General features: G+C 68.0%; 64 protein-coding genes and 1 riboswitch (2 of these 65 cut by a window edge). Of the genes, 30 read left to right on the forward strand and 34 right to left on the reverse strand.

The annotated features are described in order from the left end of the window. The 4 genes in view from LFM09_RS01895 to LFM09_RS01910 are tightly spaced (at most 16 nt apart) and all read left to right on the forward strand, a layout consistent with a single transcriptional unit that may run on beyond the window. Positions 1-270 carry the 3' portion of a hypothetical protein gene (locus LFM09_RS01895; protein ID WP_414094450.1) on the forward strand. Its footprint begins 90 nt before the window's first position, so the window shows 270 of its 360 coding nt (coding positions 91-360); its start codon lies beyond the left edge, outside the window; it ends in the stop codon at positions 268-270. Position 271: 1 nt separating this feature from the next. Then, the gene (locus tag LFM09_RS01900) at positions 272-553 is read left to right on the forward strand and encodes a hypothetical protein (RefSeq protein WP_414094451.1); all 282 of its coding nucleotides are present in this window, start codon (positions 272-274) and stop codon (positions 551-553) included. Between the two features lie 16 nt (positions 554-569). Beyond that, on the forward strand, positions 570-899 hold the full coding sequence (locus LFM09_RS01905) for a hypothetical protein (RefSeq protein WP_414094452.1): 330 nt from the start codon (positions 570-572) through the stop codon (positions 897-899). A gap of 6 nt (positions 900-905) precedes the next feature. Next, on the forward strand, positions 906-1,070 hold the full coding sequence (locus LFM09_RS01910; RefSeq protein WP_414094453.1) for a hypothetical protein: 165 nt from the start codon (positions 906-908) through the stop codon (positions 1,068-1,070). On the opposite strand, the gene LFM09_RS01915 is transcribed toward LFM09_RS01910, so the two are convergent. From LFM09_RS01915 to ruvC, 7 genes are all read right to left on the reverse strand, one after another. Further along, positions 1,067-1,558 (reverse strand): adenine phosphoribosyltransferase, encoded by a 492-nt coding sequence (locus tag LFM09_RS01915; RefSeq protein ID WP_414094454.1) that lies wholly within the window; start codon positions 1,556-1,558, stop codon positions 1,067-1,069. The two genes, LFM09_RS01910 and LFM09_RS01915, sit on opposite strands and share 4 nt — an antisense overlap. Positions 1,559-1,581: 23 nt before the next feature. Then, positions 1,582-2,739: a protein translocase subunit SecF gene (gene secF, locus LFM09_RS01920; RefSeq protein WP_414094455.1), complete on the reverse strand. Its 1,158-nt coding sequence runs from the start codon at positions 2,737-2,739 to the stop codon at positions 1,582-1,584. Between the two features lies 1 nt (position 2,740). Next, on the reverse strand, positions 2,741-4,516 hold the full coding sequence (gene secD, locus LFM09_RS01925; RefSeq protein WP_414094456.1) for a protein translocase subunit SecD: 1,776 nt from the start codon (positions 4,514-4,516) through the stop codon (positions 2,741-2,743). Between the two features lie 129 nt (positions 4,517-4,645). Then, entirely contained in the window at positions 4,646-5,002 is a 357-nt protein-coding gene (gene yajC / locus LFM09_RS01930; RefSeq protein WP_414094671.1) for a preprotein translocase subunit YajC, read from the reverse strand. 93 nt (positions 5,003-5,095) lie between these two features. Next, positions 5,096-6,109 (reverse strand): Holliday junction branch migration DNA helicase RuvB, encoded by a 1,014-nt coding sequence (gene ruvB / locus LFM09_RS01935; RefSeq protein WP_414094457.1) that lies wholly within the window; start codon positions 6,107-6,109, stop codon positions 5,096-5,098. Beyond that, positions 6,106-6,687 (reverse strand): Holliday junction branch migration protein RuvA, encoded by a 582-nt coding sequence (gene ruvA, locus LFM09_RS01940; protein ID WP_414094458.1) that lies wholly within the window; start codon positions 6,685-6,687, stop codon positions 6,106-6,108. The genes ruvB and ruvA overlap by 4 nt, the downstream gene beginning before the upstream one ends. A 30-nt stretch (positions 6,688-6,717) precedes the next feature. Beyond that, the gene (gene ruvC, locus LFM09_RS01945) at positions 6,718-7,284 is read right to left on the reverse strand and encodes a crossover junction endodeoxyribonuclease RuvC (RefSeq protein ID WP_414094459.1); all 567 of its coding nucleotides are present in this window, start codon (positions 7,282-7,284) and stop codon (positions 6,718-6,720) included. 143 nt (positions 7,285-7,427) lie between these two features. Between ruvC and LFM09_RS01950 the strand changes: the two genes are divergently transcribed. Genes LFM09_RS01950 through LFM09_RS01960 form a run of 3 tightly spaced genes read left to right on the forward strand, consistent with a single transcriptional unit; the run spans position 7,428 to position 10,154 of the window. Next, complete coding sequence (locus LFM09_RS01950) at positions 7,428-8,912, forward strand: diguanylate cyclase domain-containing protein (protein WP_414094460.1); 1,485 nt, start codon at positions 7,428-7,430, stop codon at positions 8,910-8,912. Continuing rightward, entirely contained in the window at positions 8,909-9,340 is a 432-nt protein-coding gene (locus tag LFM09_RS01955; RefSeq protein WP_414094461.1) for a cupin domain-containing protein, read from the forward strand. Before LFM09_RS01950 ends, LFM09_RS01955 begins: the two co-directional genes overlap by 4 nt. Positions 9,341-9,350: 10 nt before the next feature. After that, entirely contained in the window at positions 9,351-10,154 is an 804-nt protein-coding gene (locus LFM09_RS01960; RefSeq protein WP_414094462.1) for an alpha/beta fold hydrolase, read from the forward strand. On the opposite strand, the gene LFM09_RS01965 is transcribed toward LFM09_RS01960, so the two are convergent. Then, positions 10,138-11,013: an SBBP repeat-containing protein gene (locus tag LFM09_RS01965; protein ID WP_414094463.1), complete on the reverse strand. Its 876-nt coding sequence runs from the start codon at positions 11,011-11,013 to the stop codon at positions 10,138-10,140. The genes LFM09_RS01960 and LFM09_RS01965 overlap by 17 nt on opposite strands. 81 nt (positions 11,014-11,094) lie before the next feature. Here LFM09_RS01965 and LFM09_RS01970 point away from each other — a divergent pair, with 81 nt between their 5' ends. Then, positions 11,095-11,520: a MarR family winged helix-turn-helix transcriptional regulator gene (locus LFM09_RS01970; protein WP_414094464.1), complete on the forward strand. Its 426-nt coding sequence runs from the start codon at positions 11,095-11,097 to the stop codon at positions 11,518-11,520. An 84-nt stretch (positions 11,521-11,604) separates the two neighbouring features. Then, positions 11,605-12,984, forward strand: a complete 1,380-nt coding sequence (locus LFM09_RS01975; RefSeq protein ID WP_414094465.1) for an FAD-binding oxidoreductase — start codon at positions 11,605-11,607, stop codon at positions 12,982-12,984. Here LFM09_RS01975 and LFM09_RS01980 read toward each other — a convergent pair. Next, complete coding sequence (locus LFM09_RS01980) at positions 12,974-13,216, reverse strand: hypothetical protein (RefSeq protein WP_414094466.1); 243 nt, start codon at positions 13,214-13,216, stop codon at positions 12,974-12,976. The two genes, LFM09_RS01975 and LFM09_RS01980, sit on opposite strands and share 11 nt — an antisense overlap. A gap of 161 nt (positions 13,217-13,377) precedes the next feature. Further along, positions 13,378-14,061 carry an SDR family oxidoreductase gene (locus tag LFM09_RS01985; RefSeq protein WP_414094672.1) on the reverse strand — a complete coding sequence of 228 codons (684 nt, stop codon included), beginning with the start codon at positions 14,059-14,061 and terminating at the stop codon, positions 13,378-13,380. A gap of 94 nt (positions 14,062-14,155) precedes the next feature. Here LFM09_RS01985 and LFM09_RS01990 point away from each other — a divergent pair, with 94 nt between their 5' ends. Beyond that, entirely contained in the window at positions 14,156-15,193 is a 1,038-nt protein-coding gene (locus tag LFM09_RS01990; protein ID WP_414094467.1) for a serine hydrolase, read from the forward strand. A gap of 112 nt (positions 15,194-15,305) precedes the next feature. Here the strand turns inward: LFM09_RS01990 and LFM09_RS01995 are convergent, their stop codons facing one another. The 3 genes from LFM09_RS01995 to LFM09_RS02005 are packed head-to-tail and all read right to left on the reverse strand — an operon-like array spanning position 15,306 to position 18,263. Next, positions 15,306-16,112 (reverse strand): sugar phosphate isomerase/epimerase family protein, encoded by an 807-nt coding sequence (locus LFM09_RS01995; RefSeq protein ID WP_414094468.1) that lies wholly within the window; start codon positions 16,110-16,112, stop codon positions 15,306-15,308. Beyond that, on the reverse strand, positions 16,094-17,098 hold the full coding sequence (locus LFM09_RS02000) for a dihydrodipicolinate synthase family protein (protein WP_414094469.1): 1,005 nt from the start codon (positions 17,096-17,098) through the stop codon (positions 16,094-16,096). The genes LFM09_RS01995 and LFM09_RS02000 overlap by 19 nt, the downstream gene beginning before the upstream one ends. 22 nt (positions 17,099-17,120) lie before the next feature. Next, entirely contained in the window at positions 17,121-18,263 is a 1,143-nt protein-coding gene (locus tag LFM09_RS02005; protein WP_414094470.1) for a Gfo/Idh/MocA family protein, read from the reverse strand. 122 nt (positions 18,264-18,385) lie between these two features. Between LFM09_RS02005 and LFM09_RS02010 the strand changes: the two genes are divergently transcribed. The 3 genes from LFM09_RS02010 to LFM09_RS02020 all read left to right on the forward strand — a co-directional run bounded on the left by LFM09_RS02010 (position 18,386) and on the right by LFM09_RS02020 (position 21,840). Further along, positions 18,386-19,402, forward strand: coding sequence for a LacI family DNA-binding transcriptional regulator (locus LFM09_RS02010; RefSeq protein ID WP_414094471.1), 1,017 nt, complete (start codon positions 18,386-18,388; stop codon positions 19,400-19,402). Between the two features lie 108 nt (positions 19,403-19,510). Further along, positions 19,511-20,818, forward strand: a complete 1,308-nt coding sequence (locus LFM09_RS02015) for a hemolysin family protein (RefSeq protein ID WP_414094472.1) — start codon at positions 19,511-19,513, stop codon at positions 20,816-20,818. Next, a complete protein-coding gene (locus LFM09_RS02020; RefSeq protein ID WP_414094473.1) occupies positions 20,815-21,840 on the forward strand; it encodes a hemolysin family protein in 1,026 nt (341 codons plus the stop codon). Before LFM09_RS02015 ends, LFM09_RS02020 begins: the two co-directional genes overlap by 4 nt. On the opposite strand, the gene LFM09_RS02025 is transcribed toward LFM09_RS02020, so the two are convergent. Continuing rightward, complete coding sequence (locus LFM09_RS02025; protein ID WP_414094474.1) at positions 21,837-22,166, reverse strand: cupin domain-containing protein; 330 nt, start codon at positions 22,164-22,166, stop codon at positions 21,837-21,839. The genes LFM09_RS02020 and LFM09_RS02025 overlap by 4 nt on opposite strands. Next, positions 22,167-22,943, reverse strand: coding sequence for a carbon-nitrogen hydrolase family protein (locus LFM09_RS02030; RefSeq protein WP_414094475.1), 777 nt, complete (start codon positions 22,941-22,943; stop codon positions 22,167-22,169). On the opposite strand from LFM09_RS02030, the gene LFM09_RS02035 reads away from it, so the two are divergent. Next, complete coding sequence (locus LFM09_RS02035) at positions 22,912-23,604, forward strand: GntR family transcriptional regulator (protein WP_414094476.1); 693 nt, start codon at positions 22,912-22,914, stop codon at positions 23,602-23,604. The two genes, LFM09_RS02030 and LFM09_RS02035, sit on opposite strands and share 32 nt — an antisense overlap. On the opposite strand, the gene LFM09_RS02040 is transcribed toward LFM09_RS02035, so the two are convergent. Then, positions 23,565-24,896 carry an MFS transporter gene (locus tag LFM09_RS02040; protein ID WP_414094477.1) on the reverse strand — a complete coding sequence of 444 codons (1,332 nt, stop codon included), beginning with the start codon at positions 24,894-24,896 and terminating at the stop codon, positions 23,565-23,567. The two genes, LFM09_RS02035 and LFM09_RS02040, sit on opposite strands and share 40 nt — an antisense overlap. 46 nt (positions 24,897-24,942) lie before the next feature. Between LFM09_RS02040 and LFM09_RS02045 the strand changes: the two genes are divergently transcribed. Both LFM09_RS02045 and LFM09_RS02050 read left to right on the forward strand, forming a co-directional pair. After that, complete coding sequence (locus LFM09_RS02045) at positions 24,943-25,623, forward strand: DUF2848 domain-containing protein (RefSeq protein WP_414094478.1); 681 nt, start codon at positions 24,943-24,945, stop codon at positions 25,621-25,623. A 107-nt stretch (positions 25,624-25,730) separates the two neighbouring features. Next, complete coding sequence (locus LFM09_RS02050) at positions 25,731-26,324, forward strand: dihydrofolate reductase family protein (protein ID WP_414094479.1); 594 nt, start codon at positions 25,731-25,733, stop codon at positions 26,322-26,324. A gap of 227 nt (positions 26,325-26,551) precedes the next feature. Here the strand turns inward: LFM09_RS02050 and LFM09_RS02055 are convergent, their stop codons facing one another. Together LFM09_RS02055 and LFM09_RS02060 are read right to left on the reverse strand one after the other, a co-directional pair. After that, the gene (locus LFM09_RS02055; protein WP_414094480.1) at positions 26,552-28,009 is read right to left on the reverse strand and encodes a multicopper oxidase family protein; all 1,458 of its coding nucleotides are present in this window, start codon (positions 28,007-28,009) and stop codon (positions 26,552-26,554) included. A 141-nt stretch (positions 28,010-28,150) separates the two neighbouring features. Next, positions 28,151-28,807 (reverse strand): SDR family oxidoreductase, encoded by a 657-nt coding sequence (locus tag LFM09_RS02060; RefSeq protein ID WP_414094481.1) that lies wholly within the window; start codon positions 28,805-28,807, stop codon positions 28,151-28,153. Between the two features lie 80 nt (positions 28,808-28,887). On the opposite strand from LFM09_RS02060, the gene LFM09_RS02065 reads away from it, so the two are divergent. From LFM09_RS02065 to LFM09_RS02080, 4 genes are read left to right on the forward strand one after another with little or no spacing between them, the layout of a single operon-like run. Further along, positions 28,888-29,319: a winged helix-turn-helix transcriptional regulator gene (locus LFM09_RS02065; protein WP_414094482.1), complete on the forward strand. Its 432-nt coding sequence runs from the start codon at positions 28,888-28,890 to the stop codon at positions 29,317-29,319. Beyond that, positions 29,316-29,681: an Imm63 family immunity protein gene (locus LFM09_RS02070; protein WP_414094483.1), complete on the forward strand. Its 366-nt coding sequence runs from the start codon at positions 29,316-29,318 to the stop codon at positions 29,679-29,681. Before LFM09_RS02065 ends, LFM09_RS02070 begins: the two co-directional genes overlap by 4 nt. Positions 29,682-29,716: 35 nt before the next feature. Beyond that, a complete protein-coding gene (locus tag LFM09_RS02075) occupies positions 29,717-32,413 on the forward strand; it encodes an NACHT domain-containing protein (protein WP_414094484.1) in 2,697 nt (898 codons plus the stop codon). Between the two features lie 5 nt (positions 32,414-32,418). Continuing rightward, the gene (locus tag LFM09_RS02080) at positions 32,419-32,664 is read left to right on the forward strand and encodes a hypothetical protein (RefSeq protein ID WP_414094485.1); all 246 of its coding nucleotides are present in this window, start codon (positions 32,419-32,421) and stop codon (positions 32,662-32,664) included. Here LFM09_RS02080 and LFM09_RS02085 read toward each other — a convergent pair. Continuing rightward, positions 32,639-33,097, reverse strand: coding sequence for an iron chaperone (locus LFM09_RS02085; RefSeq protein ID WP_414094486.1), 459 nt, complete (start codon positions 33,095-33,097; stop codon positions 32,639-32,641). The genes LFM09_RS02080 and LFM09_RS02085 overlap by 26 nt on opposite strands. Positions 33,098-33,116: 19 nt before the next feature. Between LFM09_RS02085 and LFM09_RS02090 the strand changes: the two genes are divergently transcribed. From LFM09_RS02090 to LFM09_RS02100, 3 genes are all read left to right on the forward strand, one after another. Beyond that, positions 33,117-33,989, forward strand: a complete 873-nt coding sequence (locus LFM09_RS02090) for a 3-methyladenine DNA glycosylase (protein WP_414094487.1) — start codon at positions 33,117-33,119, stop codon at positions 33,987-33,989. Positions 33,990-34,052: 63 nt separating this feature from the next. Further along, positions 34,053-35,759: a substrate-binding domain-containing protein gene (locus tag LFM09_RS02095; RefSeq protein ID WP_414094488.1), complete on the forward strand. Its 1,707-nt coding sequence runs from the start codon at positions 34,053-34,055 to the stop codon at positions 35,757-35,759. A 116-nt stretch (positions 35,760-35,875) separates the two neighbouring features. After that, positions 35,876-37,024: a glycosyltransferase gene (locus tag LFM09_RS02100; protein WP_414094489.1), complete on the forward strand. Its 1,149-nt coding sequence runs from the start codon at positions 35,876-35,878 to the stop codon at positions 37,022-37,024. Here LFM09_RS02100 and LFM09_RS02105 read toward each other — a convergent pair. Beyond that, complete coding sequence (locus LFM09_RS02105) at positions 37,011-37,823, reverse strand: aldo/keto reductase (protein WP_414094490.1); 813 nt, start codon at positions 37,821-37,823, stop codon at positions 37,011-37,013. The genes LFM09_RS02100 and LFM09_RS02105 overlap by 14 nt on opposite strands. Further along, positions 37,811-38,782, reverse strand: a complete 972-nt coding sequence (locus LFM09_RS02110; protein ID WP_414094491.1) for a helix-turn-helix transcriptional regulator — start codon at positions 38,780-38,782, stop codon at positions 37,811-37,813. The genes LFM09_RS02105 and LFM09_RS02110 overlap by 13 nt, the downstream gene beginning before the upstream one ends. Before the next feature lie 49 nt (positions 38,783-38,831). Here LFM09_RS02110 and LFM09_RS02115 point away from each other — a divergent pair, with 49 nt between their 5' ends. From LFM09_RS02115 to LFM09_RS02125, 3 genes are read left to right on the forward strand one after another with little or no spacing between them, the layout of a single operon-like run. Further along, complete coding sequence (locus tag LFM09_RS02115) at positions 38,832-39,209, forward strand: DUF3224 domain-containing protein (protein WP_414094492.1); 378 nt, start codon at positions 38,832-38,834, stop codon at positions 39,207-39,209. 2 nt (positions 39,210-39,211) lie between these two features. Then, the gene (locus LFM09_RS02120; RefSeq protein ID WP_414094493.1) at positions 39,212-39,871 is read left to right on the forward strand and encodes a maleylpyruvate isomerase family mycothiol-dependent enzyme; all 660 of its coding nucleotides are present in this window, start codon (positions 39,212-39,214) and stop codon (positions 39,869-39,871) included. Between the two features lie 12 nt (positions 39,872-39,883). Continuing rightward, positions 39,884-40,066: a hypothetical protein gene (locus tag LFM09_RS02125; RefSeq protein ID WP_414094494.1), complete on the forward strand. Its 183-nt coding sequence runs from the start codon at positions 39,884-39,886 to the stop codon at positions 40,064-40,066. 21 nt (positions 40,067-40,087) lie between these two features. Here LFM09_RS02125 and gcvP read toward each other — a convergent pair whose 3' ends face one another. The 10 genes from gcvP to LFM09_RS02175 form a co-directional block, all read right to left on the reverse strand. Then, entirely contained in the window at positions 40,088-42,979 is a 2,892-nt protein-coding gene (gcvP, locus tag LFM09_RS02130; RefSeq protein WP_414094495.1) for an aminomethyl-transferring glycine dehydrogenase, read from the reverse strand. Between the two features lie 148 nt (positions 42,980-43,127). Continuing rightward, positions 43,128-43,223, reverse strand: a riboswitch (glycine riboswitch). 56 nt (positions 43,224-43,279) lie between these two features. Further along, positions 43,280-44,224: a Clp protease N-terminal domain-containing protein gene (locus LFM09_RS02135; protein ID WP_414094496.1), complete on the reverse strand. Its 945-nt coding sequence runs from the start codon at positions 44,222-44,224 to the stop codon at positions 43,280-43,282. Between the two features lie 28 nt (positions 44,225-44,252). Further along, positions 44,253-45,215: a Clp protease N-terminal domain-containing protein gene (locus tag LFM09_RS02140; protein WP_414094497.1), complete on the reverse strand. Its 963-nt coding sequence runs from the start codon at positions 45,213-45,215 to the stop codon at positions 44,253-44,255. A 27-nt stretch (positions 45,216-45,242) separates the two neighbouring features. Further along, a complete protein-coding gene (locus LFM09_RS02145; protein WP_030468960.1) occupies positions 45,243-45,809 on the reverse strand; it encodes a MerR family transcriptional regulator in 567 nt (188 codons plus the stop codon). A 307-nt stretch (positions 45,810-46,116) separates the two neighbouring features. After that, positions 46,117-46,590 (reverse strand): bifunctional nuclease family protein, encoded by a 474-nt coding sequence (locus tag LFM09_RS02150; RefSeq protein WP_030468959.1) that lies wholly within the window; start codon positions 46,588-46,590, stop codon positions 46,117-46,119. 149 nt (positions 46,591-46,739) lie between these two features. Next, complete coding sequence (locus LFM09_RS02155) at positions 46,740-47,294, reverse strand: MerR family transcriptional regulator (RefSeq protein WP_414094673.1); 555 nt, start codon at positions 47,292-47,294, stop codon at positions 46,740-46,742. Between the two features lie 33 nt (positions 47,295-47,327). Then, positions 47,328-47,786, reverse strand: coding sequence for a glycogen accumulation regulator GarA (garA, locus tag LFM09_RS02160; protein WP_414094498.1), 459 nt, complete (start codon positions 47,784-47,786; stop codon positions 47,328-47,330). A 113-nt stretch (positions 47,787-47,899) separates the two neighbouring features. Next, positions 47,900-48,283 (reverse strand): glycine cleavage system protein GcvH, encoded by a 384-nt coding sequence (gene gcvH, locus LFM09_RS02165; RefSeq protein ID WP_045314585.1) that lies wholly within the window; start codon positions 48,281-48,283, stop codon positions 47,900-47,902. A gap of 42 nt (positions 48,284-48,325) precedes the next feature. Next, a complete protein-coding gene (locus tag LFM09_RS02170; protein WP_414094499.1) occupies positions 48,326-48,907 on the reverse strand; it encodes a CDP-alcohol phosphatidyltransferase family protein in 582 nt (193 codons plus the stop codon). Between the two features lie 109 nt (positions 48,908-49,016). Then, on the reverse strand, positions 49,017-49,220 hold the full coding sequence (locus tag LFM09_RS02175) for a hypothetical protein (protein WP_414094500.1): 204 nt from the start codon (positions 49,218-49,220) through the stop codon (positions 49,017-49,019). A gap of 253 nt (positions 49,221-49,473) precedes the next feature. Between LFM09_RS02175 and LFM09_RS02180 the strand changes: the two genes are divergently transcribed. Then, complete coding sequence (locus tag LFM09_RS02180; RefSeq protein ID WP_414094501.1) at positions 49,474-50,142, forward strand: ANTAR domain-containing protein; 669 nt, start codon at positions 49,474-49,476, stop codon at positions 50,140-50,142. A gap of 156 nt (positions 50,143-50,298) precedes the next feature. After that, complete coding sequence (locus tag LFM09_RS02185; protein ID WP_414094502.1) at positions 50,299-50,661, forward strand: STAS domain-containing protein; 363 nt, start codon at positions 50,299-50,301, stop codon at positions 50,659-50,661. Here the strand turns inward: LFM09_RS02185 and LFM09_RS02190 are convergent. After that, positions 50,658-51,329, reverse strand: a complete 672-nt coding sequence (locus LFM09_RS02190; RefSeq protein ID WP_414094503.1) for an ATP-binding protein — start codon at positions 51,327-51,329, stop codon at positions 50,658-50,660. The genes LFM09_RS02185 and LFM09_RS02190 overlap by 4 nt on opposite strands. A 132-nt stretch (positions 51,330-51,461) precedes the next feature. On the opposite strand from LFM09_RS02190, the gene LFM09_RS02195 reads away from it, so the two are divergent. Next, positions 51,462-51,860 carry an ATP-binding protein gene (locus LFM09_RS02195; protein ID WP_414094504.1) on the forward strand — a complete coding sequence of 133 codons (399 nt, stop codon included), beginning with the start codon at positions 51,462-51,464 and terminating at the stop codon, positions 51,858-51,860. After that, positions 51,857-52,660: a SigB/SigF/SigG family RNA polymerase sigma factor gene (locus LFM09_RS02200; RefSeq protein ID WP_414094505.1), complete on the forward strand. Its 804-nt coding sequence runs from the start codon at positions 51,857-51,859 to the stop codon at positions 52,658-52,660. Before LFM09_RS02195 ends, LFM09_RS02200 begins: the two co-directional genes overlap by 4 nt. A gap of 48 nt (positions 52,661-52,708) precedes the next feature. Here LFM09_RS02200 and LFM09_RS02205 read toward each other — a convergent pair whose 3' ends face one another. After that, on the reverse strand, positions 52,709-53,008 hold the full coding sequence (locus LFM09_RS02205; protein ID WP_414094506.1) for a WhiB family transcriptional regulator: 300 nt from the start codon (positions 53,006-53,008) through the stop codon (positions 52,709-52,711). Between the two features lie 69 nt (positions 53,009-53,077). Then, positions 53,078-54,555, reverse strand: the 3' portion of a protein-coding gene (argS, locus tag LFM09_RS02210; protein ID WP_414094507.1) for an arginine--tRNA ligase. Its footprint extends 256 nt past the window's final position; the window shows 1,478 of its 1,734 coding nt (coding positions 257-1,734); its start codon lies beyond the right edge, outside the window; the stop codon is at positions 53,078-53,080.

Genomic DNA, 54,555 nt, shown 5'->3' on the forward strand with positions numbered 1-54,555 from the left:
GCGTCGATCTGGTACTTCGCCCTCATCGCGGCGTACGTCGCCGTCGGCCTGAAGACCGGCTCCGGCCTCGGCCAGTTGGGCGCTGCCCTCCTGGTCGGCGCGGTCTTGTACCTGCCGACCACGGTGATCATGTGGCTGTGCCTGCTGAGGGCGCGCCTCCAGCCGTGGGTGCTGATCTTCGTCAGCCTGCCGATCTACTTCGTGGTGTGGGTGCTGGCCAACGGCACCATGGGCGCGCTCCGCGTCGTGTTCGGAGCACTGCTGAGCTGACATGCGCCACGCCGGCGCGGTTGGGGTCTGGTACGCCGCGCTGGTCGCCGGCTCGATCATCACCGTGGTCGTGACCGGCTGGGACCCCGGTTTCGCACAGATCATGGCGGTGTCCGGCGTCGTCCCGTGGCTGCTGGGCACGGTCGTCCTGTGGCTGATCGGCCGCCGCGTGGACGTCAGCCGCCAGGCCCTGATCGTGATGGCACTACCGATCTACGTGGTGATGTGGTTCGCGTTCGTCTTCGCGGTTCTCGCGATCGCCGGGCCACATCTGGACTTCTAGCTCTGGGGGAACTCCGATGTACGCACCTTTGCCGGAAGCAAGACCGAGAATCCCGTACGCGACCAGCCTGGCGGCAGCGTCCGTCTGGTACGCCGCGCTGGTCGCGGGCTACGCGGCCTGGGCGCTGAAGAGCGGCGAGTGGCAGGGAATCATCGGTGCACTGCTCACCGGGCTGGTCCCGTGGCTGCTCACGTCGCTGATCGTGTGGCTGATCCTGCGCGCGACCAACGTCGGGTGGTGGGTGCTGATCGTGCTCGCACTGCCGTTCTTCTTCGTGATGTGGTTCATGATCAGCTTGTTCGCCGGCCTGGCGATAGCGGCGTTGTTCATGATGAACGGCGGCTGATCCGAAGTGGACGATGCACAAGTGCCTGGTGCGTCGTGGCCGTGGTGGTCACCACCGTCCAATGGGGAGGGTGGGCGCTGCACGTTCGCGACCTACGGGGACGTCGATATCGGCGACTGCCCGACCAAGAAGCTGTGGGCGACCGGCGAGACCGACGTCCTCCGCTACTAGACAGCGAGCAGCGCGCTGACCTCACGACCGGCCAGCCGCGACCGTCCACCCAGAGCCGCGATCTCCAGCACCACCGACACCCCGGTCACGATGCCGCCCGCACGCTCGACAAGCGTGCAAGCGGCCTCAGCCGTACCACCGGTGGCGAGCACGTCATCGACCACGACGACCCGCTGCCCGGGCACGATCGCATCGGCGGGCAGCTCCAGCGAGGCCGACCCGTACTCCAGGTCGTACGACACGGAGTCGGCGACGACGGGAAGCTTGCCCGGCTTGCGCAAAGGCACGACGCCGTACCGCCAGCCGTAGCCCAGAGCAGCACCCAGGAGGAAGCCGCGCGACTCGATGGCGGCGATCACCTGGGTGCTGTCGTCGATCTTGTCCTGCAGTGCGTCGACCACGGCGCGCAGGGCGTCCGGGTCGGCGAGAACCGGCGTGAGGTCCCGGAAGACGACCCCCGGCTGGGGGAAGTCCGGGACCTCACGCATCAGTCCCAGAGCACGTTCCAACTTCAACGCTGACGCTTTCCGGTCGGGCGGCCACGGCGGGCGTCGGACGCCTTCGCCGTGCGGGTGGGCACCGAGGCGGCAGCGGCGTACGCGGCCTCCTGGCGCAGGTCCGCGGCCAGTGCGTCCTCGTCCACCGACTCGATGCCCTCGGCGACCTGGGGACCGGCGGCCTTGGCGCGGCGGGCGGCCACGCGCTTGGCCTGCGCGATGTACTTCGGGTCGCGCATCTTCAGGTCGACCAGCACCGGGGTGGCGATGAAGATCGACGACAGGGCGCCGATGAACATACCCACGAGCTGCACGAGCGCCAGGTCCTGCAGCGTGCCGACGCCCAGGATGCCGACGCCGACGACCAGCAGGCCGATGACCGGCAGCAGCGCGATCAGCGAGGTGTTGATCGAGCGCATCAGCGTCTGGTTCAGCGCCAGGTTCGCGGCCTCGGCGTAGGTGCGGCGGGTCAGGCCCAGCAGGCCTCGGGTGTTCTCCTTGACCTTGTCGAACACGACGACCGTGTCGTACAGGGAGAAGCCGAGGATGGTGAGCAGACCGATCACCGTCGCCGGCGTCACCTCGAACCCGATGAGCGAGTAGATGCCCGCGGTGATGATGACGTCGTGGAACACGGCGACGAGCGCGCCGACGGCCATTCGCCATTCGAAGTAGAACGCCAGGAACAGCGTCACCACGATGAAGAACCAGACCAGCGCCCACAACGCCTTGCCGCTGATCTCACCACCCCACGAGGCGGAGACGGCGCTGTCGGAGATCGCTCCCTGGCCGCCCTTCGGGTTGGTGGCCTGCGCGAGGCCCGCCTTCAGGGTCGCGACCTCACCGATGTTCAACGCGGGCGACTTGATCTGGATCGACGCGCTGGCGCCGGTGCCGACGGCCTGCACGGCGTTCGGCTTCTTGCCGGGCAGGGCCTTGGCGAACGCGTCCTCGACGGCACCGGTCGTGATGGCCTGGTCGGTCTGGGAGACCGACGGCATCGAGATCTTCGTGCCGCCCTTGAAGTCGATGCCCAGGTTGAAGCCGTTGAACACCATCGAGCCGATGCACACCAGCAGGATGATGCTCGACGTGATGTACCAGCGGATGCGCTTGCCGACGATGTCGAAAGCGCCGTTGCCCACATAGAGGCGCGTGAACACGTTGCCCATGTCAGGCCTCCTTCACGGCAGCGGTCTTGCCGGAGCCGGCGCGGTGAGCCGCACCCTCGCGCGCGGCGCCGCCCAGGCCGGACAGGTTCGGGTTGGACAGGAACTTGGACTTGGACGCCATCGCGACCAGCGGGTGCGTCACGAGGAACACGACCACGAGGTCGAGGACCGTCGACATGCCCAGGGTGAACGCGAAGCCCTTCACCTGGCCGACCGCGATCACGTACAGCACCGCGGCGGCGATGAAGCTGACCGCGTCGGCGCTCAGGATCGTGCGGCGGGAGCGAACCCACGCGCGCGGCACGGCCGAGCGGAACGTTCGACCTTCACGCACTTCGTCTTTCAGTCGTTCGAAGAAGACGATGAACGAGTCGGCGGTGATACCGATGGCGACGATGAAACCGGCGATGCCGGCGAGGTCGAGCGTGAACCCGATCCAGCGGCCCAGCAGCACCAGCACGCCGTAGACGATCACGCCGGACAGGCCCAGCGACAGGATCGTCATGAAGCCGAGCAGGCGGTAGTAGAACATGCAGTAGACGAACACCAGCGCGAGGCCGATGCCGCCGGCGATCAGACCCGCCTTGAGCGACTGCAGGCCGAGCGTCGGGGAGATCGTCTGCGCCTCGGACGAGTCGAAGGACAGCGGCAGCGCGCCGTACTTCAGCGTGTTCGCGAGGTTCTGCGCCTCCTTCAGCGTGAACTTGCCGCTGATCTCGGTGGAGCCGCCCTCGATGGCCGACTGGATGGTCGGCGCGGACATGACCTCGCCGTCGAGCACGACCGCGACGGCCTGCTGGACGTTGGCGGAGGTGAACTTGGCCCACTTGGAGCCGCCCTCGGACTTGAAGTCGAGGTTGACGACGTAGCCGGTGCCGTTCGGGTTGCTGTTGGCCGCGGCGTTGTTGATGTCCTCACCGGTGAGGCGGGAGTACATGCTGAAGTCGTCCGGCTTGGCCGTGGTGTCGCCGGCCGCCGGGTTCACCGGGGCGAGGATGTACTTGAACTCGCCCTTCTCGTCACAGGTGACGAGCGGCTTGTCCAGGTCGTCGTTGCCGCGCAACGGGTCCGGCTGCGTGCAGTCGAGCATGATCGCCGCCTGCTGCAGGACCTGCTGCTCGGTGCTCTGGCGCAGCGCCTTCGCTTCCTGGATCTCCTTCGCGACCTTCGGGTCGATGTTGGCCGGCGCGGACGGCGTGCTCGGCTGCGTGCTGCTCGAAGGAGCGGGGCTCGACGGAGCGGGGCTCGACGGCTGCGCCTGCAGGTTCGGCGCGGGGCGGCCGTTGGCGTTGCTCGACGGCGGGCTCGCGGTCTGGCTCTGGGACGGCGGCGTGCTCGCGTTGCTCGACGGCGGGGTGCTCGACGACGGCGCCTCGGTGTTCGGGGCGGCGCCTGCCGGGATCGGCTGGCCCATGACCTTGCGGAACGCGAGGCGAGCGGTCTGGCCGAGGCCCTTCGCGCCTTCGCTGTCCGCGCCGGGCACGGTGATCGTCAGGTTGGTGCCGTCGCGCACGACCTCGGCACCCGAGACACCGAGACCGTTGACGCGGACCTCGATGAGGTCGCGTGCGCGGTTCAGCGCTTCGTCGCTGGGCTGGGCCCCGTCTTCCTGACGCGCGGTCAGCGTGACGATGGTGCCGCCCTGGAGGTCGATACCGAGCTTGGGTTTGGCCGAACCGTTCCCGGTGAAGAACACCAGGGCGTAAAGAGCGACCACGATGAGGACAAAACTCGCCAAGTACTTCGCAGGGCGAATTTGCCCGGCCGGAGGTGCCACGATCCGTCCGTCTCCTAGTAGCGATGGTTTCCGAGCGCGCAGCGTAACGCGCGCCGCGTGAGCTGCGCGTCACTACCTGGAGTTGGCGGATTTCACAGTTGCCAACTCCAGGAGTGCGAGCTTATGCAGTTACTTCTTGGCGTTGTGGTCCAGGGGCTCGGCGACCTGTGCGGTGGTGGCAGCCGGCTCCTCGTCCTCAGCGTCGTCCTTCGCGACGACCTCGCTGACCTCCGCCGCCTTCTCGTCGACCTTCTCGCGAATGGCCGCACGCAGCCAGCGCGTGACGACACCCTCGGAGATCTCGATGTCGATGGTGAGGTCGTGGCTGGCGTCGGCAACGGTGCCGTACAGGCCGGACGTCGTCATCACCTTGTCGCCGGGAGCGAGCGAGTCCTGAAGGTTCTTCTGCTCGGCCATCGCCCGCTTCTGCTTGCGCGCGCTGAGGAACAGCGGCACGGCCAGCAGAACCAGCAGCAGCGGGAACATCAAAGACGAAAGGTTGCCCATCATTCTCCGATCAAGTGGACATGCCTCGACGCACGTCCGATATGTCCAGGTGCTTTCACCGATTGTGCCAGGTCACCACAGTTGATCACCGGCGGGCGGCTCCAGCCCCAGGTGGTACCACGCGGCAGGCGTCGCCACTCGGCCGCGCGGTGTCCGGGCCAGCATGCCAGCCCGCACCAAATACGGTTCGCACACCTCTTCCACGGTGGTCGGCTCCTCACCGACAGCGACCGCGAGTGTGGACACTCCGACGGGACCGCCGTTGAAACTCTTGACCAGCGCGTGCAGCACCGCCCGGTCGAGCCGGTCCAGGCCGAGCTGGTCGACGTCGTAGACCTCCAGGGCCTGCTTCGCGATCTCCTCGGTGACCCTGCCGTCCGCCCTGACCTCGGCGAAGTCACGAACTCGGCGCAGCAGCCGGTTCGCGATGCGGGGCGTTCCCCTTGAGCGGCCGGCGATCTCCTTCGCGCCGTCGTCGTGGAGGTCGACGCCGAGGATCTTGGCGCTGCGCTTCACGATGAGGTCGAGGTCGTCGGCGCTGTAGAACTCCATGTGACCGGTGAAACCGAACCGGTCGCGCAGCGGGCCAGTGAGCGCACCGGACCTCGTCGTGGCTCCCACCAGCGTAAATGGCGCGATGTCGAGCGGGATGCTGGTCGCTCCCGGCCCCTTGCCGACCATGACGTCGACGCGGAAGTCCTCCATGGCGAGGTACAGCATCTCCTCGGCCGGGCGGGCCATGCGGTGGATCTCGTCGATGAACAGGACATCGCCCTCGACCAGGTTCGACAGCATCGACGCGAGGTCGCCGGCCCGTTCCAGCGCCGGGCCGCTGGTGATGCGGATGGCGCTGTTCAACTCCTTCGCGATGATCATGGCCAGCGACGTCTTGCCCAGGCCGGGAGGGCCGCTGAGCAGGACGTGGTCCGGGGCCGTGCCGCGGCGCATCGCGCCGTGCAGAACGAGTTCGAGCTGCTCCCGGACCCGGTGCTGCCCCACGAACTCGTGCAGGTCAGCCGGCCTGAGCGAGGTCTCGAGGTCGCGCTCGGCAGGAACGGCGTAGGGGCTGAGCTCGTCCTCGGTCACTTGCGCCCCAGGGTCGCGAGGGCCCGGCGGAGGACCGCGGCCGTGGACTGGTCCGGGTTGTCCGCGAGGACGTTGTCGACGGTCGTCTCCGCCGCTTTCGCCGGGAACCCGAGGCCGAGAAGCGCTTCGACGACGTGGTCACGCGTCTGGCTGTGCGCGGGCGTCGTGGGCGTCGGGAGGGCGCCGACCTTGTCGCGGAGCTCGATGATGAGGCGTTCCGCGCCCTTCTTGCCGATGCCCGGCACCTGCGTGAGGACCGTGATGTTGCCTTCGGCCAGCGCGTGCCGCAGCTTGTCCGGTTCGAGGACGGCGAGGGTGGCCAGCGCGATGCGCGGGCCGATGCCGCTGACCGTCTGCAGCAGGCTGAACAGCTCGCGGGCCTCGGCGTCGGCGAACCCGAAGAGCGTGAGGCTGTCCTCGCGGACGATCAGCGTGGTCGCGAGGCTGGCCTCCTCGCCGCGGCGCAGGGTGGCGAGCGTGCTCGGCGTCATCTGGACAGCGAACCCGACGCCGCCCACCTCGACGACGGCGTGGTCGAGGCCGACGTGCTGCACCTGGCCGCGCAGTGACGAGATCACCTGGTTCCTCCGAACTTCACTTGCTGGACCTTAGTTCGCACGCTTCGCGGCTTCGGCGAGACGGGCCTTGTGCACGCGGGCGAGCTCGGCCGCCTTGGCCTGCGCTTCTTCGATCCGCGACCGCATCGGCGCGCGCCAGTGGTGGCAGATCGCCAGCGCCAGCGCGTCCGCCGCGTCCGCCGGCTTGGGCGCCACCTTCAACCCGAGCAGCTTGGTCACCATCAGGGTCACCTGCGCCTTGTCCGCCCGCCCCGACCCCGTGACCGCGGCCTTCACCTCGGACGGCGTGTGGAACTCGACCGGCAGGTTCCGCTGCGCCGCGGCCAGCGCCACCACGCCCGAAGCCTGCGCGACCCCCATCGCGGTGCGGACGTTGTGCTGCGCGAAGACCCGTTCGATCGCCACGACGTTCGGCTCGTACTTGTCGAGCCACTCACACACGCCGACGTACAGCTCGTGCAACCGCACAGCAAGAGGAGCGTCGACGGGCGTGCGCAGGACATCGACCGCAACGGCGCGAACGACCCGGCCCGGACCGCCGTCGACCACGCCGAAGCCGCACCTGGTCAGACCGGGGTCGACCCCGAACACCCGCACGACAGCCCAACTCCCCGCGTTTCATCAAACGAACAACCGTTCGAACCATATCCGGTGCACGGAAGGGCGACTCGCATCGACACGGTTCGACAAGTCCACGTCGGCATTACTACGGTGGTCGGGTTTCGATCACGGGAGTTGCGGTGAAGCGGTTCTGGCTCGTTGTGGGGTGCGTCGGCGCCTTCATGGCGATCACCATCCTCACCGCGCTCGCTTTGCCGCGTGAGATCGGCCTCGCGATCGACAAAGTCACGCAGCTCGTGTTCGCCATCGCGGCGTTGATCGCCTACGCGCGAGCGCGCAACCGTTGGATGACGGCGGCGATGACCTCGCTGACCGTCGCGTTGTCCGCGTGGATCTGGGGACAGCAGATCCTGGGCGTGCAACTGCCGACGACGACGATCGCGCCGCTCGGGTTCACGCTCGTACCGGTCCTCTGCCTGGCCGCGGTGATCGTCAAGGCCCAGACCCGCCGCGCGGACGACCTGCTGCCGAACTACCGCAGCCGCGCCGTGGTCGTGCTCGACGGGTTGATCGTGATCGCGTCGCTGTTCGTGCTGACGTGGGTGTCGGCGCTGGAGTCGCTGACCCGCGCGTGGGCGACCGAAGGACCCGGTTTCGCCACCGTCGTCGCACATCCCGCCGCGTACCTCGTGCTGCTCGTGGCGATCGTCGTGATGTCGTGGACGCATCAGTCCGTGCGTCAGTGGCCGATGTTGTTCGTGGCATTGGCCGGTGTCGCGCAGTCGTCGTCGGGCTGGGTGTTCGCGTTCTACATCTCGAAGGGCATCACGGCGATCCCGGCGACCGCGGACATCGGCTTCATGCTGTGCCCGGCGTTCTTCTTCCTCAGCGCCCTGGCACCGACCCGCAACCTGGAACCGTCGTCCGGCCGCCTGCGCATGGCCGACACGCTGCACCTGCTGGTCCCGTACCTGCCGCTGGCGATCACCGGCCTGTTCGTCGGCTGGAACACCGCGACCGGCGGCCGCCTGAACCCGGTCGAGATCTACGTCGGCCTCGCCGTCGTGTGTGCCGTGATCGTGCGTCAGCTGCTGACGATGATGGACAACATCCGTCTGATGGACCAGCTCCGGATCTCTCGCGAAGAACTACGGCACGAGGCGACGCACGACCCGTTGACCGGCGTCGCGAACCGCTCTCTGTTCCGCGACCGGCTCGATCGCGCTCTCGCGGTGCGCGACCGCGCGCGTCCGTTGGTCCTGCTGTTCATCGACGTGGACGGCTTCAAGGCCGTCAACGACAACCACGGCCACGCCGAGGGCGACATGGTTCTGCGCAACGTCGCTTTCCGCCTGGAGAACTCCGTCCGGCCCGAGGACACCGTCGCGCGGCTGGGCGGCGACGAGTTCGGCGTGCTGGTCGACGGCGGCGACGCCGAGGAGATCGGCGAACGGTTGTTGAAGGCTCTCGCGCACCCGCACGAGGTGCACGGCCGTGTGCACCACGTGCACGCCAGCATCGGTGTGGCCCAACGGATTTCTTACGACCCCACGGTGTCGGCCGACGACGTGCTCGGCGCCGCCGACGCCGCGATGTACACGGCGAAACGGCTCGGCAAGGGCATGGTCGTCGTGCACGGTTCCCCGCTCCCGGAGATGACGTGACCCCAGAGCAGTTGATTTCCTCTTTGGACATGCAGGAGCTTCCCGTCGAGGGCGGCTACTTCGCGCAGACGCACCGCTCTGCCGACGCCTCGGCCATCGCGTACCTGCTGCGCTCACCGGACTTCTCGGGCATGCACGTGTTGAAGCACCTGGAGATCTACAACTTCCACGCCGGTTCGCCGCTGCAGATGCTGCTGCTCTTCCCGGACGGTTCGGTTTCCACGCCTGTTTTGAGCGCTACCAATCCTCAGGTCGTAGTGCCTGCGGACGTGTGGCAGGGCAGCTCTCCTGCGGGTGACTGGTCGTTGGTCGGCACGGTGGTGGTGCCGCCGTACACCGACGACATCGTCACGTTCGGGCACGCCGACGACCTGTGCGCGCGTTATCCCTCTCACGCCTCGCTCATCAAGCCTCTGTGCCGCTTCTAGGATCTTGCGCATGGCGATCGTCCCGCTCAACGGCATCGAGCTGAACGTCCAGACCGAGGGCTCCGGCGATCTCGTCGTGCTGGTCATGGGCACCGGCAGCCCAGGCCGCGTCTGGCGCACCTACCAGGTCCCGGCCCTGGTCCGCGCGGGCTACCGGGTCGCCTACTTCGACAACCGCGGCATCAAGCCGTCGTCCGAGTGCGCGTCCGGCTTCACGATGGACGACATGGTGGCCGACACCGCCGCCCTGATCTCGCACCTGGGCGGCCCGGCCCACGTGATCGGCACGTCGCTGGGCGCCCGCATCACCCAGGAACTGGCTCTGGCCCACCCGTCGCTGGTCCGCTCCGCCGTGATGATGGCGACCACCGGCCGCCCCGATCCCGTCCAGCTGGCCTGGTCACGCGGACTTCGAGACCTGCACCTGAAGGGGATCGAGCTGCCGTCCTCGTTCCACGCCGCCGCCAACGTGTCCCGCAACCTGTCACCCGCGACGTTGGCCGACCCGGCCGCGGCCCGCGACTGGCTGCAGATGTACGAGTTCGCCGGCTCCGCGGTGGGGGCCGGCGAACGCGCACAGCTCGAACTCAGCGACTTCACGCCGCGGATCGAGGCCTACCGCGGGATCTCCGTCCGGTCACTGGTGATCGGGTTCGCCGACGACCTGGTGCTGCCCGCGCGGTTGTCGCGGGAGGTGGCGGAGGCGATCCCCGGTGCCCGGTACGTCGAGGTCGCCGACTGCGGGCACATCGGGTACCTGGAGCGGCCGGACGAGATCAACCGGCTGCTCGTCGACTTCATCGGTCGAGCCTGAACTCGTCCGTCGTCTCCCCCTTGACCAGCAGGTCCACGTAACCGCTGAGCACGTACGTGCCGAACGGCGTGCGAGCGGCAGTCGTCGGCGCGGTCTTCCAGTCGCGCTGGGACTTCACCTTCCACGTGCGGGTGTCCAGCACGGTCACGGCGTTCTTGCCGGGCGCGCTGAGCGAGTTCGTCACCACCACGAGCCCATCACGAGTCAGCGTCAGCCCGTCCGCACCGGGCAGCTCGGGCGCGGGCAGCTCCTCGACGTGGCCACGCGTGACCTTGAACAGCGTGCCGTTCGTGTAGTGCCCGGTGACGAGGAATCCCCTGGGATCCCACACGATCCCGTTGTTGCCGAACGACGCCCCACCGAGCCGTGAATCCGTCGCGAACGCCGTCACTGCACCACTGCGGTCGACCTTCCAGATCGTGTCACCGAGAGTGCCGGTGACGTAGGCGTTCCCGGCCGGGTCGACCGCGATGTCGTTGGCACCGTTGGGAATGTCGACGAACTTCAGAGGCCGCCCGCTCCGCAGGTCGAAGATCCCGAGCCCGGACTGCCCAGGCACCGACCGCTCACCGAACCCGATGTCCCCGTAAGCGACGAGCAACCGCCCGCGGTCCACCTGCAGACCGAACGTCGACACCATCCGCGTACCCGCGACCAACGGCCGGACCCGCCCGTCCACACCCACGAGCGACACCGTCCCGTGCCGCAGCGAGCTGACCAGGAACTGCCCGCGGCTCGGATCCCACTGCACGCCCTCGGGGTGCAGCGACGGCGACGACGCCACGACCGACCGGGGCGCAGCCGATGCCGTACCCGCGACCAGCAACAACGCCGCCAGAACAGCAAGCGCGACGCGCATGACTTCCTCCAGTTAGAGCTCTGATAGCTATCAGAGGTCTGATAACTATAAATACTCTTACCACACACCTACGATGAGCGGATGCGCAGCGGTGATCGGATCGGCGGCGACATCAAGCGCGCCGAGCAGGAGCTGATGGCCGCGAAGTCGGCGGCGGTGAAGCCGGCGGGCCTGACCGTGCCGCAGTACGCGGCGCTGCTGGCGCTGAGCGAGCACCCCGGCGCACCCGCGGCGGAGCTGGCGCGGTTGTGCCTGGTGACGCCGCAGACGATGACGACGATCCTGCAGAACCTGGTCGCGCTGGAGCTCGTCGAGCGCACGCCGCATCAGTGGCAGCGCAACGTTCTGGAGAACCGCCTGACCGAGGCCGGTCAGGCGAAGTTCCGCGAGGCCGACAAGGGCGCGGTCGCGGTGGAGCAGAAGCTCGCCGATGCGTTCACCGCAGAGGAGCGCGCACAGCTGCGCGCGCTCCTGCAGCGATGCTCGGACGTCCTCGGCCAGGCCTGAACTCTTACGGGGTCCTTACTGGACGCGCGAGTACCCCGCAGACGGCGCAACCTGTGTGACACGAGTCACATAGGAGGCGAAACCATGACAGACCTCGACAGCCTGCGCGCCGTCTTCTCCGGAACCCTGCTCACCCCGCAGGACCAGGCATACGAAGAGGCGCGAGCCATCTTCAACAGCGCCATCGAGACCAGACCCGCGGTGATCGCGCAGTGCGACAACACCGCTGACGTGCAAGAAGCACTCGGATTCGCCCAAAGAGCCGGCCTACCGGTCGCAGTGCGCAGCGGCGGCCACAGCGTCGCGGGCGCGAGCCTCGTGCAGGACGGGATCACGCTCGACCTGCGCCGGATGAACGCGGTCTCGATCTCACCGGACGGGCGCAGCGCCGTGGTGGGCGGCGGCGCCACGTGGGGTGCGTTCGACCGGGCCGCACAACAAGCAGGTGTCGCCACCACCGGAGGCAGGGTCTCGACGACGGGCGTCGGCGGGCTGACGCTCGGAGGCGGATCCGGCTGGATCGAGCGAAAGTGCGGGCTGGCCTGCGACAACCTGCTCGCCGTCGACCTCGTGCTCGCCGACGGCAGAACGGTGACCGCGAGCGAGACCGAGCACCCCGACCTGTTCTGGGCGTTGCACGGTGGCGGCGGCAACTTCGGGGTGGCGACGTCGTTCACGTTCCGGCTGCACCCGCTGCCGGAGTTCTCCATCGCACTGATGCTGTGGCCGGCCGACCAGGGCGAGGCCGCGGTCCTCGCCTACCGCGACTTCGCCGACACCGCACCGGAAGAGGCCGGCGGCGGCGCCATCTACCTGACCGGGCCACCGGAGGAGTTCGTGCCACCAGAACTCGTCGGCAAGCTCTGCTGCGGCGTGCTGGTCACCCTCATGGGCAACGCAGCGGAACTGGAGAACCTCATCGCCCCGCTCGCGGCGCTGGAGCCGAAAGCGCTGGTGCTGACCGACATCCCCTACGCCGACTTCCAGTCCATGTTGGACGACCCGCCCGGCTTCCGGAACTACTGGTCCGCCGAGTACCTGCGGTCGCTGCCGGACGAGGCCGTCCGAGCGTTCTGCGCCGCCGCCGACCGGATGATCACGCCGTCCCCCTCCCAGCACGGCATGATCCCGTGGGGAGGCGCGGTCGCCCGCAACGCCGCCGACTGGCCGATGGCGAACCGCGACACCCCCTGGGTAGCGCACCCGCTGGGCCTGTGGGAAGACCCGGCGGACGACGAGAAGGCCCGCGACTGGGCCCACCACCTGCGCGACGTGCTCGCACCGTGGTCCACGGGCGCGGTCTACCTCAACTTCATCGGCGACGAGGGCGCTGACCGCGTCGTCGCGGGCTACGGCAAGCAGAACTACGACCGGCTCACCGCGATCAAGGCCGAGTACGACCCCGGCAACGTCTTCAACCGCTGGCACAACATCGTGCCCAGGAAACCGGCCGTCAGCTCCTGACGAACGCCAGCGTCTCCTCGACCATCCCGGCCAGGAACCCGTCCCGGTCGAACCCGGACTCCTCACCCATCCCCGGCGGCGGCAGGTGCACGAAGCTGAAGTGCCCCGCCTTCGGCACGACCCTCAGGTCGACCTCGGCCGGAGCGCCGAGCAGCACCTCGGCCTCCACCGGCGGCACGAAGGCGTCGAGCTCACCGACGTAGGCGAGCACCGGCGCCTTCACCGAGTCCAACGCGCCAGGACCCGCGACCAGCCGGCTGCGACAGCGAACAGCACGAGACGGTCGACCCGAAGGTCTTGCGGCACAACGATTGGCCCCGCGCGCTTCCCCACCAAGATTCAAGCGACCGCAGGCAAGGCCCCGCCCTCCAGCAGCTCGCGATCTTGAACCCCTCAGCGATGGGCGGCCTGTCCGGTAGGCCTGATCAGGATCTCGTTCACGTCCACAGTGGACGGCTGCGAGACCGCGTAAAGCACCGCCCTGCCAACGTCTTCGGGCGCCAGCTTGGGATCAGCAGCCCGCGACGCCGGAATCGCGTCGGTGTCGACCAGTCCGGGCTGGACCACGGTGACCCGCACCCCGGTCCCCACCGCCTCGGCCCGGATCGCCTGCGCCAGACCGGTGATCGCCCACTTGGTCGCCGAGTAGAGGTTGCCCGGCCGGACCCCGCGCCCGGCCGCGGAACCGGTCAGCACCAGGTGCCCGCCGGACCTCATCAACGCCGGCATGGCCGCGCGGGCCGTGAACGCGGGCCCGCACACGTTCGTGACGACCATGTCGGTCCATTCCGACGGCTTGGCGCCGGCGTCCGACACGAACGACGTGTCCACCGAAACTCCGGCGTTCGCGAAAACCACGTCGATCCGGCCCCAGCGCGATTCGACGCGGGACATGAGTTCCTGCACGGAATCCCACGAGGAAACGTCACATTTGGCGTCCCACCCGCGGTCACCCACAGATTCTTCAGCCGAGCGTGAAGCGCGCACAACGCGATACCCCGCATCAGCAGCCAAAGCGGCGGTAGCTGCGCCGATGCCGCGGGAGGCGCCGGTCACCACGAAGACGTGTTCCATGATCCGGAACCCTAGTGCGGACAGCGGCGGACCACCTGCGGACCGAAACAGCGCACCAGTCAGAGAACTGTCAGTGGCGCCTGTTTTGATGTTGCGCATGACTTTGAACCGCAGGTCCGTGTTCGGGCTGGGAACCGTCGCGGCCGCGACGGCGGTGCTGGGCTCCACCGGAGCGGCAGCACAGGCACAGGAAGACGCGGAGGTCGAGATCGAACGCTCCCCGACCACCGCGGACAGGTCACGCAAGCGCGTGGCGCAGGTCTACCGCAGGCAGGTCCGCAAGGCGAAGGGCACGTGGTCGTCCCTGATCACGGTGGCCGACCTCGACGGGCAGACGAAGTCCGCTGTCGACGAGAACGCCGACGTGGTCGTGCAGGCCTACAGCGTGAACAAGGTGGCCGTCGCGGTCGCCGTGCTCGACAAGGTGGACCGCGGGCTGATCAAGCTCACGGACCAGGTCGAGGTCACCGAGGCCATCGTCATCCAGGACACCGACGGCATCTTCGCGCTCGACGGCGCGTACCCGAGCAAGGTGACGGTCGGCCACGCGCTGGCGAACCTGCTCACCGTCTCGGACAACACCGCGGTCCGTTTGTGCGGCCTGGTCGTGCCGGCGCTGGAGCTGAACCAGATCCTCCGCGACAAGGGCTTCGTGCACACGCAGGTCGTCCCGGTCGCGAACCCGAACCGGTTCTTCCTCGGCACGACGACGGCGCGCGAGATGCACACGTTGCTGCAGAAGCTGGTCGACGGTCAGCTGCTGACGGCGGCGTCGACGGCGTACCTGCTGAACATCCTGCGTGCGACCGCGAGCTTCACCGACGGCGTGCGGCTGAACCTCAGGACGAACGAGCGCCTGCGCGTCGCGACGAAGGCCGGCTGGTTCGAGGACGGCCGAAACGAGGCCGGGATCATGTTCAGCGAGGACAACCGGGCGATCCTCATCTACTCGATGTTCGCGTCCGGCACATTCGACGGTGACAAGGCCGAGAACGACGCCGACTTCAGCACCACGCACCCGGCCGTCGCGGCCCGCGCGGAGCTCGGCCGGTCCATGTTCGACGCGGTCATCAAGATCACGACCACGAAGCCGAAACATCGTGCAAAGGTTTACAGGTTCGTCAACGGCGGCTGATTCCTGAGATTTATCTGAAAACTGGACCAAAGACCTCTGGTTTTCGGATATATACATACCAACGCCGGGGTCGGTCGTCGCCGCCGTCGACGACCGGCTTCCCCGCGTTTCTCTACAGCGCCGGTTCCACAATGGAGTGGTACCGCCGCGAAACCTCCTCGATCACCTCGTCGAAGTCCGCCGCCCAGATGTCGGCGTTGAAGATCTCCACCTCGATGTCCCCGCTGTATCCCGTGGCGGCAACGTGCCTGGTCAGCCGGTCGAGGTCGATGTCGCCGTCACCCGGATAACCGCGGCCCAGCAACACGTCCGCCGGCACCGGCGTGAGCCAGTCGCACACCTGGTACGACGCGATCCGCTCGCCGGCGCGCGCGATCTGCGCGTCGAGATCCGGGTCCCACCAGACGTGAAGCGCATCGACGACGACCCCCACGGACTCGTGCTTCTCGGCGAGGTCCAGCGCCTGCGCCAACGTCGACAGCACGCCGCGGTCCGCGCAGAACACCGGGTGCATCGGCTCCAACGCCAGTGTCACGCCTGCTGATCGCGCTTCCACGGACAGCTCCGCGATGGCGTCCGCGACGCGCTGACGTGCGCCGATGAGGTCCTTGTCGCCCGCCACTCCCCCGACGACCATGACCAGCGTGTCGGTGCGCAACGCCGCCGCTTCCTCGATGGCGCGGCGGTTGTCGTCCAGCGCGGCCCGGTTGTCGACGGCCGTCAGAAATCCGCCGCGGCACAACGACGACACCCGCAGCCCGGCGTCCGCGATGAGCTTCGCCGTGCGCTCCAGGCCGTAGTCGGCGACCGGTTCGCGCCACAGTCCGATCGCTTCGATGCCGTGCCGCACACAGCCTCGAATCGCTTCGACAACGGTCGCGCGCTTGATCGTCGCCTGGTTCAGCGAGAGGCGAGCCACTGCTGCCACCGCCGTTCCGCGAAGTCCGGTTCGATCACGCCGGCGATCTCCGCGAGGCGCTTCGCCTCGGCCAGGTGCTCGACGCTGCGGGCGGTCTCCAGGCCGTCGAGCAGCAGGAACCGTTCCTGATGCCCGGCCAGCCACGCCAGGAACACCACACCGGTCTTGTAGTAGTAGGTCGGCGCGCTGAACAGGTGCCGCGACAACGGAACCGTCGGCGCCATGATCTGTCGAAATGCTTCCGCGTCGCCCTCGGCGAGTTTCTGCAGCGCCTTCGAGGCCACCGGCGCGATCGGGTCGAAGATCCCGAGCAACGCGTCGCTGTAGCCCTCCGAGTCGCCCGCGATCAGCTCCGGGTAGTTGAAGTCGTCGCCGGTGTAGCAGCGGACTCCGGCCGGAAGCCGCCGCCGCAGCCCGATCTCGTGGTCGGCGTCGAGCAGCGACACCTTCACGCCGTCGACCTTGTCCGGACGGGCAGAGATGATCTCCAGGAAGTTGTCGGTGGCCCGGTCGACCTCCGCGGCACCCCAGTAACCCTCCAGCGCCGGGTCGAACGCCGTGCCCAGCCAGTGCAGAACCACCGGCTCGCTGACGTTGTCGAGCAGCGTGCCGTAGACCTTCTCGTAGTCCTCCGGGCTCTTGGCGCACGCCGCGAGCTGCCGCGAGCACATCAGCACGGGCTGTGCGCCCGCCTCCTGCACGACGTCCAGCTGCTCCAGATACGCCTTCAGCACGTCGTCGAGCCCGACCTCGCCGGTGAGGTGATCAGTCGCGACACCGGCGCAGATCCGTCCGGCCTTCTCGGCGGCACTGCGGCGGATCAGCTCGGCGGCGGTGGGCCAGTCCAGGCCCATGCCGCGCTGCGCGGTGTCCATCGCCTCCGCGACACCCAGGCCGTGCGACCAGAGGTGGTGCCGGAACTTGAGCGTCGCGTCCCAGTCGACCGTGCGCTCGTCTTTCGCCACAACGTGTGCCGCCGCGAACACGATGCGATCACATTGATCTTGGCTAGACATCCGCGATCTCCACCCGGCGACCCTCCGAAGAGGACTTGAGACCGGCGGCCGCCAGCGCCACGCCGCGCGCCCCGGCACGGAAGTCGTGGGGGAAAGGTGTGCCCTGGTAGACGTGCCGCAGGAACTCCGCCCACTGCACCTTGAAGCCGTTGTCGAAGTCCTCGTTGTCGGGCACCTGCTGCCACTGGTCGCGGAACGGGTGCGTGACCGGCAGGTCCGGGTTCCAGACCGGCTTCGGCGTGACGGCGCGGGGCTGCACGAAGCATTCGCGCAGCCCCGCGACCGCACTCCCCTCGGTGCCGTCCACTTGGAACTCGACGAGCTCGTCGCGGCGCACCCGCGTGCACCAGGACGAGTTGATCTGGGCGATGACCCCGTTCTCGATCTCGAAGATCCCGTACGCGGCGTCGTCGGCCGTGGCTTCGTAGGCGTTGTTCTGCTCGTCCCAGCGCGTCGGGATGTGCGTGACGGCCTTCGCCGTAACCGCTTCGACGCGGCCGAAGAGATCGTGGAGCAGGTAGCTCCAGTGGCAGAACATGTCCGAGACGATGCCGCCGCCGTCCTCGGCCCGGTAGTTCCAGCTCGGGCGCTGCGCGGGCTGCCAGTCGCCCTCGAAGACCCAGTAGCCGAACTCGCCGCGCACGCTCAGGATCCGGCCGAAGAAGCCGCCGTCGATCAACCGCTTGAGCTTGCGGATGCCCGGCAGGTACAGCTTGTCGGCCACCACGCCGTGCCTGAGGCCCTTGGCGTCGGCGAGTTCAGCCAGTTGAACCGCTTCGACGACCGTCTCGCTCACCGGCTTCTCGGTGTAGACGTGCTTGCCGGCCTCGAGCGCCTTGGTGATCGACTCGACGTGCTTCGACGTGACCTGCGAGTCGAAGTAGATCTCGACGTCCGGGTCGGCGAGCGCCCCGTCGAGGTCCGTGGTCCAGCGCGCGAGGTCGTGGCGCTCGGCGATCTCCTTCAGCTTGTCGGCGTTGCGCCCGACGAGCACGGGTTCGACCTTGATCACGGTCCCGTCCGGCAACCGCACGCCCTCGTCGCGCAACGGCAGCAGGGACCGGACCAGGTGCTGGCGATAACCCATCCGCCCGGTGACGCCGTTGACCGCGACCCCGATGGTCCGAACCGCCATCGCACCTCCCTGGTAGCAGCGCTGGAAAGCGCTTTCCCGCCACGCTAATCGCGGTGCTTCACGGCCGTCAACCTCCGCGCGAGTTAGTCTCAGCGCTCACATGCACGTTGACGGAGGTGTTCGTGTCGGCCCGACAGGTGACGCTCGCCGAGGTGGCGAAGCAGGCGGGTGTCTCGCTGGCGACCGCTTCTCGCGTGCTCAACGGCAGCACGCGGCAGGTGAGCGAGGAGCTGAGCGACCGCGTCCTGCGCACCGCGGAGCAGCTCGGTTACGTACCGAACGCGTCCGCGCAGGCGCTGGCCCGGAACTCGAGCTCGCTCGTCGGGCTGGTCGTCCACGACATCACCGACCCGTACTTCTCGTGCATCGCGGCGGGTGTGACGCGGGTGGCCGAGGAGGCCGGGCTCGTGGTCGTTCTCGGCACGACCGGTCGCCGTCCCGAGCGTGAGGTGGAGCTGCTTTCGACTTTGCGCGCGCACCGGGCGCGTGCGGTCGTGCTGGCCGGATCGCGGACGACCGACCGCGCGGCGCAGTCCCGGCTGGCCGCGGAGATCGACGCGTTCACCGAGCAGGGCGGGCGGGTCGCGTGCGTGTCGCAGGCCAAGCTCGGTACCGACACGGTCGTTCCCGGTAACCGCGCGGGAGCCCGCGCGCTGGCTCGTGAGTTGGCCTCGCTCGGACACAAGAAGTTCGCCGTATTGGGTGGACCTTCGGAGTTGTTCGTTGCCCGCGACCGGCTCGCCGGGTTCAAGGCGGGCCTCGCCGACGCCGGGGTCGCGCCGCCTCTCGTGATCAACGGCGCGTTCACCCGTGACGGCGGGTACGAGGCCGCGCTGGAGCTGTTGAGCTCGAAGTCGCGCGCCACCTGTGTGTTCGCCGTGACCGACGTGATGGCGATGGGCGCCATGGCTGCGCTGCGCGAACGCGGCGTGCGGGTGCCCGAGGACATGTCCATCGCCGGGTTCGACGACATCCCGACGCTGCGCGACACCGTGCCCGCTCTGTCAACGGTGCGGCTGCCGTTGGAGGAGATGGGCGAGATCGCGGCAGGCCTCGTTCTGGACGCGGGCGGTGACGAGGCCCGCACTGTCCGCGTGGCGGGCGAGGTGGTGCTCAGGGCCTCGACTGCCCACAATTAGACTCATCTGGCTGTACACGTACTTAGTCATGAGGAGTTGAGCCGTCCCCATGGGGTCTGGCCCTGGCTGGCATATTTGCCCGGTCCCCAGCTGCTTTGGAGCGCGCAGGTGACCGGAATCGTTCTGAGCGTGCTCGGTCTGCTCGCCGTCGTGGCGCTGACCGCGGGCACCTTCATCGCGGTGGCAGCGGAGTTCTCGCTGACCGCACTGGAACGCAGCACCGTCGAACGGCACGTGGCCGAGGTCGGTGACGCGAAGGCGCGCACCATCGACCGCGCGCACCGGACGCTGTCCTTCCAGCTCTCCGGCGCCCAGCTCGCCATCACGCTGACCACGCTGATCACCGGTTACATCGCGGAGCCCGCGATCGCGTCGTTGATCGAGCCCGGCCTTTCCGCGGTGGGCGTGCCCGTGTCGGTGGCCGGCTGGTTGTCGCTCGCCCTGGCGCTGGCGATCGCCACCTCGTTGTCGATGGTGTTCGGCGAACTCGTGCCGAAGAACCTCGCGATCGCCCGCCCCCTGCAGACCGCCCGGCTGGTGGTCGGGCTCCAGGCCGGGTTCTCCACGGTCTTCCGCTGGTTGATCACCGGGATGAACGGGGCCGCGAACTGGCTGGTCCGGCGCCTGGGCGTGGAACCGGTCGAGGAGCTGGCGTCCGCCCGTTCCCCCGAGGAGCTGGGCGCGCTGGTCCGCACCTCCGCCGAACACGGAACCCTGGACCAGAGCACCGCCGTGCTGCTCGACCGCTCTCTGCGCTTCGGCGACCGCACGGCCGGCGAACTGATGACGCCGCGTGTGCACGTCGAAGCTCTACGCGCCGACGCAACCGTTCTGGACTTGGTCGCTCGCGCGCGCGAGACCGGCTTCTCGCGGTTCCCGGTGCACGACGGGTCTTTGGACGACGTGCGCGGCATCGTGCACGTGAAGCAAGCGTTCGCCGTGCCCGCTGCTCTTCGCGGGACTACTCCTCTCTCCGCTCTGACGCGCCCGGTCTATTCCGTGCCCGAGACGCTCGAGGGCGACGCGTTGCTGGACCGGCTGCGCGCCTCCGGCCTGCAGTCGGCGCTGGTCGTCGACGAGTACGGCGGCACGGCCGGGCTGGTTACGTTGGAAGACGTCGTCGAGGAGATCGTCGGCGACGTGCGCGACGAACACGACCGCGGCGAGGCACCGCCCGTCCGTTCGCTGGGCAAGGACAGCTGGCTCGTTTCCGGGCTTTTGAGGGACGACGAGGTGGCCGAGGCAACCGGCTTCCACATGCCTGAGGGCGACTACGAAACCCTGGCCGGCCTGGTTCTGGCTCGCCTGGGCCGAATTCCCGACGTCGGCGACGAGATCCGCGTCGACGGGTGGCGGGTGACCGTCATGCGAATGGACCGGCACCGCGTGGCCGAACTGCGGGTGGTGTCGTCATGAATTTCTTGATCGTCGTTTTGTTGTTGGCAGGCAACGCCTTCTTCGTCGGCGCCGAGTTCGCGGTGATCACCGCCCGCCGCGACCGCCTCGAAGCCCTGGCCGACCGCGGTTCCGCTCGCGCACGCACCGCGATCAAGGCCTCCCAGCAGCTGCCTCTCTTGATCGCCGGCGCTCAGCTGGGCATCACCCTTTGTTCTCTCGGCTTGGGCGCGATCGCCGAGCCGGCCCTGGCGTCGGTTCTTGAGGGCCCTCTGTCTGCCGTTGGCCTGCCTCTGGCCGTGGTGCACGGTGTGGCGTTCGCGGTGGCTCTGGTGATCGTGGTGGCTCTGCACACGATCTTGGGCGAGATGGTGCCGAAGAACCTGGCCATCGCAGGCCCCGAACGCGCCGCGGTGTGGCTGGTGCCGGTGCACTACGGCTTCTCGCGGATGATCGCGCCGGTGCTGGCGCTGTTCACCGCCGTGGGCCGCTGGGTGCTGCGCCGTTTCGGCGTCGAGCCGGTGGACGAGCTGGAGTCGGCCTACACGCCGGACGAGCTGGCTCTGCTGATCGGCCAGTCTCGTTCGGAGGGGTTGCTCGAGGACTCCGAGCATCGGCGGTTGAGGCAGACGTTGTCCTCCGCCGAGCGCACGGTGGCTGATGTTGTCGTGCCTTTGGATCGGCTCACCACGGTTTCCGCTTCGCCGACCGTCGGCGAGATGGAGGCTGCGGTTGCGGCCACCGGGTTCTCGCGCTTCCCGGTGCTGGCCGAGTCCGGGTTGATCGGGTACCTGCACGTGAAGGACGTGCTGGACCTGGAGGGCGCTTCGACCCTGGTGCCTCGCTCTCGGGTGCGCGGGTTGCCCGAGGTGCCGGTTGACGCACGTCTGGACGAGGCCTTGGCAGCTTTGCGTCGCGCGCAGTCACACCTCGCGCGCGCGGTCGGGGCTGACGGGGCCGTGCGCGGTGTCGTGGCGTTGGAGGACCTGTTGGAGGAGTACGTCGGCACGGTGCGCGACGGCACCCACGTCCGCTGGGTCTAGCTGACCGCGGTGCGGATCTCCAGCATGAGGCAGCCGGTTTCAGTCCGGTATGGACCGTGCGGCATTCCGGGTCGGCGGCTGGCGAAGTAGCCGGCCCGGAAGGTGTGGCCGAGGGTCAGGTCGGTGAGCTCGCCCTCCAGCAGGTAGACCTCCTCGTGGTAGTCGTGGCGGATCACGCCTGAGGTTTCGAGACCCGGTTGCCAGCGCGCGATTCTGGTCAGGGTCGAGGTTTCAGGGTCGCGGCTCAGGACGCGCTCGGTGACGCCAGGATCGGCCGGGCGCCAGTCGAGTGCGTCCACGGGGAAGAACTCGTGTTCCTCGCGCATTCACAGCCTCCGGTTCGCCAGCACGGGCAGCAGCGCGCGGGCTTCCTCCACCAGCGGAACGTCCACATCGGACAGCAGCATGCCCGGTGCGCCGTCCAGCCGCGAGCGCACGGTGCCGAGCGGGTCGACGACCGCGCTGCGGCCGATTCCCGTTGGGGCGGAACCGTAGTCGGCATCAGGGTCGGCCTGGCCGCACGCCAGCACCCAGGAGGTGGCGTCGAGAGCTCGGGCGCGGACCAACAGATCCCACTGGTCGGCTTTGCCGGGGCCGGCACCCCAGGAAGCGCCGAGCAGGATGACCGGGGCGGTGTCGGCCAGAACCCGGAACAGTTCGGGGAAGCGGACGTCGTAGCAGGTGGCCAGGCCGAAGGTGGTGCCGTCCACTTCGAAGGTCACTGGCTTGTCGCCTGGGGTCACGTTGTCGGACTCGTGGAAGCCGAACGCGTCGAACAGGTGGATCTTGTTGTAGCCCAGGTGTAGGCCGTTGCCGGTGACGAGAGTGGTGTTGCAGACACGGCCGTTGTCGCCTGGCGTGAACATGCCGGCCACTACGACGACGCCATGAGAGTCGGCGATCCCCTGCACCGCCGTGGCCCACGGGCCGTCCAGCGGTTCGGCTATCGGGGTGAGTGGCACGCCGAAACGGCACTGCGTTGCCTCGGGGAAGTGCACAATGCGGGCACCTTGCGCGGCTGCGGCTGCGACCTGGGTGCGCAGAGTGGCGAGGTTTTCTGCGGGATCAGCTGTGGAGCTGATCTGGCTGAGCGCGATGCGCATGATCCTCCTCTGGTATACATGTTGTATGCAGGCTGCAGACAGCTTGTCCGGCAGGGAAAAGGCTTACGAGTTCCTCAAGGACACGATTCTCGCCGACCCCGAGATGCAGGGGCGGTTCATCAGCGAGCAGGACGTCGCCAACCAGATCGGTGTGTCGCGCACGCCGATTCGTGAGGCGTTGCTGCTGCTTGCGGCTGAGGACCTTGTGCAGCTCGTGCCGAAGAAGGGTGCGTACGTCGCGCCGTTGTCGTCGCGGCAGATCACGGAGCTGATGGAGTTGCGTGGCGTCGTTGAGCGGTATGCCGCGGAAAAGACGATGACCGAGGGCACGGTTCCGTTCCGGAAGATGATGGAGCTGATCGAGCAGCAGCGGTGGCTGGTTGAGGATCCGCGGCAGTTCATTGACGTTGATCGGCAGTTCCACGCGCTGTTGGTTGCGGCGACGGGTAACGAGCTGTTGGCGAAGACCTACGAGGGGTTGCGCGCACGGCAGGTGCGCGCGGGCGTGGTTGCGTTGTACCGGGCGCAGAACAGGCAGCAGGCCGTGATCGACGAGCACAACGCGATCGTGGCCGCGCTTCAGTCCGGAGACGTCGGCGCGGCCACCGCGGCGATCACCGCTCACCTCGACACCACGCTGAAGGTGCTGCTCAACGGCTGAACCTCGGCCTCCTCGGGATCGCGGCCGAGACGCAGGCCGACCAACGTCACCGCGCACGCCACGCTGACGTAGATGCCGACGACGACCCATGTCTTGAACCCGGCCAGCAGCGCGGTGAACAGCAGTGGCGCCACCGCTCCGCCGATCACGCCGGCCAGCGTGTAGGCGAGCGAGCTGCCGGTGTAGCGCAGGCGTTCGGTGAACTGCTCCGCGATGAACGCCGCCTGCGGCCCGTACATGAACGCGTGGAACCCAAGTCCCACAACGACTCCGAGCACGATCAGCGGCCACGAGCGAGTGTCGATCAACGGGAAGAGCACGAACGGCCAGACCGCGCCGCACACCGCGGCGGCGGCGTAGAGGCCGCGGCGGTTGACCCGGTCGGACAGCCAGCCGGCCAGCGGCATCAGGAACAGCTGGAACCCCGAGGCGATGAGCACCGCGATGAGGCCGACGTTGCGCGGCAGCTTCAGCTGGGTCGTGAGGTAGGTAAGCACGAAGACGGTGTGCAGCGCGTACAGCACGTCCGGACCGACGCGGCACAGCACGGCGGCGATCAACGGCCGGGTCTGCGTGCGGAAGACCTCGCTGATCGGCGCGGACGGACGCTCACCGCGTTCCTCGATCGCCTTGAAGACCGGCGTCTCCTCCAGCTTCACCCGGATCCACAGGCCGAAGATCACCAGCACCGCGGACAGCAGGAACGCCACGCGCCAGCCCCACGACATGAACGCCTCGTCGGACAGCGCCACGCCGAGCAGCGCGAGCACGCCGTTCGCCATCAGGTTGCCGGCGGGCGGGCCGATCTGGGCGGCCGACGCCCAGAAGCCGCGCTGCGCCGGATTGCCGTATTCGCTGGACAACAGCACGGCGCCGCCCCACTCGCCGCCGAGCCCGACGCCTTGCGCGAACCGCAGCAGCACGAGCAGCACACCGGCAGTCGGGCCAATCGCGGAGTGCGTCGGCAACAGACCGATGAGCAACGTCGCGACACCCGTGATCAGCAACGTCGTGACCAGCACGCGTTTGCGGCCGATCTTGTCGCCGAGCCTGCCGAACAGGAACCCGCCGAGCGGCCGCGACAGGTAGCCGACGGCGTAGGTCGAGAACGCCAGCAACGTGGCGGTGAGCGGCTCGGAGCTGGGGAAGAACAACGGGCCGAGCACGACGGCTGCGGCGACGTTGTAAATCGCGAAGTCGTACCACTCCAGGGCGGTACCGGAAAGCGAGGCCACGAACGCTCGGATGAGCGCTGAACGTGGCACGTCTTGCGTTGCTGTGGCAGCGGACATGCGGTAATACTGCCTGTATACAACTCGTATGCGCAAGGAGTACCGCATGTCTACCGCTTGCACACTGACCTTCGACCTCCCTGACGGCACCGTCACCGAGGTTGCCGTGACGACCTTGCTGAACGGCGGATACGCAGGTCGCAGCCAGGACGACGTGGCCGATCACGTGCGCGAACTAGCCGAACTGGGCGTGCCGGCACCGTCCGTGACGCCGAGCCTCTACCCCGTCTCGCCCTACCTCGCGCAGCAGACTTCCGCAGTCGCCGCGCCGCACGCCAAGACCTCCGGCGAGGCCGAGTGGGCGTTGGTCGTGACAGAAGAAGACGTGCTGCTGACCGTCGCGTGCGACCACACGGACCGTGCACTGGAGGTGCACGGCGTCGCGTGGAGCAAGAACGCGGCCCCGGACGTGCTCGGCCGCAAGGCATGGCGCCTGTCCGACGTGTCGAACCGCATCGACGAGCTCGAACTGACCGCGTGGGCCGACGGCGTGGAGATCCAGCGCGGCACCCTCGCCGAACTGCTGACCCCGCAGTACTGGGTGGACCGGCTGCGCGAGCTGGGCCTGCTCAAGCCGGGCACGGTGCTGCTCTCCGGCACGATCCCGATGCATCACGGCGTGGAGCAGTTCGCGTCGAAGTGGCGCGTGGAGCTGCGCGACCCGGCCACCGGCGACATCATCGACTGCGGCTACGAGGTGACGCGCCTCCCGGAGCCCATCGGCTGACCCAGGTATGCGCGCCGGTATGTGGGTGTGCGTGCAGGTATGTGCCCGTCGATTCGCGCCTTCCTCGTTCGACGTGTCAGTGAAGGACACAGACACAGGAGGCAATCATGGGCAAGGTCTACACGGGCGCGAGCACCTCGATCGACGGCTACGTGTCGGGTCCGGACTTCTCCGGCTTCGACAAGCTCTTCGCCTGGTACGAGGCGGGCGACGTGGCGCTGACGGTGCCGTCGGGCTCGATGACGTTCCACCTCACGCCGGAAAGCGCCGCGTACTTCACCAGCCTGGTGCAGTCGACTGGCGCACTGGTGGTGGGACGCAAGCTCTACGACTTCACCAACGGCTGGAACGGGCAGCACCCGCTGGGCGTGCACACCGTCGTGCTCACCCACCGGCCGTTGGAGGACAACGAGCACTTCACGTTCGTCAGCGGCGGCATCGAGGAAGCCGTTGCGGTGGCCCAGAAGCACGCGGGCGACAAGGTCGTGGGCCTGAACTCCGGCGAGATCGCGCGGCAGGCCATCGACGCCGGGCTGGTCGACGAGATCTGGCTCGACCTGGTGCCGGTGATCCTCGGCGGCGGAACGCCGTTCTTCGCGCCCGGCAAGGGTTATGAGCTGGAGGGTCCGGTCTCGGTCGTCGAGAGCAAGTCCGTCACGCACCTGCGGTACAAGGTGAAGTACGAGAACACGACTTCGTGAGCAGAGCACGGCGGCGTACCGCGCACGCCGCCGCCTACATCTCCTTCAGCAGAACGGAAAGTTGTAGCTGGCGATCAACTCCTTCGGCGGAGTTCCACAAGCCGACATCGACGATTCGTTGTCGCCGGCAGCGAGCGCCGCATCCGCCTTGCGAACCGCGCTCGCGAGTTGAACCGCGACGTCGGTCGTTCGGATGAGCCACATTGTCAGCCGGCGCCACCGATTGACTAGGGCACGATCTCCAGCTGCGCCATCATGCCGATCCACGAGTGTTCGAGGAAGTGGCAGTGGTACACGTAGCGGCCGGTGTAGCCGGTGAAGGTCGCCCGCACCTTCACCGTCTCCCCCGCCGTGATCGGGATGGTGTCCTTGAGCCCCTCGTCGCTGGGCAGGGGCGGGCCGCCGTTGCGCTCCAGCACGCGGAACTGGACCAGGTGCAGGTGGAAGTTGTGCTTGACGCCGGTCGGGTCGGAGCTGCGGATCAGCCAGGTCTCGGTGGCGCCGCGTTTGATCGTGAAGTCGACGCGGTCCATGTCGAAGACCTTGCCGTTGATCACGCCGTCCGGGCGCTCGTTGGGCTTGAAGACGAACGCCAGGTCCACCTCGCGGTCCACAGTGGACAGCGGCTGCGCGGGCAACGGGCGCAGCACGGCGGGGACGCGGCTGTTGTCGGTGGCGCGGCGGACCACGTCGAAGCGCAGGATCTCACCGGCCATGAAGTCGGTCAGCACCACGCGTGAACCGATCGGGTACTTCGAGAAGTCGATGACGACGTCGGTGCGTTCCGCGGAGGAGAGGATCAGCTCCTCGGTCACGACCGAAGCACCCAGCAAACCGCCGTCGGAGCCGATCCGGGTGAACTTGTCGCCGGTCAGCTTCAACTTGAACACGCGCTGGTTCGCGGTGTTGATCAGGCGGAAGCGGTACTTGCGGGCGGCGACCTCGAAGTACGGCTGCGGCACGCCGTTGGCCAGCACCACCGTGCGTTTGGACGGGTCGTCGAAGACCACGATGTTGCCGCTGTCGTCGAACTGGATGTCGCGCAACATGATCGGCACGTCGTAGGCGCCGCTCGGCAGGTTCAAGCCCCGCTCGGAGTCGTCCTCGACGACGTAGGCGCCGTGCAGTCCTAAGTAGACGTGCGAGGCCTCGGTGCCGTGGCTGTGGTCGTGGTACCAGAGGGTCGTGCCCTGCTGGGTGTTCGGGTAGAGGTAGAGGCGGGTGCGGCCGGGCTCGACCAGGTCCTTCGGGTGGCCGTCGTGCTCGGGTGGCACGTGGCCGCCGTGGAGGTGGACGTTCGCGGGCTCGTCGAGCTTGTTCTGCAGCATGATCAGGGTTTTGCGGCCCGTTTTGCCCCTGATCGTGGGACCGACGAACTGACCGCCGAAGCCCAGCACCGGCGACTGCAGGCCGGGCAGGATCTCGGCGGTCGTGTTCTCGATCGTCAGTTGGTAGATCTCTTGCTTCGGTGTGGACACGAGCGGTTTGAGCACGGGCGGCACGGGCATCGGGCGTGTCCACGGCACGATGGCCGGTCTTGTTCCGGTGAACGTCTTCGACTCCACGAAAACGTGCTCGCCGTGCGTCGAGTCTTCGTGACCCTCTGCGGGTGCGAGCAGCTTCGGCACGCCGAGCACGCCTGCCGCGATTCCTCCCGCGGCCAGCACACCACGTCTGTTGAGCATCGCTGTTCCCCTAAGCGCCCCAAGGCGGACGCGCTCGATGAGAACGCTCCCGCGGCGGATGGATGCGGCGGAAACCTACGCCGGACGCTCAGGGGGAACACCTAGTTCCGAGAAGGGCTCACATGTGCAGGCGCGACCGTCTCAAGAGGCCAGTGCGGCCTTCACCGAACGAGTCAGGTCGTCCGCCAGCACCTCGTCATCACCGTTCTGAATCGCTTGCAGCGTCTGGAAAACGACGTCGTCGGGGGTGATCTTGGGAGCGTCGACGTGCGCGGCCATGTCGGTGTCGATGTAGCCGGCGTGCACAGCGACGACCTTGGTTCCCTGCTCCTGCAACGAATCCCGCGTCGACTTCGTGAACGACCACGCCGCCGCCTTGGAGGCCGCGTAGCCGGGCGCCGACGGGTAGCCGACGAAGGAGAGCACGCTCAGCACGTTCACGAGGACGCCGCCGCCATTGGCTTTCAGAATGGGTGCGAACGCCGCCGTCGTGCGGACGAGCCCGTAGAAGTTGACGTCGAATTCTGCCTTGATGCTGTCAACCTCCGTGCCACCCAAGGACACGCCGGCGTTGTTGATGACGACCGAGACGTCGCCGAGCTCCTTCGCCGCGGCCGCGACGGACGCGTCGTCGGTCACGTCCAGCTGGACCGGGATCACACCCTCGTCCACAACGGACGCCGCGTTGCGCGCACCGCCGTAGACCTTCGCCCCGCGCTTGACGAGCTCACGGGCGAACACCCGGCCAAGTCCGCGGTTGGCGCCGGTCACCAGCACGGTTGCTCCGTTGAAGTCCACCACTACCTCCTGAGTTGGATTTTCCAACTAACCGTAGAGCAGGTCAGTTGGATTTGCCAACCCACTGCTAGGATGGTCACATGGCCCCTCGAACCTGCTCCGTCGCGAACGCGTTGGAGGTCGTGGGCGAACGCTGGTCACTGCTGGCGTTGCGCGAGGTCTTCTTCGGCAACACCCGCTTCGACCAGATCGCCGCGAACACCGGCGCCTCACGCGACGTCCTGGCCGCACGGCTGAAGAAGCTCGTCGCGGCAGGCGTGCTGGAGAAGCGCCAGTACTCCGACCATCCGCCACGGCACGAGTACCTGCTGACGGACGCAGGCCGCGCGCTGCACAACGTGATGCTGATGCTCAAGGAGTGGGGCGACGCGTACGTGACAGAGGGACCCCTCCCGCTCGTGTGGCAGCACTCGTGCGGCCACGTGCTGGAGCCACGCGTCGTGTGTGCGGCTTGCGGTGAGGAAGCAACGCCCGAGTCGCTGACCGACGCATCTGTTTCGGCGGCGTCGTGACCTCGGACCTCGCCGCGCGGCTGGAGGCGCTCAGGCAGCAGGTCGGCGCCACGTGGATGGTCGGGTTCGAGAACTTCGACGGCGGCCACCCGTTCATCGAGGTGTCTGAAGGGCCGGTGTACCGGCTCGTGGCCTACGAGCGCGGGAAGCGGGTGTTCGCGAAGGAGACCCGGAAGCTCGACGAGATCCTCTACTGGGCGCTGTACGAGGTCACTTGGAACATGGCGTACGGGTGGGCCGTGCAACATCCCGTGGAGGGTGAGGAGCAGCGGTTCACGGCGTTCCGGCGGCAGGAGGAGCTGCTCGGGTCGCTGGATCCGCGGTGGGCGTTGCGGGCCCGGGCTTCACGTCCGAGCAAGTAGGCTCCCAGCACCTGCTGCGACGGGGAGGCGCATCGGTGAGCCACAAGCTGCGGATCGTCGCCACGGACGCCGACAAGCTCCGCGACACGCTCGCCCGGCTCACCCACGACCTGTTCTCCACCACCGACAAGGTCACCAGCGACGAGATCGTTCTGCGCCTCACCGGCGACTCGGTGGTCGTCCCTGCGGAAGCCGCCGTCGAGGCCGCGACCCGGTGCGCGGCACTGGTGGCAGCAGACCTGCGCGTGCTGCAGGTGGAGCTGCTCGGCCACGCCGGCGGCTGGGCGTGGCTGGTGCAGTTCGGGTCCGGAGTCAACGCCACCCACATGTGCCTCGTGCACGCCGACGGCAGGGTGTTGCCGGAGAGCGCCGTCTCTCCACTACTGGATTCCTTGCCAGGACTGGAGTTGCTGCACGCGGCGCCTCAGGTTCTCGATCAGGTCCTGGACCACTACAGGAACCACCTCGTCAGCGAGTACGGAGACATCACTCTCGAAGGGATGCCCGCTGACCACGAGGTCGGATCTCACAGGTTCCGGCTGGAGAGCCTGTACGTGCCGCTCCGGCTGGAGTCCGACCGGCACATCGGCGCGGTGCTGCGTGAGGAACGGCGCATCGCCGTGCTCGGGCCACCTGGCGCGGGCAAGACCACGATCCTCAAACGTCTGGCGGTCGCGTATGCCGACCCGGCCAGGCGATCCGGCCTCGACGACCAGCTGCCGGACGAGGACTGGCTGCCGCTGTTCATCAAATGCCGGCACCTCACGGGAGGGGCCCGCAAGCCGGTCACTGAGATCATCGGCGACCTCGCTTTGCGCGCCGAGCGGCCGGACCAGCGGCAGGAGTTCATCGAAGCGGTTGGCAGGAAACTGCGCGACGGCAAGGTGCTGCTGCTGGTCGACGGCCTGGACGAGATCTCGGACACCGGCTCACGCGCGTCCTTCCTGGCCCAGCTGCGCACTTTCCTCGCGCGCTACCCGTCGATCCACGTGGTGGTCACGTCTCGCGAGGTCGGGTTCCGGGTCGTCGCGGGCGCGGCTTTAGCCGTGTGCAAGCCGTACCGCGTCGCGGAACTGTCGAAGGACGGGGTGCGGCAGCTCGTTCGCGCGTGGCACCGCGAAGTGCTCGGTGAGCACGACGCGACCGAGGTCGCTGACTCGATCCTGGCGTCCGACCGCGTGCTGCGGCTCGCGGTGAACCCGCTTCTGCTCACCACCCTGCTGCTGGTGCGACGCTGGGTGGGCCAGCTGCCACGCAAACGCACCGTGTTGTACCAAAAAGCCGTCGAAGTACTACTGATGACCTGGAACGTCGAGGGTCACGAACCCGTCGACCAGGACGAGGCGTTGCCGCAGCTCGGCTACGCCGCGTTCAGCATGATGGAGGCAGGGCAGACGCAGGTGTCGTCGAAGGAGCTGACCTCGCTCTTCCAAGAGGCCAGGGCCGCGATGCCGGAGGTGTTCGCCTATGCCCGCACGTCGGTGCACGACTTCATGCGGCGAGTTGAGGAACGCAGCAGCCTGTTGGTGCTGAGCGGGCACCGGGTGATCGACGGTTCGCTGCAGGCCGTCTACGAGTTCAAGCACCTCACGTTTCAGGAGTACCTCACCGCGCTCGCGATCGCGAACGGCTGGGTGCCTGCAGATAGGCAGGACGAGCCGCCCGAACTGCTCCTGTCTCCCCACTTCACCAATCCGGGCTGGCGCGAGGTCGTCCCATTGACCGGGGTGCTGATCGGACGCAGGGCTGCCGGTCTGATCGAGCTCCTGAACAGGCGGCTGAAGGTCACACCTGAGCACGCCCTCCAGGAAGTCCTGATCAACTGCCTCCACGACGAAGTCGCCGCAGCACCGGAACTCGTGAGGTCCGTGCTGGAGACTCTCATCGAGCGAAGAGCCCCAAGCCTTCTCCTACTCCTGGAAACCCGGTTCGCAGATCTCCTTCGCGAGACATTGCGCTCCGCGGTTCTATCGAACAGGAAGCCGCTCAACGGCTACTGCGACCTCTTCATCGACGTGGCCATCGCAGGCGTACGGGCCAAGGCCACAACGGCGGACGAGGTGTGCACATACATCGTCGCGAGTGTGCAGACCGGCGATCTGCTCGAAGAGTGCGCCGGTGCAGGCGCGTTGATGAAGGCGGCGCTCATGCTCGACGAGGACGACGACGTGGGTGGGCCGAACGAAGTCCACCTTCTGCGCGGCGTCGGCCTCGAGTGGCCTCAACTCGTCCTTCCGGTGAGAGCAGTCGCAGAGCGGTTCATAGCCGGGCTTCCCGAAACCGCCAGCGCGATCTTCACCTGGGCACTTGTGTGGTGCTCGTCAATCCTCCGGGAGGACGCGGAGCTGTCGGCCGCGGTGCTCTGCAGGGCGCTGGACGATCTGCTGGCCGGCGACGACCCGTTCGGGGTCTACCTCTCGGCCTGGTTGGTGGGCGAACTCGTCGAGACGCCGTCGTGGCACGAGCGGCTGAACCGCGAGGAGATTTTCCCCCGAATGGCAGCCAAGTGGCGCCAAGCCCAGGAACCGGTTCCTGCCGGGGCCGAGGGGCGGCGGAGGTTCGCAGTGCTGGCCGTCGGTGCGAGGCTGGGAGGGCCCTGGTCGAAGGACGAGATGATCGACATGGCGGTGAAGCTGTCACGACGGAGCGTCATGCGGCGGGAACAGTACTTCTCGCTGCTGAAGACGCTCGGGGTCGCTGACCCGGAGGAGTTCCTGAACCGAGTAGGTTGACGGGCATGAGTGAGGACGACGAGGACGAGTTCGCCGAGGACGACGAGTTCGAGGACGAGGAAGACCCGGACGACCTCTTCGCCGTCACGCCTGAGCCGCGCACGGTCTGTCACCTGTGCGGGGGCGCGAGCTACATCGCGGCGCCGACGCTCGCGCTCATCGGGGGTGCGCCGCGGACCGTCGACAACGGGCGGGAGTGCCCGCACTGCAACGGCGCGCGGACGTTCAACGGGCTCGTGCCGCCGCTTTAGCGCGGTGCTCGTCGTGCCAGTCGAGGAACTCCTGCACCGGCAGGCGGGCGATCTCTTCGCCGATCAGGTCCAGCGCCAGGTCTGAGGCCTGCTTGAAGCGCACGCAGGACTTGCCCATGTCGAGCTTCTTGCCGGTCGCCGCCCACCTGGCGCGGAAGGACTGCTCGTACTCCGCCATCACGGTGGTGAGGTAGACGGAGAAGTAGTTCTTCTGGGCGGCCAGGGCCACGTAGCTGAGCGGCTGCTTGTTGTACGTGGGGCCGCTCACCTCCAGCGGCACGTACCAGCTGATCATTCCCCACTGCAGGCCCTCGACGTAGCCGTCGGGGAGGTTCGCGAGGATGACGTCGCGCACGGCCTCGACCTCGGCACGCTGCTCATCAGGCAGTTCGGCCAGGTACTGGGCGACCGTGGAGGCGTTGCTCTTCACCATGCGCGTACGGTAATCGCCCGTGGAGGTCCTGACCCGAGCCGAATGGCACCAGTTGCGCGATGAGCACGTCGCTCGCATGCGCCGGTTCACGGGTCCGCACCAGGAGCGGAAGCTTCGCAAGGAGAAGCACCCGGTGATGGACTTCCTCTTCACGTACTACAGCCATCGGCCCATCAGGCTCGAACGGTGGCATCCGGGTCCGGGCATCGTGCTCGAAGACGCCGCCGAGTACCTGGAGTTTCCGCACTACAAACGGCATGAACACGGTGTCGCGCTCGACGTCGACAGCTTCACGGGGCAGCGCGCGAAGACGCTGGAGTTCGTGTCTGCGCTGCTCACGGCGACGCTCAGCAGGCCGGCGCGGCTCGGGTGCTTCGGGCTCCACGAATGGGCGATGGTCTACCGGCAGCAGCCCGAGGAGGTCCGGCACAACGCGTGGCCGTTGCGGCTGGGCAGTGACGGGACTGACCAGGTCGTGGAGTCGAGCCGGATCCAGTGCGGCCACTTCGACGCGTTCCGGTTCTTCACGCAGCCCGCGCGACCGCGCAACGCCCTCCAGCCCACCCGTGAGGACCAGCTGCAAAACGAGCAGCCGGGGTGTCTGCACGCGAACATGGACCTGTTCAAGTGGGCGTACAAGTTGGAGCCCGCGACGCCTTCGGACCTGGTCGCCGACTGCTTCGAACTGGCCGCTGACGTGCGCGAACTCGACATGCAGGCCTCCCCGTACGACCTGGCCGACCTCGGTTACGGACCGGTGCCGATCGAGACCGCCGAGGGGCGCGCGGAGTACGTGCGGAGGCAGGCGGCGTTCGCTGAGCGGGCGCGGCCGTTGCGAGAACGGCTCGTCTTCGTTTGCCATTCGATACTTAACGTGACTTCACTTCGCTGACGAAGTTCACCTGTTAGCGTGATTGGCGGTCGTCGGGGGCCGCTGAGTAGTTGTGAGGAATCGATGTCTCGACACCGCGCGCTGCGGGCGAGGGTGCGGCGCGGGATCGCCAAGTGGCCCGTGCTCATCGTCGTGTTCGTCGTGCTGATCGGCCTCGGCTGGCTCGCTTGGTCGTGGGCCGGTGGTGTGCTCGACAGTCGTGCCCGTGCGTTGGCCCAGAACTGCAGCGAGGGCAACTCGGTGCTGCGCGTCGCAGCCACGCCGAGCGTTGCCGAGGCCGTTGCAGACGTCGCGCGCGCGTACAGCGCCACACGGCCCGTTGTGTACGACCACTGCATCGCCATCGAAGTGACTTCCGCGGACTCAGCCGCGGTGCTGGACGGCCTGACCACGACCTGGGACGAGACGAAGCTCGGCGGCCGCCCCCATGCGTGGCTGCCCGACTCGACGCTGTGGGCGAACCGCCTGTCCGCCCTGAACGCCAAGCTCGTCGGCGCGGCCCCGAAGTCCGTCGGCACCTCCCCCGTGCTGCTCGCGGCACCCGAGGCCGCCGCGCCCGTGCTGAAGGACTTCCGCTGGTCGGAGATGCCCGAGGTCACCGACTGGAGCAAGTTCGGCCAGACCTGGGGCCGGTTCAGCGTCGCGATGCCCGACCCGTCCGCGAACACGGCCTCGGCCCTGGCCATCCAGGCGGCACTGGCCGACGGCAAGGGCCCGGTGACGGCCGAATCGCTCGCTTCGGACGCTGCGAAGGCCAAGCTGTCGAAGCTCGCCGCCACAGTGCCGCCCGAGGTCCCCGCGACGACGCGCGACGCGTTGGGGCGACTCGGCGACAGCGCGACGGTGAACGCGGCGGGCTTCAGCGTGACGCCGGTGTCCGAAGTGGACCTGTTGAAGCACAACACGGGCAAGGAAGCACCGTCGAAGCCCTTGGTGGGCGTGCTTCCCGTCGGACCGACGCCGGTCGCGGACTTCCCGTACGTGGCATTGGGCGGCCCGGAGGTCGGCGAGGCGGAAGTGCGTGCGGCGCAGGCTTTCCGCGAGTTCATGACCGACGCCCCTCAGCAGGCGATCCTGGCGCGCGGCGGTTTGCGCGTCGAGTCCACTCAGGAGCGTCCGACGTCCGCCCCCGGTGTCTCGTGGGCGCCTGTCTCTGAAAACCTGGTCGCCGCCGACGCGACGACCACGCAGCAGATCTCGTCGGCCTGGGCTTCCGCGGACCGCGGCGGGCAGGTCGTGACGGTGCTCGCGGACGTGTCGACGTCGATGAAACCGCGGCTGGACAAGGTGAAGGCGGCGCTGCGCGGCCAGGTGGACCGGTCGGTGTCCGGGTCGTTCGGGCTTTGGGAGTTCGCGCGGGATCTGGACGGCGCGAAGCCCTACAAGCAGTTGGTGGGCACGGGTCCGGTGGCGGAGAAGCGCGAGGCGCTGCGGAAGGCCATCGACGGGCTCAAGACTTCGGACGGGTCGCAGCTCTACAGCTCGCTGGCGGCTTGCTACGAGACCGCGCACGACGGTTTTGTGGCCGGGCGGGTGAACCGGGTCGTGGTGATCACCGACGGGACCTCGGATGGCGGGATCGACCTGGCGGCGTTGAAGAGTCGGTTGCACGGCAAGGACTTGGCGGTCAGCTTCATCGCCATCGGTGGTGACGTGGACAAGGGTGCTTTGACCGACATCGCGCAGACGACCGGTGGCAGCGTGTCCGTGGTGGAGAACTTGGACGGGATCGACGCGGCGCTCGGACAGGCGCTGTCGACCAACGCCTGAGTGTCGGACCCGCTCCCTAGAATTGAAATTGGGGGTACCCGGCCGGTGCCGTGTGTGTGGTGTGCGCGCACGACGGTGAGAGGAACCCGCGGCACGCCGTGATCGTTGGCCCAGGCATGGGGGAACGCATCCTGGTCGCGTCCCTGCCGTTCGCCGGCCACGTCTGCGCGATGGCAGCGGTGTCGACCGAACTCGTCAAGCGCGGCCACGAAGTCGTGGTGCACACGGGCGCGAAGTACCGGCACAAGTTCGAGGGCGCAGAGTGGTTGCCCTGGAAGCACGCCCCGGACTTCGACGACGCCAAGCTCGCTGAGACGTTCCCGAGCATCGGCGACGGCAAGGGCATGCGGTCCAACTTCGCGAACGTGCGGGACGTGCTGGTCGGCACCGGGGCAGCGCAGGCGAAAGACGTCCTCGAAGCCGAGTTCGACCTGGTCGTGACGGATCACCTGGCGTTCGGGGCCGCGATGGCCGCCGAGATCAAGCAGGTGCCGTGGGCGACGGTCGCGGTGACGCCGCTCGTGGTCAGCCGGCCGTTCGCCCGCGTGGTGTCACGCCTGCTCGTCGACGGAATGTTCAACCGCATGCGCGCGGAGGCCGGGCTCAAGCCGAAGCCGGGCGCGTTGGAGGCCTTCTACTCACCGGAACTCGTTCTGGCACAAGGGGTTCCCGAACTGGAGCCCGTCCAGATCCCGCCACAGGTGCGGTTCGTCGGCAGGTTGATCAGCCCAGCCAAGAACGCCGATCTACCCGAGTGGTGGCCGGACCTGGACGGCCGCAGAGTCGTCCACGTGACGCAGGGAACGCTGGAGACCGGGGCCGACGACCTGCTGAAGCCCTCGATCGAAGCCCTCGCCGGAAAAGACCTGCTCGTGGTCGCCACGACCGGTGGCGCACCAACAGAAACCCTCGGTCCGCTGCCAGAGAACGTACGGGCAGCGCCCTTCATCCCCCACGACCTGCTGCTGCCCAAGACCGACCTGATGATCACCAACGGTGGCTGGGGTGGCGTGCTCGCGGCCCTCGAAGCCGGCGTGCCGATGGTCGTAGTACCGGGCGAGCTGGACAAGGCCCAGGTCGCGAAAAGGGTAGCCCGCGCTGGAGCCGGGATCGTGAGGAGAAGACCGAGGAAGCTCGCCCAAGCCGTCGATCAAGTGCTGAAAGAGCCGCGCCACGCAGTCCGTGAGCTGGGACGGAAGATCACGGCGGCCGGCGGCGCGGCCAGAGCAGCAGACCTCATAGAAGACACGATCAGGCGACGTTGAAGCGGTCCGGATCCGGGCCGGTGCGGGTGCCGTTGTCCAGTTCGGCGATGACGGTCATGTCGTCCTGGGCCAGCTCGAAGTCGAAGATGTCGATGTTCTCCTTGATCCGGTACGGCGTGACGGACTTGGGGATCACGACGTTGCCGAGCTGGACGTGCCAGCGCAGCACGATCTGGGCCGGGGTCTTGCCGTACTTGTCGGCCAGGCCGGTGAGCTCCACCCGGCCCAGCAGTGCGCCCTGGGCCAGCGGTGACCACGCCTCGGTGACGATGCGGTGGGTCACGTGGACCTTGCGCATCTCTTCCTGCTGCAGCAACGGGTGCAGCTCGATCTGGTTCACCGCCGGGGTGGTCGGGAACTCGTCGAAGAGGCGCTGCAGGTGTCGTGTTTGGAAGTTCGAGACGCCGATCGCCCGCACGCGGCCGTCGGCGTACAAACGCTCCAGCGCGCGCCAGGTCTCCGCGTACAGATCACGCGAAGGCACCGGCCAATGGATCAGGTACAGGTCGAGGACGTCGCGGCGCAGACGTCGCATGCTCTCGTCGAACGCGCGCAGCGTCGAGTCGTAGCCCTGGTCGGAGTTCCACAGCTTGGTGGTGATGAACAGGTCCGGCACGCCCTCGATGGCGTCACCGACCCCGGACTCGTTGCGGTAGGCGGCTGCCGTGTCGATGCTGCGGTAGCCGGCTTCCAGAGCAGTCGTGACCGCACCGGTCACCTGGTCCTCCGGCACCTGGAAGACGCCGAAGCCGAGTTGAGGGATCCGTACTCCGTTGTTCAACGAGATCAGCGGAACCATGCGGGTAGCTTCGCATCGTTGTAGACGTCCTGCATCGCCTTGATCGTGTCGATGATTTCGTGTCTCAACTCGTTTGGAGCGACCACTTCCACGTCCGCACCGAATTTGAGCAGGTCAGCGACGGCGTGCCGGATCGACTCGGTCGGGAAGCCGAACTCCTCGCCCGGCTGGGGATCCAGCTCCCTGATCACCCGCGCCTGGTAGCCGCTGAGCAGGTACTGGGTCTTGGCGAGGCCCGCGCGCGTCATGCGGACCGTGATGCGCTCGCCGTACATCCGCGCCTCGAACTGCTCGGACCACTCCGCCCAGTACCGCGCCAGGTCGAACCCGGCAGGCCGCTCGAAGACCTCGCCCAGCACCTCCAACGACAGCACCCGCGACACCCGGTAGGTGCGGCCACTGCCCACGAAGTACCAGGTACCGGCCTTCAACACGAGCCCGTACGCGTCCACCGTGCGCTCGACGACCTGGTTGCCCCACCGTTGATAGGTCATCCGCACCCGGCGCTGCTCCCAGACGGCGTCGGCGACGGCAGCCAGGTGCTCGACCGGTTCGTCGCCGCGGAACCACGTCGGGGTGTCGAGGTGGAAGCGCTGCCGGATCTGCTCGGCACGCGTGCGCAGCTCGGAAGGAAGCGCCGCCAGCAGCTTGAGCTGCGCCGCTGCGGCGAACTCGGCCAGCCCGAGCTCCTCCGCGGGCCCACGCAGTCCGGCGAGGAACAACGACTGCGCCTCGCCAGAAGTGAGACCGGTCAGCCGGGTGCGGTAGCCGTCGATCAGCTGGTAGCCGCCGGAAGGACCGCGATCGGCGTAGACGGGGATGCCGGCCGCACTCAACGACTCGATGTCGCGGTAGATCGTGCGCGGCGAGACCTCGAGTTCGAGAGCCAGCTCGTCCGCGGTCATCCGGCCCCGCGACTGGAGGAGCAGGAGCACCTGGATGAGCCGGCTCGACTTCATGCAGCAAACCTGACACAAACTGTCAGGTTCTGCCAGCAGAGTGGGCGACATGAAGGCAACCGGAACCATCGAAGTGAAGAGCTGGGACGAGAACACCTGGGACGGCCGCCCCTACAAGGAGGTCGAGGGCCGCAAGCTGACCGAGGCGCACGTCCAGTTCGCCTACGCGGGTGACGTCAGCGGGATCGGGAACTGCCGGTACCTCATGTACTACGGCGACGACGTGGCGTGGACGACCGCGCTTGAGGAGATCACCGCAGACGACGGCACGCTGGTGCTGCGGCACGTCGGCGCGTACCGGACGGGCGTGGAGGCCGTGATCGAGATCGTGGACGGCACCGGCGCCTACAAGGGCGCGCGAGGTGCGGCAACGGTCGACTGGGCGGAGGATGGCAGCGCCACCTACACCCTGGAGTACGAGGTCTGAACATGACCAACGCCCCCATCTACGACGCGACCAAGCAGCGGATCACCGAACTCGTGAAGGACAGGGACCCGCAGACGCCCGTGGCGGCGACCCCGGGCTGGTCCGTCAAGGACGTGGTGGCGCATCTGGCCGGCGGTCTGCGTGACTTCGTGGACCGCCGGTTCGACGGGGTCGAGTCCGGTGAGTGGGGCGAACGGCAGGTCCGCGACCGCAAGGACAACTCGCTGGACGACGCCTTCGCCGAGTGGGACGCGAACCGCGAACGCGCCGAGCCGCTGTTCGACTCCCCCATGGGATCCGTGCTGATCGCCGAGGTGGTGGCGCACGAGCACGATCTCCGTGCCGCGTTGGGGGTTCCGGGCGACCGGGACAGCCTGGCGGTGCGGGCCGCGTTGACGAAACCGTTGCAGCAGCTGGATCAGCGGATGCGGGAGAACGAGGTGCCCGCGCTGCGGATCACGCTGGAGCACGGGGACCGGGTGCTCGGCCACGGCGAGCCCGCGGGGACGTTGCGGACGACGTCGTTCGAGCTGATGCGCGCGATCGGCGGGCGGCGCTCGGTGGACCAGATCAAGGCGCTGGACTGGGACGGCGATCCGGACACCTGGATCGCGGCGCTGGCGCTGTTCGGACGGCACCGGCCCGAGCCGTTCGAGGAATGAGACGATCTGCGCGTGTCAGACGACCAGACGTGCCAGCGCTGCGGCGAAACCGTTGAGCTGAGCCAGGAAGACTTCGAGCTCTTCGAGCGGATGCACCCCGACTGCTTCCACTACGCGTTCGAGCACGACGTGAACAAGCCGGGACTCGCGGAAGACGAGGACTGCGGCGATCCTGCCTGCCCGTCAGCGGTCTGACGGACAGGCAGGACAGCGGGATCAGCTGCCGTACGCGGAGAGCGGCGGGCAGGAGCAGACCAGGTTGCGGTCGCCCTTGGCGCCGTCGATGCGGCGGACCGGCGGCCAGATCTTCGGAGCACCGGTACCGGCCGGGTACACGGCCTCCTCGCGGGTGTACGGGTGGTTCCACTCGCCGACGGTCACGCAGGCCGCGGTGTGCGGGGCGTTGCGCAGCGGGTTGTCCTCGACGGGCCACTCGCCCGCGCCCACGCGGTCGATCTCGCGCTTGATGGCGATCATGGCGTCGATGAACCTGTCGATCTCGGCCAGGTCCTCGGACTCGGTCGGCTCGACCATCAGGGTGCCGGCGACCGGGAACGACATCGTCGGGGCGTGCAGGCCGTAGTCGGCAAGGCGCTTCGCCACGTCGTCCACCGTCACGCCGGTGGCCTTCGTCAACGGCCGCAGGTCGAGGATGCACTCGTGGGCCACGAAGCCGCCCTCGCCGGTGTAGAGGACCGGGTAGTGCTCGTCCAGCCTGCGGGCCACGTAGTTCGCGGCCGCCACGGCGGTCAGGGTGGCGCGGCGCAGACCGTCGCCGCCCATCATGCGCACGTAGGCCCACGAGATCGGCAGGATCGACGCGGAACCCCACGGGGCAGCCGAAATCGGGCCGACACCGGTCGCGGGACCGGCGGTGGGCTGCAGCGGGTGGTTCGGCAGGAACGGCGCGAGGTGCGAGCGGACGCCGATCGGGCCGACGCCGGGGCCACCGCCGCCGTGCGGGATGCAGAACGTCTTGTGCAGGTTCAGGTGCGAGACGTCCGAGCCGAACTTGCCGTAGCGCGCCAGGCCGATCAGCGCGTTGAGGTTCGCACCGTCGACGTACACCTGGCCGCCGGCGTCGTGCACCAGGCCGCAGACCTCGCGGACGGTGTCCTCGTACACGCCGTGCGTCGACGGGTACGTGATCATGATCGCGGCCAGGTCGTCGGCGTGCTCGGCGACGGTCTCACGCAGGTGGCCCATGTCGATGTTGCCCTTGTCGTCGCACTTCACGACGACGACGCGCATGCCGGCCATGACGGCGGACGCGGCGTTGGTGCCGTGCGCGGACGACGGGATCAGGCAGACGTCGCGGTCGGCGTTGCCGTTCGCGCGGTGGTAGGCGCGGATCGCCAGCAGACCGGCGAACTCACCCTGCGAACCGGCGTTGGGCTGCAACGAAACCGCGTCGTAGCCGGTGACCTCGGCCAGCCACGCTTCGAGGTCGGAGACGATCTTCAGCAGGCCGGCGGCGTCCTCGACGGGCGCGAACGGGTGCAGCGTCGAGAACTCCGGCCACGTGATGGACTCCATCTCCGCGGTGGCGTTCAGCTTCATCGTGCAGGAGCCGAGCGGGATCATGCTGCGGTCGAGCGCGACGTCCTTGTCCGACAACGCACGCAGGTAGCGCAGCAGCGCGGTCTCGGAGCGGTGCGCGTGGAAGACCGGGTGGGTCAGGTAGTCGGACGTGCGGCGCAGGTCGGCCGGGACACCGTCCGCCGTGTCGGCGTCGATGGCGTCCACATCGGACCCGGTGACCCCGAACGCTTCCCACACAGCCACGACGTGCGCACGCGTCGTCTTCTCGTCGCAAGCGATTGCGACAACGTCGGCGTCGACCAGGCGCAGGTTGATGCCGGCGGTACGAGCCTTCTCGACGACCGCAGCGGCCTGACCCTCAACCCGAACCTGCACGGTGTCGAAGAACTCGCCGTGCACGACGTCCAGACCGGCCTCGCACAGGCCGGTGGCGAGCACGGTGGCCATGCGGTGCACGCGGGTCGCGATCGCCCGCAGGCCCTCGGGACCGTGGTAGACCGCGTACATCGACGCGATCACGGCGAGCAGGACCTGCGCGGTGCAGATGTTCGACGTCGCCTTCTCGCGGCGGATGTGCTGCTCGCGAGTCTGCAACGCCAGGCGGTAGGCCAGCGAACCGTCGGCGTCGACGGAGACACCGACCAGGCGGCCGGGCAGCTGACGCTCCAAGCCGGACCGGACGGCCATGTAACCGGCGTGCGGCCCACCGAACCCGATCGGCACACCGAATCGCTGCGTGGTGCCGATGACGACGTCCGCACCGATCTCGCCCGGCGCGCGCAGCAGCGTCAACGCCAGCAGGTCCGCCGCGACAACGGCCTGCGCGCCCGCAGCGTGGATCTCCTCGATCAACGGCTTCTGGTCGCGCACCACACCGGACGCACCGGGGTACTGCAGGAGCACGCCGAAGAAGTCGCCGCCCAGGCCGAGGCCCTCGATGCCCTGCGACAGGTCCGCGACCACGATCTCGATGCCCAGCGGCTCGGCGCGCGTCTCGATGACGGCCAGCGTCTGCGGCAACGTGTCGGCGTCCACGACGAACTTGTTCGACTTGCTGCGACCCGCGCGGCGCACCAGCGTCATCGCCTCGGCGGCGGCCGTCGACTCGTCCAGCATGGACGCGTTCGCGACCGGCAGCCCGGTCAGGTCGCCGACCATGGTCTGGAAGTTCAGCAGCGCCTCAAGACGGCCCTGCGAGATCTCCGGCTGGTACGGCGTGTAGGCCGTGTACCAGGCCGGGCTTTCGAGGACGTTGCGCAGGATCACGCCCGGCGTGACGGTGTCGTAGTAGCCGAGGCCGATCATCTGCGTCATCGGCCGGTTCTGCGACGCGAGCTCACGCAGCTCGGCCAGCGCCTCGGTCTCGGTGGCGGGGTCCGGCAGGTCCAGCACGAGGTCACGCTCGTGAATGGACGAAGGCACCGCGCGCTGCGCCAGCTCCTCAAGCGATCCGACGCCGATGACGTCGAGGATGCGCGCGAGTTCGGCGGGGCGCGGACCGACGTGGCGGTCGGCGAACGGGGTGCCGTGCTCGAGAGCGGCGAGCGGAATGCGGTCCTGCGTCATCAAACGCCTCCGGGGGCTGCGGGCACACGTGTCCTGGTGCCCTCCCCGCTCTGTCCGTACCCGACACCGGGCGCCTGAGAGGTTCACCCCGGCGTACCAGGGCTTTCACCGTCGGCGGGATCTCGAAAGATCCACTTTCCAGAGGCGTCTCGCTCACGCGGTCCTGGATGCCTGAGAGGTTCCCGGGGAGGAACTTGCTCCTTCGGCGCCGGGTTCGAAACCCGGTCTCTCCCGCCTGAGTTCAGCGACTACCCGCGAAGAATACCCGCAGGTGGCCCACCTAGTCGCTAGGGACGCGACCTACGTCTCAACAGCGAGACGGCGCAGCACCCTGCTGACCGGGTCGAGCAGGTCGTCGCGCACCGCCACCAGCAGGTGCGCGGTGTTCACGACATCGTCGCCGCGCTGGGCCGCGACGAGCTTCGCACCCTCGAAGAACCTCTCCACCCCGGCACCGAGAGCGGCCGGCAACGTGGCCGGATCCACTCCCGCCGCACGCAGCGCCGCCGCCCCACCGGACTCGAACTCCGGCCGCAACCGCCTGCGTGCGACCGTCAGCTGGTGGTCGACCGTGAGCACCGCGGCCACCAGGTCGGCAGCCGTGGCTTCCTGGCGCCCGGCGGCCACCGCGAGCCTCGTCGCCTCGTTGCGCACCACGGTCAGCACCGGTCCGCCCAGCCCCTGGCCGCGGGCGACGAACCGGACCAGCCACCGCACGTAGCCGCCACCGGAGTCACCCTCCAACGCGCCGGCCCGGCGCAGCAGGTACACGGCTGGAGCCTCTTCCGGTTCCGCGGCCTTCCGCACGGCTTCGATCGTGGCCCCGACGTCCACGCGCAGGGCGGTGAACAGGTCAGCGGCCCGTCCGGACTCGAGCGACAGCAACGCCACCGAGAGGTGGGTCGTGGTCAGCACACCGTCGCCGGCCTCGGCGATCGCCGCGCGCAAACACCCGTCCAACGCCCGGCTCACCGGCAGCGCGGGCCCGACGAGGACGTGGTCGTGGGCCGCGCGCATCAACGCGATCACGTCCGGATCGGAGTCGCCGACGCCACCGTCGTCACCGGCCCAGACCCTCGCCATCGCCCGTGCCCGCACCGATTTCACGCCCAGCCTGCGGCCGCGGCCGATCGAGTCCGCCAGCGCGATCAGCATGTGCTCGGTGCCGACGAACTCCAGTCCGGACGCTTGTTTCACCGCGGCCGCCAGCACCTTCACGACCTGCTTGGAGGGTGTGCACTTCATGTGATCAACGCTAGGGAGCGCTCCCGCCTCAGCGCGTCTGCCACCCGGCCATCGGCAACGGCCGGTCGGCCAGAACCGAGGCCAGCGGATCGGCTGGATCTTCGAGCAACGCCAGCAGCAGGTGCATCGGCTCCACCACGGCGTCGCCGCACCGGGCCGCGATTCGCTTCGCGTCCTTGTGCAGCCGCACGCCGTCAACGGCAGGGCTTTCCACCGCGAGCAACCCGGCCACGTCCAGCCCTGCCGCGCGCAACACGTCAGCGGCAGCGGACCCGTGCGCAGGAAGCAACCTCAGCCCAGCGGCGACCAGCTGATCGTCGACCGCCAAGATCGCGGCCAGGACTTCCGCCGCCGTCGGCCGAGCACCGGCAGCCAGCCGGTGCGCCTCACCGTTCACCGCAACCGACAGCGCTCCGAAACGGTTGAAGCGCGTGTGCAGAGGCATGATCCACCGCCAGAAACCACCGCGGGGCTGGCCTTCCAGCGCACCCGAGTCCTTCAACACCTCCACTGCGGGCGTGTACTCAGGCTTGGCCACCTCGGGCACGGTGGCGATCAACGCCTCGACGTCCACCCGCTGGGCCGCGAACAGCTCGGCGGCGCGCCCGGTCTCCTGCCGCAGCAGGGCGAGCATGAGATGAGCAGTGGTGAGCACGCCCGCGCCGGCGTCGTCGAGCGCCCGCGTCAGGCACTCCCGCAGCGCCAGGCTCTCCGGACAGGTCACCGACCCGTTGAAGCGCTCGGCCTGGCTCAGCAGCGCCACCACGTCCGCGCGGGCCTCGCCACCGACGCCACCGTCGTCATCGGACCAGTTGTTCGCCCACCGCGCGTCCAGGGCCTGCTTTCGCAGCGGGTCCAGGTTCAGCCGACGACCGACGCCGTCCAACGTCAGCAGCCCGATCAGCAGATCGACTGTCCCCACGAAATCACCGCGCGACGCCGACGTCAGTGCCACCGACAGGGCGCTTCGAGCGTGAGACGAGGCGATCATGTCCGAAATGCTACGGAAGATCCCGATCTAGCCGGTCGCGCGTTCCCGCCGGCGACGCGTCAGCTCGTCCTCCGTCATGGGAGCGATCTCGACGCCGTCCGCACGTTCGGCCGGGAACTCGTGGATCGTGCCGGAGATCTCCCGCATCGCACCGGAGACCGCGATGCCGAACACGCCCTGACCGCCCTGCAGCAGGTCGACGACCTCTTCCGGCGACGTGCACTCGTAGACGGTCGTGCCGTCCGAGAACAACGTGATCTTCGCCAGGTCCTGCACGCCACGGCGACGCAGGTGGTCGACCGCGACCCGGATGTTCTGCAGCGAGACGCCGGTGTCCAGGAGTCGCTTCACGACCTTGAGCACCAGGATGTCCTTGAAGGAGTACAACCGCTGGCTGCCGGAGCCGTGGGCCATCCTTATCGTCGGGGCGACGAGTCCGGTGCGGGCCCAGTAGTCGAGCTGCCGGTACGTGATGCCCGCGATCTGACACGCCGCGGGACCCCGGTAGCCGACGAGCTCGTCCGGCAGCGAGGAGTCCGGGAACAGCTCACCCTGCTGCCCGGATTCGGCCCTCACGGGCGCTTCCTCGACCACGCCTGCCTCCCCTCGCCAACGGCCACGAAAGTCGAAGCCGTCAAGCCACCGGGTCAGCTCGCGCAAAACCGGCGACGTCCACTCGAGTTCGACGGTAAGACCGGTCCGAGGGCTGGTCAACGCGACGCGCGGGGAGTGTCGACCCTCAACCTCAGGTGGAGAGTCATACCGTCACCCGAACTAGGACGTTCAGGTGACGTTTAGTGATCGTTTAGCGGTGAGAACGGACACAAAGTAGTCCGATCGAGGGACATCCGAACGAACTACCCTGGGTCCAAACGAGACGGAGTGCGACACACCGCAAAACTCAGGTGTCGGCGCCCCTGAAGTCCTCGGGAGAGACCGAGTCGAGGAACTCGCGGAACTTCTCGACCTCGTCCTCCTGCTCGTCGGGGATGATCAGGCCGGCCTCGGCCAGCACCGACTCCTCGGCGTGGATCGGCACGCCCACGCGCAACGCCAGCGCCACCGAGTCCGAGGGCCGTGCGGACACCCGCACGTCGCCGTCGAACACGAGCTCGGCGAAGAACGTGCCCTCCTGCAGGTCGGTGATCCGCACCTGTTCGAGGTTGCGCCCCAGTGCCCCGATCACGTCCTTCAGCAGGTCGTGTGTCAGCGGCCGGGCGGGACGAACGCCCTGTTGCTCGAGTGCGATGGCCGTGGCCTCGACGGACCCGATCCAGATCGGCAGATACCGCTCACCCTCGGTTTCACGAAGAAGAAGGATCGGCTGGTTCTGGGGCAGCTCCACCCGCACGCCGACGACGCGCATCTCGCTCATCGGGCCTCGCCTCCCTCTGTTCGTTCGGGGAGTACCCGGATTCCACACCCGAGCATCCCCCGGCGTACACGTCCGACGCTACCCGCCAAGCGGGCCGAGTGCTCAATCGTTGCGGGCAGATCGTGATCAAGACTGCACCCGGCAACCGATCACGAGTGACGCAAGCCCGCTCTTACCAACAACGTGTGCAACGAGGTGAACAGGTCAGCCAATTCCCGGACCGTCTCGGGATCTGAGAAAGACTTCAGCAGGACCACCTCGTGATCCGCTGCCGCACGAACCGCGCGCAGGTGCTCGCGCTCGACGCCGAGTCCGGTCATCGTCCGGATCGTGCGGAGCGCGGTGATGTCCTCGGCGGTGAACCGGCCGCCGGGGCCGGGGCGCAGCAGACCGTCACGTTCCAGCTGGGACAGCTGTTCCGGGCTGATTCCGGTCTGGGCCAGGAGTTCGACGCGTGACACCGAAGTGGAGTCCACGGGGGTGGCGTCGAGCTGCTCGCGGATCACCTTGAGCGGCAGGTACCTGTCGCGTTGTGCGGACAGCACGAACCGCAGCCTCTCGACGTCCGCCACGGAGAACTGGCGGTAGCCGGAGGCGGTGCGTGCCGGGCGGACCAGCCCCTCCGCTTCCAGGAAGCGGATTTTGGAGATGGTGACCTCGGGGAACTCGGGGCGGAGCTGTGACAGCACCGCCCCGATGCTCAGTGCCCCGCGTTGTGGCCGCCCGGCCGTCACGCGTCAGGCTCCGGAGGAGCCAGGACCCGTCAGGAAGACGAGGCGGAACTTGCCGATCTGAACCTCGTCGCCGTTCGCGAGGACGGCCTGGTCGACCGGCTCGCGGTTGACGTAGGTGCCGTTGAGGCTGCCGACGTCGATGACGACGAACTCGCCGCTCTCCCGGCGGAACTCGGCGTGGCGGCGCGAGACCGTCACGTCGTCCAGGAAGATGTCGCTGTCGGGGTGGCGCCCTGCGCTCGTCGTGTCGCGGTCCAGCAGGAACCGGGAACCGGCGTTGGGGCCGCGCTTCACCACGAGCAGCGCGGATCCGGCGGGAAGAGCGTCAACGCCGGCAACGGCCGGCTCCTGGGCGGGCGCCTCGGCGCCGCCTTCCATCTCCTGGAGGAAGTCCGCCCGGAAGACGGAGGTCCGCTCCGGGGACTGCTCCGGCGGAACGCCTGGGCCGTCGTTCGTGCTCACCTGAGCTCTCCTCCTGCTGCTGGATCCGTCATTTCCGGTAAAACCTATCGCGTTCGGGTCGCCACCCGAGGAGCGGCTCCCCTTCCGGCCGAAGATCCGGCGAAAGATCGACGTCACTCCTTCTCCACCAACGCCTTGTACCCGTCCGCGTCCAGCAGGCCTTCCAGCGCGTCCGCGTCGTTCAGGCGGATCTCCACCATCCAGCCCTCGCCGTACGGGTCGGTGTTCACGGAGTCCGGTGCCTGCACCAACGCGTCGTTGATGGCGACGACCTCGCCGTCGAGCGGCGAGTAGAGGTCGGACACGCTCTTGGTGGACTCGACCTCGCCGAACGTGTCGCCCGCCGAGACGGTGTGACCGACCTCGGGCAGCTGGACGAAGACGACGTCGCCGAGCTGTTCCTGGGCGTAGTCGGTGATGCCGACGCGCACGGTGTTCTCACCTGTGGAGGCGACCCACTCGTGCTCCTCGGTGTAGCGAAGCTCCTCGGGAATCAACTGACTGCGCTCCTCGTGCTGAACCTGTATGGGGTGATCTTTTCACGCGGCCCTGTCGGGAGTGACCCGCAGGGCCAGGAAGAACTGGTAGACGTACAGCAGCGCCGACCACAGGTAGAGCGCTCCGCCCCAGGCCGTGAACGCGTAGGCGAACGGCTGCGCGGCCTGCGCCCAGCCCGAGTCGCCCTGTGCGAGCAGCAGCAGGGGGAACGCGTACAGCAGGTTGAAAGTCGCGGCCTTGCCCAGGTAGGTGACCTCGAACGGGCCCCAGCCGCGCCCGCGCAGGATCAGCAGGCAGATGCCGACGACGACCTCTCGCGCCACGAGCACGAGGGCGATCCACAGCGGAACGATGTCCCTGATCACGAACGCCAGCAGCGTGCAGAACACGTAGAGGCGGTCGGCGGCGGGATCGAGCAGCGCACCGAGCTTGCTCATCTGGTTGAGCCAGCGGGCGAGCTTGCCGTCCAGCCAGTCGGAAAGCCCCGCGAAGACGAGGACGAGCAGCGCCCAGCCGTCCGCGCGGGGTCCGAGCAACAGGTACAGGAAGAGCGGAACACCGGCCAGCCGCAACACGCTGAGCAGGTTCGGAATCGTCAGCAGGCGATCAGCCGGATCACGCACACCCGCACTCTAAACGAGTGACTGCGCAGGGGCTGCCGGATGGCCTCACGGCACGCGGTGCGCTGGTTGCGGGTCTTGTGCGGAGCGTTCGTTTCTTACAAGTAAACGATCATGCTGTCTTGAAGAGCGTCCAGCCTCGGCGCTGCATCTCGGCGCCGGAGATGGCGTGCGGGCGGCCCCGGTCGTCCCGGCCGACCCAGCGAGCGCGAAGACCCTCGAGCACGTAGGCGTGGCCCCGGCTCCACACGACGCTGCACGGCGTCGTGGGCAGTTCCTCGGCCTGCTGCGGCTGGGTCTCCATGGCGGTTCTCATTTCAGTCCCTCCGTGACATCAGGGATGTCGCGCACCGGGGCTCCGGCGTTATCCCTGGAAACGAATTCTGTCGGACTGTGGTTCAGAACACGTGTCATGTTTGGGTCCTAAGCGTTAACTGGGCCGAACGGCGCGCCGAGCTGTTCGGACCCGAAGCTCGGCGGATGACTGGTTGGTTGTCTACGCAACCGTTCGTCGTACGCCGATGACCGCACAACGTTTGCGACATATCGGCCTGGCCTAACCTCAACCCGTGGACCAGGTGAAATTCGGTGCGGAGCTCATCTCCCGGTTGATGGACCACCTCTGCTCACAGCTGCCGGGGTGTACCGGCGCCGGACTGAGCGTGTGGCCTGAAGGCAAGCTCGTGCGCGCCATCGGCGCCGCGGCCGAACTGGACGCGGAGCAGCTCGCCGGTGGCGCGGGACCGCTCGTCGACGCCTCGCGCGACGAACGGCAGGTCAGCGGGAAGGTCGGCGGCATGGACGTCGTCGCGGTGCCGGGCAGCTGGGGCAACAGCGGCCCGGTCGTGCTGACCGTGTACCTCGACCACGAGCCGGGGGTCGCGGACCTGAAGGCGATCGAGGAGATCGAACCGCTCGTCGCGACCGCCGCGGCGGTGGTCGAGTTCTGCGCCGGCGAGGTCCTGCGCGCCGACCAGATGGTCCGGATGGTCCAGCACCGGCGCTACATCGAACAGGCCAAGGGGCTGGTGATGGGAGCGCGGCCGTCCGCGCCCGGCGAGGCGTTCGAGCTGCTGGTGCGGGCCAGCCAGCACGCCAACGTGAAGCTGCGGGACGTGGCGACGGCGCTGGTGCTGATCGTCGGCGGGACGCTGGAGGACAGCGCGGAGGAGGTCGTCGAGCCGCCCGCCGTCGCGTTCGACGTCGCCAGACGCCTCTGGGAGGCCCTCAGAAAGTGACGCCTCACGTTTGAGTCACCCTCTGGTTGGGTACGGAGTGCTCGACCTGTTCTGTGTGGCGGCCACCCCGTACGGTGAGGCCGCAGCGGTTGAGCCAGCAGCCGCGTCGGAGCCGCTGCGGTGGCGGCTCCCTGTGGTGCGAGAGGGAGAACATCGGTGACTGTGCAGGACCCGCGAGCGGAACAGACCATCGCCCTGTCGGCGCGCCAGCCGGCGGCCGGCGTCACTGTCCTCGCCGTGTCCGGCGAGGTCGACATGGTGTCCGCGCCCGCGCTGCGTGACGCCATGGTGAACGGCCTCGCCGACGGCGGCACCTACGTGGTGGACATGACCGGCGTGACGTTCCTCGGATCGGCCGGACTTGCGGTGCTCGTGGAGGCGGCCCGCCTGGCGCCCCAGCATTCCGCGGCTCTCAAGGTCGTGGCCACCGCACGTGCTGTGACACGGCCTCTGGAGGCCACGGGACTCGGTGAGGTGTTCAGCGTGCACGAGTCCGTGGACGCTGCTGTGAGTGCCTAATCGGGTGTTCGGACGATGAGGCGGTTTCCAGCCGCCTCGAGCGCCTCGGAGACCGCGAGAAGGGCGTGCTGCACGCCGTCTCTCTCGCGGCCGAGCCGGGTGAGGTCGACGGTCAACGGCACGGTCCCCCCGCGCGCCGCCGTGATCAGCGTGCGTCGCAACGACGGACCGGCTGTCGCGGGCACGTTCCCGCTCACGACCGCCACAACGCCGGAGGAGGTCTCGTACACGTGCACTTCGCAGTCGGGCGTGACCTGTGGTCCGAGCGTCAGTGGCGAACGGGCGCGACGCAGCCGCACGGTCGTGCCGCTCGCCGAGCGGTCGATCTCGACCTCGTCCACGCTCTCACGCATGAGCAGAAGCCCTCTGCCGCGCATGGTGAGCGCGGGCGGCGGAACGCGCCACTGGCCGTGGTCGATGACGCGGACGTCGACCGTGCCGTCGTCGTCCACGTGTGCACGCACCTCCACGGTGCCGCGCGCGGGCTCCGGGTACGCGTGCTCGACGGAGTTGTTGACCGCTTCGCTGACCGCCAGCACGAGGTCGCTCGCCTCGTCCTCACCGAATCCGCTGTCCTGCAGCCACGCACGCAGTTGGTGTCGCACGGGCGCCACCTCGCGCGCGTCTGCGGGGATGTGGAGAGCCAGGAAGTCCTCGTGCACCAGCACAACGCTCCTCCCCGTGGATTGCTTCTGCCAGGTGACTTCCCAGGCAGCCGAGTCAATACACGTGTGAAATGAGATCGATTCGGGTACGGCAATGACATGCCGGCCTTCAGCAGAACGGACTACGAGGTGGGTGTGACGCAATTGTCAGGGGTCGAACTGCGGATGGCCGCGGATCCCACGCAGCTGTCCATCGTCCGCGCCGTCGCGGCGGACATCGCGATGCGCCAGGACTTCGACCTCGACTCGATCGAGGACCTGAAGCTCGCCGTCGACGAGACGTGCTCGACGTTGATCACGCTGGCCGCCGACGACGCGGTGCTCAGCTGCCACTTCGCGGTGGACGGCGCGGGCGCGGTCAGGGTGGCGGCCAAGGTCTCCGCGAAGTCCGCGGCAGGGCCCGACGAGGGCAGCTTCGGCTGGCGCGTGCTGACCGCGCTCGTCGACTCCGTGCGGACCGAAGTCGAGGAGACCGAAGGGTTCGTGGTCCACATCGACCTCGTGAAGTCCTCGGCAGGGGCGGTGGATGCGTGACGGGCTCGGAGGAGGCGACCAAAACCGCCCCTGAGGAGAAGAAGTCGCAGGGCGGTGACTACGACCACCTGGCCCCGTTGTTCGCCGAGCTCGCGCTGCTCCCCGAGGGCGGCAAGCGCGAGGCGTTGCGGGACAGGCTCGTCACCGAACACCTCCCGGTCGCCCAGCACATCGCCCGCCGCTTCGGCCACCGAGGCGAACCGCACGAGGACCTCGTGCAGGTCGCGACGGTGGGCCTGATCAACGCGGTCGACCGCTTCGACCCGGACCGCGGCTCCGACTTCCTGTCGTTCGCCGTGCCCACGATCATGGGCGAGGTCCGCAAGTACTTCCGCGACTCCAGCTGGTCGGTCCGGATGCCGCGACGTCTGAAAGAGCTGCACCTCGCGATCAACGCGGGCACCTCGCGGCTCGCACAGTCGCTCGGCCGCGCCCCCACACCGTCCGAACTGGCCGAGCACCTGGGCCTGTCGCGCGACGAGATCCACGAAGGACTCGCGGCCGGAAACGCTTACCAGAGCGCGTCTTTGGACGACATGCTCATGTCCGAGGACTCGTCGATCTCGCTCGGCTCGACGATCGGCGAGGAAGATCCAGAGATCGCGATGATCGAGCAACGGGAGGCGCTGCACCCGTTGCTGCAGAAGCTGCCGGAGCGCGAGCGCAAGATCGTGATCATGCGCTTCTTCGGCAACATGACGCAGACGCAGATCGCGCAGAAGGTCGGGATCTCGCAGATGCACGTCTCGCGGCTGCTCGCGAAGACGCTGCGTCAGCTCAGAGACGTGCTCGAAGAGTGACGCGGTGAGTGGTTGTGGTCGCTCCGCCGGCCACAACCACTCACAACGCTACGAAGCGACACGAACGCGGCGCCGGGCTGCGGCGATGATCTGGCGCCGTTCGTCCTCCCCCATGCCACCCCACACGCCATAAGGCTCCTGAGCCTCCAGGGCGTGCTCGCGGCACATCTCAAGGACCGGGCAGTGCGCGCAGATGGCCTTGGCCTTCTCCTCCCGAGCCGCACGGGCGTACCCGCGCTCGTTGTCGGGGTGGAAGAACACGGCGCTGTTCTGCCCGCGGCACAGCCCTTCCATCTGCCAGTCCCACACGTCGGTGACCGGCTTGGGCAGGCGGGTCGTGCAGGTCATCGCGACTCCCTTGCTGGACGGAAGAGTTGCGATCACTGCGTACCCGTGGTCTGACCAGGGGTAAACCTGTTAGAGCCGTTCAGGTGCCCCGATGCCCAGGAGACCGAGCCCCAGCGTGAGCACCCGCGACGTCAACGTGAGCAGGTGCAGCCGCGAATCCTGCAACTCCTGCGTCGCCGCGGTGGCCACCGGGCACTGGTTGTAGAAGGTCGAGAACGCCGTGGCCGTCTCGAACAGGTAGCTGGTCACCTTGTGCGGCGCGAGCTCGTCAATGGCAGCCTGAATGGCCGTGGGCAGCTGCAAGAGCTTCAAGGCCAGATCACGCTCAGCCTGCTCTTCCAACACGAGAGCGGCGCTCTCAGGGGCAGCACGCCCCACCTTGCGCCCGATCGACAGAATCCGAGCGTTCGCGTACTGGATGTAAACCGACGTGTCGCCGGTCGTGGCCAGCATCTTCTCCCAGGTGAAGACGTAGTCCTTCTCCCGGTCGTTCGACAGGTCCGCGTACTTGACCGCCCCGAGCCCGATGGTGCGAGCGAGCTGCTCCTTCTCCGCACCCTCCACTTCGGACGTCTCGGGCATCACCTTGTACGAGTTCTCGATCGCCTCGTTCAACAGGTCGATCAACTTGATCGTCCCGCCGGCCCGCGTCCTGATGGTCTTCCCGTCCGACCCCAGAATCGTGCCGAACCCGGTGTGCACCGCCGTGTGCGCGTCGTCCAGCCACCCGGCCTGCTTCGACGTGGCGAAAATCATCTGGAAGTGCTGTGCCTGAGGCGTGCCGACCACATAAATCAGCTGGTCGACCTCCCGCTCCCGCACCCAGTACCGAGCGGTGGCGAAGTCCGTGGTCGCATACCCGTACCCGCCATCGCTCTTCCGCACGATCAACGGCAGCCGGTCACCCTCACGGTTGGTGAACCCGGGCGGGAACACGCACAGCGCCCCGTCACTGGTCTCCACGAGCCCCTTCTGCTGCAGCTCGGTGATCGTGTCCGCGAGGTACGGGTTGTAAAAGCTCTCTCCATAGTTGTCTTCAGCCGACAAGCCGATCCCGAGCAGCTCGTAGATCTGGTTGAAGTGCCGCTGCGACTCCCCCACCAGCTCTTTCCACAGGCCCAGCGTGTGCTCGTCGCCCCCTTGCAGCAACACCACCCGCCTGCGCGCCCGATCCGCGAAGTCCGGATCAGCGTCGAACTTCTGCCGCGCCTGCTGGTAGAACGCGTTGAGGTCGCTGATCTCGTGGTCAGCCCCGTGCCCCTCGTCCGTCAGATGCTCGATGAGCATGCCGAACGGCGTACCCCAGTCCCCGAGGTGGTTGTGCGGGATGACCTCGTGCCCGGCAAACGTGAGCAACCGGCAGAACGCGTCCCCGATGATCGTCGAGCGCAGGTGCCCGACGTGCATCTCCTTGGCGACGTTCGGGCTGCTGTAGTCAATCGCGATCCGACGCGGCTCTTCGGTCGTCGGCACACCCAAACGATCGTCGCCGAGCAGCTTCGCAGTCTCCTGCTCCAGCCACTCACGCTTCAGCTTGAGGTTGATGA

This window comes from Lentzea alba (assembly GCF_047445655.1).
GTDB lineage: Bacteria > Actinomycetota > Actinomycetes > Mycobacteriales > Pseudonocardiaceae > Lentzea > Lentzea alba_A.

Bases quoted from the DNA above. Each gene is read 5' to 3' on its own strand.
- LFM09_RS01900 (WP_414094451.1), top strand. From the start codon at position 272: ATGCGCCACGCCGGCGCGGTTGGGGTCTGGTACGCCGCGCTGGTCGCC.
- LFM09_RS01905 (WP_414094452.1), top strand. From the start codon at position 570: ATGTACGCACCTTTGCCGGAAGCAAGACCGAGAATCCCGTACGCGACC.
- LFM09_RS01915 (WP_414094454.1), bottom strand. From the start codon at position 1,558: ATGCGTGAGGTCCCGGACTTCCCCCAGCCGGGGGTCGTCTTCCGGGAC.
- secF (WP_414094455.1), bottom strand. From the start codon at position 2,739: ATGGGCAACGTGTTCACGCGCCTCTATGTGGGCAACGGCGCTTTCGAC.
- yajC (WP_414094671.1), bottom strand. From the start codon at position 5,002: ATGTTCCCGCTGCTGCTGGTTCTGCTGGCCGTGCCGCTGTTCCTCAGC.
- LFM09_RS01960 (WP_414094462.1), top strand. From the start codon at position 9,351: ATGGCGATCGTCCCGCTCAACGGCATCGAGCTGAACGTCCAGACCGAG.
- LFM09_RS01965 (WP_414094463.1), bottom strand. From the start codon at position 11,013: ATGCGCGTCGCGCTTGCTGTTCTGGCGGCGTTGTTGCTGGTCGCGGGT.
- LFM09_RS01970 (WP_414094464.1), top strand. From the start codon at position 11,095: ATGCGCAGCGGTGATCGGATCGGCGGCGACATCAAGCGCGCCGAGCAG.
- LFM09_RS01975 (WP_414094465.1), top strand. From the start codon at position 11,605: ATGACAGACCTCGACAGCCTGCGCGCCGTCTTCTCCGGAACCCTGCTC.
- LFM09_RS01990 (WP_414094467.1), top strand. From the start codon at position 14,156: ATGACTTTGAACCGCAGGTCCGTGTTCGGGCTGGGAACCGTCGCGGCC.
- LFM09_RS02005 (WP_414094470.1), bottom strand. From the start codon at position 18,263: ATGGCGGTTCGGACCATCGGGGTCGCGGTCAACGGCGTCACCGGGCGG.
- LFM09_RS02020 (WP_414094473.1), top strand. From the start codon at position 20,815: ATGAATTTCTTGATCGTCGTTTTGTTGTTGGCAGGCAACGCCTTCTTC.
- LFM09_RS02025 (WP_414094474.1), bottom strand. From the start codon at position 22,166: ATGCGCGAGGAACACGAGTTCTTCCCCGTGGACGCACTCGACTGGCGC.
- LFM09_RS02030 (WP_414094475.1), bottom strand. From the start codon at position 22,943: ATGCGCATCGCGCTCAGCCAGATCAGCTCCACAGCTGATCCCGCAGAA.
- LFM09_RS02040 (WP_414094477.1), bottom strand. From the start codon at position 24,896: ATGTCCGCTGCCACAGCAACGCAAGACGTGCCACGTTCAGCGCTCATC.
- LFM09_RS02045 (WP_414094478.1), top strand. From the start codon at position 24,943: ATGTCTACCGCTTGCACACTGACCTTCGACCTCCCTGACGGCACCGTC.
- LFM09_RS02050 (WP_414094479.1), top strand. From the start codon at position 25,731: ATGGGCAAGGTCTACACGGGCGCGAGCACCTCGATCGACGGCTACGTG.
- LFM09_RS02055 (WP_414094480.1), bottom strand. From the start codon at position 28,009: ATGCTCAACAGACGTGGTGTGCTGGCCGCGGGAGGAATCGCGGCAGGC.
- LFM09_RS02065 (WP_414094482.1), top strand. From the start codon at position 28,888: ATGGCCCCTCGAACCTGCTCCGTCGCGAACGCGTTGGAGGTCGTGGGC.
- LFM09_RS02080 (WP_414094485.1), top strand. From the start codon at position 32,419: ATGAGTGAGGACGACGAGGACGAGTTCGCCGAGGACGACGAGTTCGAG.
- LFM09_RS02085 (WP_414094486.1), bottom strand. From the start codon at position 33,097: ATGGTGAAGAGCAACGCCTCCACGGTCGCCCAGTACCTGGCCGAACTG.
- LFM09_RS02095 (WP_414094488.1), top strand. From the start codon at position 34,053: ATGTCTCGACACCGCGCGCTGCGGGCGAGGGTGCGGCGCGGGATCGCC.
- LFM09_RS02100 (WP_414094489.1), top strand. From the start codon at position 35,876: ATGGGGGAACGCATCCTGGTCGCGTCCCTGCCGTTCGCCGGCCACGTC.
- LFM09_RS02105 (WP_414094490.1), bottom strand. From the start codon at position 37,823: ATGGTTCCGCTGATCTCGTTGAACAACGGAGTACGGATCCCTCAACTC.
- LFM09_RS02110 (WP_414094491.1), bottom strand. From the start codon at position 38,782: ATGAAGTCGAGCCGGCTCATCCAGGTGCTCCTGCTCCTCCAGTCGCGG.
- LFM09_RS02115 (WP_414094492.1), top strand. From the start codon at position 38,832: ATGAAGGCAACCGGAACCATCGAAGTGAAGAGCTGGGACGAGAACACC.
- LFM09_RS02120 (WP_414094493.1), top strand. From the start codon at position 39,212: ATGACCAACGCCCCCATCTACGACGCGACCAAGCAGCGGATCACCGAA.
- gcvP (WP_414094495.1), bottom strand. From the start codon at position 42,979: ATGACGCAGGACCGCATTCCGCTCGCCGCTCTCGAGCACGGCACCCCG.
- LFM09_RS02135 (WP_414094496.1), bottom strand. From the start codon at position 44,224: ATGAAGTGCACACCCTCCAAGCAGGTCGTGAAGGTGCTGGCGGCCGCG.
- LFM09_RS02140 (WP_414094497.1), bottom strand. From the start codon at position 45,215: ATGATCGCCTCGTCTCACGCTCGAAGCGCCCTGTCGGTGGCACTGACG.
- LFM09_RS02150 (WP_030468959.1), bottom strand. From the start codon at position 46,590: ATGAGCGAGATGCGCGTCGTCGGCGTGCGGGTGGAGCTGCCCCAGAAC.
- LFM09_RS02175 (WP_414094500.1), bottom strand. From the start codon at position 49,220: ATGAGAACCGCCATGGAGACCCAGCCGCAGCAGGCCGAGGAACTGCCC.
- LFM09_RS02205 (WP_414094506.1), bottom strand. From the start codon at position 53,008: ATGACCTGCACGACCCGCCTGCCCAAGCCGGTCACCGACGTGTGGGAC.